Origin of the sequence: Algoriphagus alkaliphilus (assembly GCF_900103735.1) — a bacterium.
Lineage (GTDB): Bacteria > Bacteroidota > Bacteroidia > Cytophagales > Cyclobacteriaceae > Algoriphagus > Algoriphagus alkaliphilus.
This window is the reverse complement of sequence record NZ_FMXE01000012.1, coordinates 1-55,555: the sequence shown is the minus strand read 5'-3', so window position 1 is coordinate 55,555 and position 55,555 is coordinate 1. Positions and strand designations below refer to the sequence as shown.

61 protein-coding genes and 3 pseudogenes (1 of these 64 cut by a window edge) are annotated in these 55,555 nt (G+C 41.0%); 32 read left to right on the top strand and 32 right to left on the bottom strand.

What is annotated here, in order from left to right; all coding sequences use genetic code 11:
• Positions 1–53, bottom strand: partial view of a CvfB family protein gene (locus tag BLQ81_RS10045; protein WP_092729822.1) — the start only. The gene continues 781 nt to the left of window position 1, outside the view; the window shows 53 of its 834 coding nt (coding positions 1–53); it begins with the start codon at positions 51–53; its stop codon lies beyond the left edge, outside the window.
• Between the two features lie 295 nt (positions 54–348).
• Here BLQ81_RS10045 and BLQ81_RS10040 point away from each other — a divergent pair, with 295 nt between their 5' ends.
• Both BLQ81_RS10040 and BLQ81_RS10035 read left to right on the top strand, forming a co-directional pair.
• Positions 349–1,239, top strand: a complete 891-nt coding sequence (locus BLQ81_RS10040; RefSeq protein WP_092729821.1) for a 3-hydroxybutyryl-CoA dehydrogenase — start codon at positions 349–351, stop codon at positions 1,237–1,239.
• A gap of 18 nt (positions 1,240–1,257) precedes the next feature.
• Positions 1,258–1,875, top strand: coding sequence for a deoxynucleoside kinase (locus BLQ81_RS10035; protein WP_092729820.1), 618 nt, complete (start codon positions 1,258–1,260; stop codon positions 1,873–1,875).
• 105 nt (positions 1,876–1,980) lie between these two features.
• Here the strand turns inward: BLQ81_RS10035 and BLQ81_RS10030 are convergent, their stop codons facing one another.
• Genes BLQ81_RS10030 through BLQ81_RS22250 form a run of 3 tightly spaced genes read right to left on the bottom strand, consistent with a single transcriptional unit; the run spans position 1,981 to position 3,241 of the window.
• A complete protein-coding gene (locus BLQ81_RS10030) occupies positions 1,981–2,625 on the bottom strand; it encodes a DUF7255 family protein (RefSeq protein WP_092729819.1) in 645 nt (214 codons plus the stop codon).
• Positions 2,626–2,627: 2 nt separating this feature from the next.
• Positions 2,628–3,086 carry a DUF2452 domain-containing protein gene (locus tag BLQ81_RS10025; RefSeq protein ID WP_092729818.1) on the bottom strand — a complete coding sequence of 153 codons (459 nt, stop codon included), beginning with the start codon at positions 3,084–3,086 and terminating at the stop codon, positions 2,628–2,630.
• Complete coding sequence (locus BLQ81_RS22250; protein WP_175454208.1) at positions 3,083–3,241, bottom strand: hypothetical protein; 159 nt, start codon at positions 3,239–3,241, stop codon at positions 3,083–3,085. Before BLQ81_RS22250 ends, BLQ81_RS10025 begins: the two co-directional genes overlap by 4 nt.
• 167 nt (positions 3,242–3,408) lie before the next feature.
• Here BLQ81_RS22250 and BLQ81_RS10020 point away from each other — a divergent pair, with 167 nt between their 5' ends.
• Genes BLQ81_RS10020 through ggt form a run of 3 tightly spaced genes read left to right on the top strand, consistent with a single transcriptional unit; the run spans position 3,409 to position 7,840 of the window.
• Positions 3,409–3,744 (top strand): Hpt domain-containing protein, encoded by a 336-nt coding sequence (locus BLQ81_RS10020; protein ID WP_092729817.1) that lies wholly within the window; start codon positions 3,409–3,411, stop codon positions 3,742–3,744.
• Positions 3,745–3,770: 26 nt separating this feature from the next.
• A complete protein-coding gene (locus BLQ81_RS10015; RefSeq protein WP_092729816.1) occupies positions 3,771–6,143 on the top strand; it encodes a S9 family peptidase in 2,373 nt (790 codons plus the stop codon).
• Complete coding sequence (ggt, locus tag BLQ81_RS10010) at positions 6,140–7,840, top strand: gamma-glutamyltransferase (RefSeq protein ID WP_092729815.1); 1,701 nt, start codon at positions 6,140–6,142, stop codon at positions 7,838–7,840. Before BLQ81_RS10015 ends, ggt begins: the two co-directional genes overlap by 4 nt.
• Positions 7,841–7,951: 111 nt before the next feature.
• On the opposite strand, the gene BLQ81_RS10005 is transcribed toward ggt, so the two are convergent.
• The 3 genes and pseudogenes from BLQ81_RS10005 to BLQ81_RS23020 form a co-directional block, all read right to left on the bottom strand.
• Positions 7,952–8,671 carry a LytR/AlgR family response regulator transcription factor gene (locus BLQ81_RS10005; RefSeq protein WP_092729814.1) on the bottom strand — a complete coding sequence of 240 codons (720 nt, stop codon included), beginning with the start codon at positions 8,669–8,671 and terminating at the stop codon, positions 7,952–7,954.
• Between the two features lie 2 nt (positions 8,672–8,673).
• A complete protein-coding gene (locus tag BLQ81_RS10000) occupies positions 8,674–9,534 on the bottom strand; it encodes a sensor histidine kinase (RefSeq protein WP_175454207.1) in 861 nt (286 codons plus the stop codon).
• Positions 9,535–9,760: 226 nt separating this feature from the next.
• A pseudogene (locus BLQ81_RS23020) lies at positions 9,761–10,111 on the bottom strand (TraB/GumN family protein).
• Between the two features lie 193 nt (positions 10,112–10,304).
• Between BLQ81_RS23020 and BLQ81_RS09990 the strand changes: the two are divergent.
• On the top strand, positions 10,305–11,333 hold the full coding sequence (locus BLQ81_RS09990; RefSeq protein WP_092729811.1) for a sugar phosphate isomerase/epimerase family protein: 1,029 nt from the start codon (positions 10,305–10,307) through the stop codon (positions 11,331–11,333).
• A gap of 208 nt (positions 11,334–11,541) precedes the next feature.
• Here the strand turns inward: BLQ81_RS09990 and BLQ81_RS09985 are convergent, their stop codons facing one another.
• The 7 genes from BLQ81_RS09985 to BLQ81_RS21985 form a co-directional block, all read right to left on the bottom strand.
• Entirely contained in the window at positions 11,542–11,940 is a 399-nt protein-coding gene (locus BLQ81_RS09985; RefSeq protein ID WP_245693231.1) for a sulfite exporter TauE/SafE family protein, read from the bottom strand.
• Positions 11,940–12,074, bottom strand: a complete 135-nt coding sequence (locus BLQ81_RS22705) for a sulfite exporter TauE/SafE family protein (protein WP_245693230.1) — start codon at positions 12,072–12,074, stop codon at positions 11,940–11,942. Before BLQ81_RS22705 ends, BLQ81_RS09985 begins: the two co-directional genes overlap by 1 nt.
• 152 nt (positions 12,075–12,226) lie before the next feature.
• A complete protein-coding gene (locus BLQ81_RS09980; protein WP_092729810.1) occupies positions 12,227–12,721 on the bottom strand; it encodes a hypothetical protein in 495 nt (164 codons plus the stop codon).
• Between the two features lie 227 nt (positions 12,722–12,948).
• Positions 12,949–14,367: a sigma-54-dependent transcriptional regulator gene (locus BLQ81_RS09975; protein WP_092729809.1), complete on the bottom strand. Its 1,419-nt coding sequence runs from the start codon at positions 14,365–14,367 to the stop codon at positions 12,949–12,951.
• Positions 14,345–14,914 (bottom strand): response regulator, encoded by a 570-nt coding sequence (locus BLQ81_RS09970; RefSeq protein WP_092729808.1) that lies wholly within the window; start codon positions 14,912–14,914, stop codon positions 14,345–14,347. The genes BLQ81_RS09975 and BLQ81_RS09970 overlap by 23 nt, the downstream gene beginning before the upstream one ends.
• Before the next feature lie 74 nt (positions 14,915–14,988).
• Positions 14,989–15,165 carry a hypothetical protein gene (locus BLQ81_RS22245; RefSeq protein ID WP_175454206.1) on the bottom strand — a complete coding sequence of 59 codons (177 nt, stop codon included), beginning with the start codon at positions 15,163–15,165 and terminating at the stop codon, positions 14,989–14,991.
• Between the two features lie 44 nt (positions 15,166–15,209).
• Positions 15,210–15,362, bottom strand: coding sequence for a lmo0937 family membrane protein (locus BLQ81_RS21985; RefSeq protein ID WP_139183605.1), 153 nt, complete (start codon positions 15,360–15,362; stop codon positions 15,210–15,212).
• Between the two features lie 310 nt (positions 15,363–15,672).
• Here BLQ81_RS21985 and BLQ81_RS09960 point away from each other — a divergent pair, with 310 nt between their 5' ends.
• Positions 15,673–17,130, top strand: coding sequence for a hybrid sensor histidine kinase/response regulator (locus tag BLQ81_RS09960; RefSeq protein WP_092729806.1), 1,458 nt, complete (start codon positions 15,673–15,675; stop codon positions 17,128–17,130).
• Here the strand turns inward: BLQ81_RS09960 and BLQ81_RS09955 are convergent.
• Together BLQ81_RS09955 and BLQ81_RS09950 are read right to left on the bottom strand one after the other, a co-directional pair.
• Positions 17,125–18,279: a methionine aminotransferase gene (locus BLQ81_RS09955; RefSeq protein ID WP_092729894.1), complete on the bottom strand. Its 1,155-nt coding sequence runs from the start codon at positions 18,277–18,279 to the stop codon at positions 17,125–17,127. The two genes, BLQ81_RS09960 and BLQ81_RS09955, sit on opposite strands and share 6 nt — an antisense overlap.
• A gap of 119 nt (positions 18,280–18,398) precedes the next feature.
• Positions 18,399–18,641, bottom strand: coding sequence for a hypothetical protein (locus tag BLQ81_RS09950; protein WP_092729805.1), 243 nt, complete (start codon positions 18,639–18,641; stop codon positions 18,399–18,401).
• 731 nt (positions 18,642–19,372) lie between these two features.
• On the opposite strand from BLQ81_RS09950, the gene BLQ81_RS09940 reads away from it, so the two are divergent.
• The 5 genes from BLQ81_RS09940 to BLQ81_RS09920 all read left to right on the top strand — a co-directional run bounded on the left by BLQ81_RS09940 (position 19,373) and on the right by BLQ81_RS09920 (position 23,780).
• On the top strand, positions 19,373–19,666 hold the full coding sequence (locus tag BLQ81_RS09940; RefSeq protein ID WP_092729803.1) for a hypothetical protein: 294 nt from the start codon (positions 19,373–19,375) through the stop codon (positions 19,664–19,666).
• Positions 19,667–19,708: 42 nt separating this feature from the next.
• On the top strand, positions 19,709–20,431 hold the full coding sequence (locus tag BLQ81_RS09935; protein ID WP_092729802.1) for a LamB/YcsF family protein: 723 nt from the start codon (positions 19,709–19,711) through the stop codon (positions 20,429–20,431).
• Positions 20,422–21,117 (top strand): 5-oxoprolinase subunit PxpB, encoded by a 696-nt coding sequence (gene pxpB / locus BLQ81_RS09930; protein ID WP_092729801.1) that lies wholly within the window; start codon positions 20,422–20,424, stop codon positions 21,115–21,117. Before BLQ81_RS09935 ends, pxpB begins: the two co-directional genes overlap by 10 nt.
• A complete protein-coding gene (locus BLQ81_RS09925; RefSeq protein ID WP_092729800.1) occupies positions 21,114–22,004 on the top strand; it encodes a 5-oxoprolinase subunit C family protein in 891 nt (296 codons plus the stop codon). The genes pxpB and BLQ81_RS09925 overlap by 4 nt, the downstream gene beginning before the upstream one ends.
• A 264-nt stretch (positions 22,005–22,268) precedes the next feature.
• Positions 22,269–23,780: a DUF4301 family protein gene (locus BLQ81_RS09920; protein WP_092729799.1), complete on the top strand. Its 1,512-nt coding sequence runs from the start codon at positions 22,269–22,271 to the stop codon at positions 23,778–23,780.
• A gap of 113 nt (positions 23,781–23,893) precedes the next feature.
• On the opposite strand, the gene BLQ81_RS09915 is transcribed toward BLQ81_RS09920, so the two are convergent.
• From BLQ81_RS09915 to BLQ81_RS09900, 4 genes are all read right to left on the bottom strand, one after another.
• The gene (locus BLQ81_RS09915; protein WP_092729798.1) at positions 23,894–25,177 is read right to left on the bottom strand and encodes a NupC/NupG family nucleoside CNT transporter; all 1,284 of its coding nucleotides are present in this window, start codon (positions 25,175–25,177) and stop codon (positions 23,894–23,896) included.
• Positions 25,178–25,262: 85 nt separating this feature from the next.
• Positions 25,263–25,862 (bottom strand): bifunctional nuclease family protein, encoded by a 600-nt coding sequence (locus BLQ81_RS09910; RefSeq protein WP_092729797.1) that lies wholly within the window; start codon positions 25,860–25,862, stop codon positions 25,263–25,265.
• A gap of 5 nt (positions 25,863–25,867) precedes the next feature.
• Positions 25,868–26,836 (bottom strand): electron transfer flavoprotein subunit alpha/FixB family protein, encoded by a 969-nt coding sequence (locus BLQ81_RS09905; RefSeq protein ID WP_092729796.1) that lies wholly within the window; start codon positions 26,834–26,836, stop codon positions 25,868–25,870.
• Positions 26,837–26,871: 35 nt separating this feature from the next.
• Positions 26,872–27,609, bottom strand: a complete 738-nt coding sequence (locus tag BLQ81_RS09900) for an electron transfer flavoprotein subunit beta/FixA family protein (RefSeq protein WP_092729795.1) — start codon at positions 27,607–27,609, stop codon at positions 26,872–26,874.
• Between the two features lie 73 nt (positions 27,610–27,682).
• Here BLQ81_RS09900 and BLQ81_RS09895 point away from each other — a divergent pair, with 73 nt between their 5' ends.
• Together BLQ81_RS09895 and BLQ81_RS09890 are read left to right on the top strand one after the other, a co-directional pair.
• Positions 27,683–28,015, top strand: coding sequence for a tetratricopeptide repeat protein (locus BLQ81_RS09895; RefSeq protein WP_092729893.1), 333 nt, complete (start codon positions 27,683–27,685; stop codon positions 28,013–28,015).
• An 88-nt stretch (positions 28,016–28,103) separates the two neighbouring features.
• Positions 28,104–28,595 (top strand): hypothetical protein, encoded by a 492-nt coding sequence (locus BLQ81_RS09890; protein WP_092729794.1) that lies wholly within the window; start codon positions 28,104–28,106, stop codon positions 28,593–28,595.
• Here BLQ81_RS09890 and BLQ81_RS09885 read toward each other — a convergent pair.
• From BLQ81_RS09885 to BLQ81_RS09875, 3 genes are all read right to left on the bottom strand, one after another.
• On the bottom strand, positions 28,585–29,583 hold the full coding sequence (locus BLQ81_RS09885) for a zinc-binding dehydrogenase (protein WP_092729793.1): 999 nt from the start codon (positions 29,581–29,583) through the stop codon (positions 28,585–28,587). The genes BLQ81_RS09890 and BLQ81_RS09885 overlap by 11 nt on opposite strands.
• Before the next feature lie 147 nt (positions 29,584–29,730).
• On the bottom strand, positions 29,731–31,314 hold the full coding sequence (gene dnaB, locus BLQ81_RS09880) for a replicative DNA helicase (RefSeq protein ID WP_092729792.1): 1,584 nt from the start codon (positions 31,312–31,314) through the stop codon (positions 29,731–29,733).
• 90 nt (positions 31,315–31,404) lie between these two features.
• Positions 31,405–32,097: a lycopene cyclase domain-containing protein gene (locus BLQ81_RS09875; protein ID WP_092729791.1), complete on the bottom strand. Its 693-nt coding sequence runs from the start codon at positions 32,095–32,097 to the stop codon at positions 31,405–31,407.
• A gap of 136 nt (positions 32,098–32,233) precedes the next feature.
• On the opposite strand from BLQ81_RS09875, the gene BLQ81_RS09870 reads away from it, so the two are divergent.
• Complete coding sequence (locus tag BLQ81_RS09870) at positions 32,234–33,601, top strand: UDP-N-acetylmuramate--L-alanine ligase (protein ID WP_092729790.1); 1,368 nt, start codon at positions 32,234–32,236, stop codon at positions 33,599–33,601.
• Entirely contained in the window at positions 33,591–34,397 is an 807-nt protein-coding gene (locus tag BLQ81_RS09865) for a 3'-5' exonuclease (RefSeq protein ID WP_092729789.1), read from the top strand. The genes BLQ81_RS09870 and BLQ81_RS09865 overlap by 11 nt, the downstream gene beginning before the upstream one ends.
• Before the next feature lie 134 nt (positions 34,398–34,531).
• Here the strand turns inward: BLQ81_RS09865 and BLQ81_RS09860 are convergent, their stop codons facing one another.
• Positions 34,532–35,320, bottom strand: a complete 789-nt coding sequence (locus BLQ81_RS09860) for a M48 family metallopeptidase (protein ID WP_092729892.1) — start codon at positions 35,318–35,320, stop codon at positions 34,532–34,534.
• A gap of 93 nt (positions 35,321–35,413) precedes the next feature.
• Between BLQ81_RS09860 and BLQ81_RS09855 the strand changes: the two genes are divergently transcribed.
• Complete coding sequence (locus BLQ81_RS09855) at positions 35,414–35,920, top strand: DUF4442 domain-containing protein (RefSeq protein ID WP_092729788.1); 507 nt, start codon at positions 35,414–35,416, stop codon at positions 35,918–35,920.
• On the opposite strand, the gene BLQ81_RS09850 is transcribed toward BLQ81_RS09855, so the two are convergent.
• Positions 35,917–36,648, bottom strand: coding sequence for a peptidase associated/transthyretin-like domain-containing protein (locus tag BLQ81_RS09850; protein ID WP_092729787.1), 732 nt, complete (start codon positions 36,646–36,648; stop codon positions 35,917–35,919). The two genes, BLQ81_RS09855 and BLQ81_RS09850, sit on opposite strands and share 4 nt — an antisense overlap.
• A 167-nt stretch (positions 36,649–36,815) precedes the next feature.
• Between BLQ81_RS09850 and BLQ81_RS09845 the strand changes: the two genes are divergently transcribed.
• From BLQ81_RS09845 to BLQ81_RS09820, 5 genes are all read left to right on the top strand, one after another.
• Positions 36,816–37,643, top strand: coding sequence for a glutamate--tRNA ligase family protein (locus BLQ81_RS09845; protein WP_175454205.1), 828 nt, complete (start codon positions 36,816–36,818; stop codon positions 37,641–37,643).
• A 185-nt stretch (positions 37,644–37,828) separates the two neighbouring features.
• Positions 37,829–38,560, top strand: coding sequence for a DUF1538 domain-containing protein (locus tag BLQ81_RS09835; protein ID WP_092729784.1), 732 nt, complete (start codon positions 37,829–37,831; stop codon positions 38,558–38,560).
• Between the two features lie 93 nt (positions 38,561–38,653).
• Positions 38,654–39,439 carry a DUF1538 domain-containing protein gene (locus tag BLQ81_RS09830; protein ID WP_092729783.1) on the top strand — a complete coding sequence of 262 codons (786 nt, stop codon included), beginning with the start codon at positions 38,654–38,656 and terminating at the stop codon, positions 39,437–39,439.
• On the top strand, positions 39,436–39,780 hold the full coding sequence (locus BLQ81_RS09825; RefSeq protein ID WP_092729782.1) for a P-II family nitrogen regulator: 345 nt from the start codon (positions 39,436–39,438) through the stop codon (positions 39,778–39,780). The genes BLQ81_RS09830 and BLQ81_RS09825 overlap by 4 nt, the downstream gene beginning before the upstream one ends.
• An 11-nt stretch (positions 39,781–39,791) precedes the next feature.
• Positions 39,792–40,175, top strand: coding sequence for a CBS domain-containing protein (locus BLQ81_RS09820; protein WP_092729781.1), 384 nt, complete (start codon positions 39,792–39,794; stop codon positions 40,173–40,175).
• A gap of 87 nt (positions 40,176–40,262) precedes the next feature.
• Here the strand turns inward: BLQ81_RS09820 and BLQ81_RS09815 are convergent, their stop codons facing one another.
• From BLQ81_RS09815 to BLQ81_RS09800, 4 genes are all read right to left on the bottom strand, one after another.
• Positions 40,263–41,747 (bottom strand): S10 family peptidase, encoded by a 1,485-nt coding sequence (locus BLQ81_RS09815; RefSeq protein WP_092729891.1) that lies wholly within the window; start codon positions 41,745–41,747, stop codon positions 40,263–40,265.
• Between the two features lie 88 nt (positions 41,748–41,835).
• Positions 41,836–42,513, bottom strand: a complete 678-nt coding sequence (locus BLQ81_RS09810; protein WP_092729780.1) for a potassium channel family protein — start codon at positions 42,511–42,513, stop codon at positions 41,836–41,838.
• A gap of 21 nt (positions 42,514–42,534) precedes the next feature.
• Positions 42,535–43,329, bottom strand: coding sequence for a PhzF family phenazine biosynthesis protein (locus tag BLQ81_RS09805; protein ID WP_092729779.1), 795 nt, complete (start codon positions 43,327–43,329; stop codon positions 42,535–42,537).
• 3 nt (positions 43,330–43,332) lie between these two features.
• The gene (locus tag BLQ81_RS09800) at positions 43,333–43,848 is read right to left on the bottom strand and encodes a DinB family protein (RefSeq protein ID WP_175454204.1); all 516 of its coding nucleotides are present in this window, start codon (positions 43,846–43,848) and stop codon (positions 43,333–43,335) included.
• A 67-nt stretch (positions 43,849–43,915) separates the two neighbouring features.
• Here BLQ81_RS09800 and BLQ81_RS09795 point away from each other — a divergent pair, with 67 nt between their 5' ends.
• From BLQ81_RS09795 to BLQ81_RS09775, 3 genes are all read left to right on the top strand, one after another.
• A complete protein-coding gene (locus BLQ81_RS09795; protein ID WP_092729777.1) occupies positions 43,916–45,262 on the top strand; it encodes a M28 family metallopeptidase in 1,347 nt (448 codons plus the stop codon).
• Positions 45,263–45,361: 99 nt separating this feature from the next.
• Positions 45,362–45,904, top strand: coding sequence for a ferritin (locus BLQ81_RS09790; RefSeq protein ID WP_092729776.1), 543 nt, complete (start codon positions 45,362–45,364; stop codon positions 45,902–45,904).
• 843 nt (positions 45,905–46,747) lie between these two features.
• On the top strand, positions 46,748–47,176 hold the full coding sequence (locus BLQ81_RS09775) for a PH domain-containing protein (protein WP_092729890.1): 429 nt from the start codon (positions 46,748–46,750) through the stop codon (positions 47,174–47,176).
• Between the two features lie 99 nt (positions 47,177–47,275).
• On the opposite strand, the gene BLQ81_RS09770 is transcribed toward BLQ81_RS09775, so the two are convergent.
• Positions 47,276–47,719, bottom strand: coding sequence for a hypothetical protein (locus tag BLQ81_RS09770; RefSeq protein WP_092729773.1), 444 nt, complete (start codon positions 47,717–47,719; stop codon positions 47,276–47,278).
• A 195-nt stretch (positions 47,720–47,914) separates the two neighbouring features.
• On the opposite strand from BLQ81_RS09770, the gene rocF reads away from it, so the two are divergent.
• The 7 genes and pseudogenes from rocF (at position 47,915) to BLQ81_RS09735 (ending at position 54,175) form a co-directional block, all read left to right on the top strand.
• Positions 47,915–48,865, top strand: coding sequence for an arginase (rocF, locus tag BLQ81_RS09765; protein WP_092729772.1), 951 nt, complete (start codon positions 47,915–47,917; stop codon positions 48,863–48,865).
• A gap of 63 nt (positions 48,866–48,928) precedes the next feature.
• A pseudogene (locus tag BLQ81_RS09760) lies at positions 48,929–49,333 on the top strand (GxxExxY protein).
• 107 nt (positions 49,334–49,440) lie between these two features.
• On the top strand, positions 49,441–51,231 hold the full coding sequence (gene argS / locus BLQ81_RS09755) for an arginine--tRNA ligase (RefSeq protein ID WP_092729771.1): 1,791 nt from the start codon (positions 49,441–49,443) through the stop codon (positions 51,229–51,231).
• A 96-nt stretch (positions 51,232–51,327) separates the two neighbouring features.
• Positions 51,328–51,912: a glutathione peroxidase gene (locus BLQ81_RS09750; RefSeq protein WP_092729770.1), complete on the top strand. Its 585-nt coding sequence runs from the start codon at positions 51,328–51,330 to the stop codon at positions 51,910–51,912.
• A gap of 16 nt (positions 51,913–51,928) precedes the next feature.
• Positions 51,929–52,837 carry a 1,4-dihydroxy-2-naphthoate polyprenyltransferase gene (locus BLQ81_RS09745; RefSeq protein ID WP_092729769.1) on the top strand — a complete coding sequence of 303 codons (909 nt, stop codon included), beginning with the start codon at positions 51,929–51,931 and terminating at the stop codon, positions 52,835–52,837.
• Between the two features lie 75 nt (positions 52,838–52,912).
• A complete protein-coding gene (locus tag BLQ81_RS09740) occupies positions 52,913–53,767 on the top strand; it encodes a universal stress protein (protein ID WP_092729768.1) in 855 nt (284 codons plus the stop codon).
• 54 nt (positions 53,768–53,821) lie between these two features.
• On the top strand, positions 53,822–54,175 hold the full coding sequence (locus BLQ81_RS09735) for a translation initiation factor (RefSeq protein WP_092729767.1): 354 nt from the start codon (positions 53,822–53,824) through the stop codon (positions 54,173–54,175).
• Positions 54,176–54,318: 143 nt separating this feature from the next.
• Here the strand turns inward: BLQ81_RS09735 and BLQ81_RS09730 are convergent, their stop codons facing one another.
• On the bottom strand, positions 54,319–54,882 hold the full coding sequence (locus BLQ81_RS09730; RefSeq protein WP_092729766.1) for a DUF3109 family protein: 564 nt from the start codon (positions 54,880–54,882) through the stop codon (positions 54,319–54,321).
• 375 nt (positions 54,883–55,257) lie between these two features.
• Positions 55,258–55,555 (bottom strand): annotated as a pseudogene (locus BLQ81_RS09725) (IS4 family transposase); the annotation flags it as partial.

Here is a 55,555-nt window from a genome sequence, read left to right as displayed (position 1 = left end):
AAGTCTGTGAATCGATTTATTTTCAACTTGTTGATCAGACCAAGTTCCTTCATATTAGTATAATTGATTTTTTGAAGCTATACGCCCGATCACTATCGGGAGATCTGCAGGAATCTGAGCTAGTAGATATTCAATAGACTTTGTCAATGGTATCCTCCTCGATTTCATAGTTCAAAGGTAGCGATTAATACATTCGACGCGTTGCTTTTCTCTGACAAACAAAGTCGCAAAAGCACGGGTTTGAATTGGATATGGACCGGCTTAGACTTAGTTTTGAGGGCTGTAGAATAAGTCCTAAAGCCAAAATAAACCCAAATCATAACATTTAACACTTGTAATCAAAGTCTTATGAAATCAATCTCAGTCGTTGGTTCCGGCACCATGGGAAATGGAATCGCCCACATTTTTGCGCAGCATGGATATGAAGTTTCCCTTATCGATATCAAATCTGAATTTCTGGAAAAGGCCCTGACTACCATCTCTAAAAATATGGATCGTCAGGTAGCAAAAGGCGCGATTTCACAGGAGGAAAAAGACGCTTCCCTTTCTCGAATTTCAACTTTTACCAGTTTGGAGGATGGTGTAAAGCAGGCAGACTTGGTCGTGGAAGCGGCTACAGAAAACATGGCCCTCAAGCTGGACATTTTCCGTCAATTGGATCAATTTTCTCCTCCCAAAGCCATACTCGCATCCAATACTTCTTCCATTTCGATTACCAAAATCGCAGCAGTGACCAAACGTCCCACTCAGGTAATTGGAATGCACTTTATGAATCCAGTGCCGGTGATGAAGTTGGTGGAAGTGATCCGCGGGTACGCAACTTCCGATGTGGTAACCAAAACGGTGATGAATCTCTCCCGAAATCTTTCAAAAGATCCCGTAGAAGTCAAAGACTATCCGGGATTTGTAGCAAATCGGATTTTGATGCCTATGATCAATGAGGCCATTTACAGCCTTTTTGAGGGTGTGGCAGGAGTGGCAGAGATCGATACGGTCATGAAACTGGGAATGGCGCATCCGATGGGCCCGCTTCAGTTGGCTGATTTTATCGGATTGGATGTTTGCCTGTCAATTTTAAAAGTACTTCACGAAGGCTTCGGTAATCCAAAATATGCTCCATGTCCACTTTTGGTGAACATGGTTGAGGCAGGGTTCAAAGGTGTGAAAACGGGTGAAGGCTTCTATCAGTACTCTGTCGGAAGCAAGGAGTTGGTAGTAGCTCCCATATTTTTCAAATAATTAATTAAGCAGAAAGACATGCATTTAGCTGTATCAGGAAATATAGGAAGCGGTAAAACCACGCTCACAGAAAAACTCGCAAAGCACTACGGATGGAGGGCGGAATTTGAAGCAGTGGACCAGAATCCATACCTGCCGGATTTCTATGAAGACATGAAGCGCTGGGCTTTTCACTTGCAGGTTTATTTCCTCAATTCCCGTTATAACCAAATCCGAAAAATTCAGGAAAATTCTCAATCCACGATTCAGGATCGAACCATCTACGAGGATGCCTACATTTTTGCAGCAAACCTGTATAAAAGCAAGCTTTTAACTGAGCGGGATTACTGGAATTACAAGACCTTATTTGATTCCATGATCACACATGTCAAGGCTCCTGATCTGCTGATTTATTTGAAAGCAGATATTCCAAAGCTTGTTGGCCAGATCGAAAAGCGCGGCAGAAGCTATGAGACTGCAATGCGTATCGATTACCTGAAAAATCTAAATACACATTACGAAGACTGGATCGCCGGTTATAAAGAAGGAAAACTCCTGATCGTGGATGTGAATGATCTGGACTTTGTGGAGCGTCCGGAGGATTTTTCTTTTATCGTAGAAAAAATCGAACGGGAGATCTTTGGCCTATTTGCATGATCTTTCACGCTACCCCTTACAACTCATTTTTTACCACTCACAAAAATTTGACCTTTTGCCTCTCAAGTCTAGTTACAGGTGCCTTAATACTTGTTACTCCGCCTACTACCCTACTTTCCGCATCAGCCAATTACAAAGCATCTGCCGCTGTTCTTCCTTTGGGTTAATGAGTAATTGATCCAATCGCTTGAGTGAACCGCCCGTCATCAAAGTTTCATAAGGGGAAAGTCGAATCAACTTATACCCATGTAGCCGGATCTGTAAGTCATATTGGGCATCATTGTATGCTGTCAGTTTCCAACCTGTAGATCCGTTTCCACTGAAATCGCCTGACTCCGAAGCCTCACCAAATACATCTTTTGCCACAGGGGGGCCATTCCAAACTCGCTGCTGCAAACCAGCTTTTAGACATTCTTTTTCGAAAGTCCTGCAAAGTCTCCGATGTCCTTCCGCAAAAGGAAAGGTCCATTCCGAATACATCTCTGAGCGAAAAGTTCCAAGACGGTAGCGGTTGAAATGTAGCTCATCATCCCAAAGGATTAAGTATCTGCCAATTTTGAAATCAAATTTGAGTTTTTCCAGCAAGGGGAAACTCCCCGTGCCTCCCATTTCATTAAAAATTTCGTTTAGCCAGGCTTTAGCCTTTTGATCAAGGAATTTAGGGTTGGTTTCCAACTCAAATAGCCAATGGTAATCCGCACCAGCTTCCTTAAGAATTAGATCGAGCTGACGTGTCATTAGATGTTCCATCGTTAACTATTTTCTCTAAGAATATCCCAGGTATGATCCGCAAGAAGTTTGATCTCAGCTACAAACGCAGCCCAATCCTTTTTTCTTCCCCATTCCTCCGGCCCAATCATGCTCATAAAGTCAGAGCCATCCGCTTTCTGATATAAAAAATAGCGATGGTTGATCAGTGGTTCAAAGGCGATGGATGCCTGATAGATTCGCTCTGAAACTTCAATTCTTGATTGGATTTTCTTAGCTTGATCAGCCAATAGGCGCATCTGATCATAGATTTGAGCCATTTGCATATCAGTTTGACTATGCATGGCGGCTACAGCGCGACCGGTTATTTTCCCCTTGTCTTCAGGTTTGATTATAGCACTACCTGAGTGATGCGCATAAGGAAGAATTCCCGGCGTTTCGGTGATTTTCTCTTTCATGCGCTTTAAATCGAGCTTATCTACGTCTATTTTTTTTCCGGTCATTTTTTTTCGGTTTCTACCTCTGTCGAGATCCGTTCTTTCAGGTTGCCTTTAGAACCCGGAAAGGTGGTACGCTGTGAAATATCATAACCGATCCAGAGCATGATCAGCATGAAAATAACAAACAGGGCAAGGAAGATTTTTTTATTCTTACTCATGGATTTCTTTTACTCTATGGCGAAGACAAATTTAAGGGCTGAGTTGTTTACATCACTCAAAAATAAAACTCATAAAAAGGAAATGAGACTATTTAAAAAATGTTTTTAAATTATGGCTTGGATTCTTAAACGAATTTTTATTCGATCACATCCTTTTTCACCCGTATATGTATCAAATTATCAGTGAACAGTCAATTTACCAGTATTTTGGGGATGATGATCCGGATATGATCCGTCAAATGATCCAAATTATCATTGATACCAATATCAAAGATTTAAAGGAATTAGGCACGTTTTACCAGGAAGGTGACTTTGCTACTATAAAAAAACGATGCCATAAAGCTAAGCCAAGCATGAGTTATATCGGTGCGATTAAAACCAGAAAAACCCTTGAGGAAATCGAATCAAATCTGGAAAATTCGGCACCATTGAATGACACACTTCAGGAGCAGATCCAGCTCATCGAGACCGAATTGAATATATTCGTTTCGGCAATTAACTGAAAATTAAACCCCTATATAAACTTCCAATGCAGCGGAAACTACTTCTCCTGCCTGTTTTGCTTTTCCTATTCGCGAAAGCAACGGCCCAATCTCCCCTTTCAGTCGATTACATCATGCGCGATCCCAAATGGATGGGAACTTTCCCCTCCTCGCATTTTTGGAGTGAAGACGGAAACAAAGTATTTTTCAAATACAATAGTGAAAAAGATCCTGCTGATTCACTCTACAAGATTGACTTGAGTAAGGCCAATCAACTTTCTAAAGTGAAATGGACCGAAGAAAAAACCCTTACAAAACCTCAATCCGCCTTTAATGCTGATCAAAGTTTAAGAATCTATCGAAAAGGTAATTCAATCATACTTGAAGACCATAAAAAGAAAACTGAATCCCAATTAATTGAGTGGTTTGAACCGGTTTCCAACCTTGGATTTCTGGCAAATGAAAACAGAATTTCATTCAATGCAGGTGGAAATATTTACGTTTATGACCGTACTTCTAAAACAGTTTCCAAAGCCACATCTATTTCAAATGGTTCCAAATCCACGAACACCGGAAGTGCCTCAGAAAGTAAAGCCGGTTTTTTAGAAGCTGAAAATCTGAACCTTCTTGGCGTAGTAAGGGAACGAAAAGAAGCTCTGGCAAAATCACGTGCCTACCGGGAATCTATCCGTGAATCATCCAGCGAATATGTCTATTTCACGGAGGGAAAAAATCTCTCCAATCTTCAGCTATCACCGGACGAGAAATTTGCCACATTTTCCGTATTCACGCCTGCTTCCAATAAAAACACTGCAGTTCCGAATTATGTTGACGCTTCCGGTTTTACCGAGAATTTAAATTCCCGATCAAAAGTAGGTATCAGTCCATCCAAAGTTGATATCGGAATCTACGATCTTACGCGGGATACAGTCTATTTCGTGACAACCTCTAATCTGCCTGGAATAAAGGATTTACCCGACTATGTCACTGATTATCCTGAAAAAATCAGGGAAGAAAAGGAGCGCAGTGTTACACTTTCGGGCCCTGTTTTTTCTCCTGATGGAAAAAGGGCAATCATCCAAGTCCGAGCCTTCGACAACAAAGACCGATGGATTACCGAATTGAATCTGAAAACCGGAGAACTCAAGACCTTGGATCGTCAGCGTGATGAAGCTTGGATAGGGGGGCCTGGTATAGGTGGGGGTTTTGGAGGAGGAACTTTCGGTTGGTTCCCTGACAATCAGCACATTTACTTTCAATCCGAAGCTACCGGTTATTCGCATCTGTACTTGTTGAATGTGGCAAGTGGAGAGAAAAAAGCCCTAACATCCGGTTCATATGAAGTCTTTGACCCTTTTCTCTCGAAGGACAAGAAGTTTTGGTACATGACCACTTCAGAAGTGGATCCTGGAGAAAGACATTTTTATCGAATGCCGGTGATGGGTGGAAGTATGGAAAAGCTGACTTCTATGACCGGAAACAATGAAGTAGTACTTTCTCCGGATGAGAAAAAACTGGCCATTATCTATTCTTACAGCAATAAGCCAGCAGAACTTTATGTCCAGGAAAATAGGGTTGGTGCTAAACCACAGCAATTGACTTCAGGTCAAAGTCAAGAATTTAAGGCCTACAACTGGAGAGATCCGCAGCTGATTAGATTTGATGCTGCAGATGGAGCAAAAGTTCCGGCGAGGCTGTATCTCCCTGATCCTGCCAAGAAAAACGGAGCGGCAGTAATCTTTGTCCATGGTGCTGGATACCTTCAAAACGTCCACAAATGGTGGAGTACCTATTTCCGGGAGTATATGTTTCACAATCTCCTTACTGATTTAGGCTATACCGTTTTGGATATCGATTACCGTGCTTCTGCAGGATATGGGCGGGATTGGCGCACGGGAATCTACCGTCATATGGGTGGAAAAGACCTGTCCGATCAAGTGGATGGAGCCAAATTCCTGATGGCAAAACACGGTGTGGAATCTGGCAAAATAGGCATCTATGGGGGCAGTTACGGGGGATTCATCACCTTGATGGCCTTATTCAATCATGGGGAAATTTTCACTTCCGGGGCAGCACTCAGATCGGTAACCGATTGGGCACATTACAATCACGGCTACACAGCCAATATTCTCAATACTCCTGAAGAAGATCCGATTGCTTACCGTCGCTCCTCTCCTATTTACTTTGCAGAAGGCCTCCAAGGACATCTCTTGATCGCACATGGCATGGTTGATACCAATGTTCATTTTCAGGATGTGGTTCGGCTTTCGCAGCGTCTGATTGAACTGGGAAAAGACAATTGGGAAATGGCCCTTTATCCGGTCGAGGATCATGGATTTGTCGAGCCGAGTTCATGGGCGGATGAATACAAAAGGATTTTAAAATTATTCAACACCACTCTACTTGAAGAAAAACCATGATATCGAGGAATTCATTCTCAATTCTGCTGATTGCTGTATTGCTTATTTCCTGCGGAAAGGATCAGGAAGCCTCTGAGATCAAACGGGGATTAATAGCTGAAAAGGCAATGGTAGTCTCAGCACGGGAAGAAGCCTCTAAAATTGGAGCGGAAATCCTCAAAAAAGGCGGAAATGCCTTTGATGCCATGATGGCTACCGAGATGGCCCTAGCGGTCACTTTTCCTTTTGCAGGGAATCTCGGCGGTGGTGGATTTATGGTTTATCGGATGGCGGATGGTACAGTTGGATCGATTGATTATCGGGAAAAAGCGCCATTATTGGCCACCAAGGATATGTACCTGGACAAAAACGGGGAGTTCCTTTCCGACTTGAGCACCAAAGGTGCTTTAGCCTCGGGTGTTCCGGGAACAATTGCCGGGATCTATGAAGCGCAGGCAAAATTTGGAAAACTAAGCCCTGCAGAAATTCTTCAACCCGTGATCGATCTGGCGAAAAATGGATTTGTGGTCACACCGCGTCAGGCTGAAAGATTACAGCGTGCAAGAGTTCAGTTTGTGGAAATGAACGGCGCAGAGACTTTTTTCAATCGTGAAATTACTAGCGGCGATACACTTAAAATCCCTGTTTTGGCTGAGACATTGGAGCGAATCGCCAAAAACGGACGCGATGAATTCTACAAAGGGGAAACCGCAAAAATACTTTCAAAACATATTATAGCTAAAGGAGGAATAATTTCAGAAGAAGATTTAGCATCCTATGAAGCGAAATGGAGAGATCCTTTGGTTTTCCCATATCGCAACATTAAAGTCATTTCCATGGCACCTCCAAGCTCTGGTGGAATGACTTTGGCCCAGATTTTTAGAATGATCGAACCGTTTGATTTAAAAAACTTTGGTCACAATACCGCTGAGTATATCCAGGTATTGGTAGAAGCCGAACGAAGAGCCTATGCGGATCGGAATTTTTATTTGGGCGATCCGGACTTTGTAACTATACCTGTTGATCAATTGCTTGACAGCGACTATTTAAAGTCAAGAATGGAGTCATTCAGCATGGAAAAAGCCACCAAGTCAGCCGATATCGCAAGGGGAGAAATTGTATTTTCGGAAAGTATGGAAACGACGCATTACTCCATTGTGGATGCGGAAGGAAACGCTGTTTCAGTCACCACCACCCTCAATGGAGGCTACGGATCCAAGGTTTATATTGACGAATTGGGGTTTTTCATGAACAATGAAATGGATGATTTCAGTGCCAAACCCGGGACTCCGAACATGTTTGGACTGATCGGGGCCGAGGCAAACAGCATTGCTCCCGGAAAACGGATGTTGAGTTCCATGACACCTACTATCATTGAAAAAGACGGGAAGTTGTGGATGGTCGTCGGAACTCCCGGTGGATCGACCATTATCACTTCAGTGCTTCAGACAATACTCAACGTCTCCGAATTTGGAATGGGTATGCAGGAAGCTGTGGAAGCCCCTCGCTTTCATCATCAGTGGCTGCCGGATTTGGTGAGTTTCGAACCTAATTCCTTTAGCGCCGAATTGATCCAAATCCTAAAGGCAAAAGGCTACCAAATCAATGAAAACAACAGCCCAATCATTGGGAAAGTAGATGCAATTCTGGTCTTACCTGATGGCAAACTCGAAGGTGGCGCAGATCCGAGAGGTGATGATAAAGCGGTGGGGTTTTAGGGTTATTTGTAAGTGGTAAGAAGTGAGAAGTAGGTGGTCTTTGTTTTTTTTACTACTTACAACTAACCAGTCACTGATAACTAATAACCACTTACAAAATTTCACAAACCCCTACACCCCAGTAATCTCCCGAAACTTCGCACTTTGTCTTTGACTGAGGTCGATTTTATGACCTGATTTCATCACGATTAATAGCGTACTGTTGAAGTAGGGTTCGATCTGAATGATAAAGTCGAGATTGAACATAAATTGGCGATTAGCTCTGAAAAAGAGGTCCTCTGGTAGTTTTTGCTCCAAATAAGTCAGGGATTTATGAAGAAGTGGCTGTTGATTTTCATAGAAAACCCGAACATAATTACCCACACTTTCGAGCAGGTAAATCTTCGAAATCGGCACGAAATGGCACTTTTCACCGTCTTTGATGAAAATCTTCTTATCCGCACTGAGCCTTTCCTCTACCAGATTTTCCACAGCTTGGAATTTGCTGCCAAACCTTTGGATAGCTTCTGCCAGACGCTTCGGATTAAGCGGCTTTAAAAGGTAATCAAGGGCATTAACCTCAAAAGCTTTGATTGCATACTGATCGTAAGCTGTTACAAAAATTACCTCTTTGACTTCTTCCAAGCTTTGGAGAAACTCAAAACCGTCTTTGCCAGGCATATTGATATCCAGAAAAATAAGGTCCGGCTTGAGCGAATTACAATCCAAAATCGCCTGCTCCACCCGATCTGAAAATCCCACTATTTCAAGATCTTCATAAGGTAGAAGTAAGACTTTCAATTCCTCCAAGGCGAGCAACTCATCATCAACCAAATAGATACGTTTCTTCATTTTTAAAGAATAGGGTAAGTAATTCTAGCGACGACTTTAGAATCTGACAAGGCATCAAGGTAAAAAGTTGCCTTATCAGAAAATAGGTTTTGCAATCTCATTTGAAGGTTTTTCAGACCAATACCCAAATCAAATGTATCCTTCAATTGCCCCGAATTAATAATTTCAATGGTCATCGTATTTCCTCTTAGTTTGCTTTCGATCCAGATTCCACCTCCATCCGGGATTTGGGTGATGCCATGCTTGATTGCATTTTCGGCCAATGTCAACACCATTGCGGGAGGCACTTTGACATCCAGGGTTTCCTCCTGCAGGGAAATGTGTACATCCAATCGCCTTCCAAACCGGATCTGCTCAAGCTCCAGATATTTGACCACCTCATTGATTTCTTCATTGAGTGCAATCAGTGGGGCTTTTTCATAATTCAGCGTGAAGCGAAGAAGCTCTGAGAGCTTGATGATTGCATCGCGGGCTTTCTCCTGATCAATCAAAACCAAGGCTTTGATGCTGTTCAGTGCATTAAATAAGAAGTGTGGATTAAGTTGGTTTTTGAGCAATTCCAATTCAGCAGACTTGGCCACATTTTCCAAAAGGAGCTTTTGTTCTGTGATTTCCGAATTCTTTTTCAGAATGTGATAGAGGTAGTAAATAATAATCCAAACGATGACGTATCTACCCAGATTCATAATTTGTTCAAAGAACCCGATCCAGAATTCACTCTTCCTGATAGTGCCAAAATCCTCGACTAAGTGGGGCGAATAGAGTAAAACAACCATCACCAAAGTAATCATCATCACATCAAAAAACGCCCGAAACCAAATCCTTGATAAAGGCTTGTCAAATACCTCAAGCTTTATAAACATAGTCTTATAGAGGTGGGAAGCTAACAGACCTACAAAAGAATAAAGAAAAAACTGTTGGAAATATTCCCATCTGAATTCACCAATTATGAAAAAAGTATAATTGATAGTCTCTATGAAAATAATAGAGCTCCATCCTATGATTTGGAGCAGCCAGTAAATTTTTGATTTGAAAAGGGAATTGGGTTTATTCTTATTCATTTAAGTTTGGAGGTAAATTCCTGGCTAATTAATGGTTTGGTTCTACCGAATAACCTGCTTTACATAGTAGGGAAATCACATCATAATCTCCTCCCAAGTGGACTGCTCCCACAACCATGAAAATTGATTTGGCTTTCATAGCTTCTTCCATTTGAGGCCCTCAATTATTATTTCTTTCCTCAAGCAATATACTGCGATAGTCAGCCATCATACCGCTATTAGTCATCGCTTGGTCGAGTGCAAGGATGTCTTCAGCCAGATATGCTGATATCATGGTTTGAACCTCTTGTTGGGTTCCTTCCTCAGTAACCAATTTCACAAGTTCTTTCATTTGTAAGTCCCGAAGAATCTGATCAAAAATAGAAATGAAAAATCGCAGGGTTTCGCTCTTAATCCATCAATGCAGGAATTTATCGATAAATGAAGATGACTCCTATTCTAAAAATAATAACTAACGCTCAAACTGAATTTCTACCAAATAAACCTCAGTAAAACGACTTAAGTCAAAACAAAAAAGAATCCCGATTAAATGTCATACTTTGATCCTAGTCTCTATCAAACCCAATTAAACCATGAACAACAGAAGAAAATTCCTCCAAAAATCTGCCCTTGGAATCGCAGGACTCGCGATGGCCCCTTCTTGGCTACAAGGTGCTCCCTCAATTATAAAATCCTTCAACAAGCCGAATTCCCTCATAAACGGTGTGTCAATCGGATGCATCACCTATTCCTTCAGATCCATGCCGGATCAAAGTGCTGAAGCCACCTTAAAATATGTGGTAGACAGTGGTCTGAGTTCCATTGAACTCATGGGTGATCCAGCTGAGAGCTTTGCAGGAATGCCAGCTTCCCCAATGAACAGAGCGCGGATGTTCCAATTGGGTGGAAAGCAGCGACGCGGTGAAGCTTTGACTGCCGACGAAACCAAAGAATTGGCAGAAATGCAAGTCCAAGCTCAAGATTACAACAAAGTCGTAGCTGCATGGAGATCAAGTGTCGATATGAAGAAATTCGAGCAGGTTCGGAAAATGTACAAGGACGCAGGAGTCTCGATCTATGCTTTCAAGCCAAATGCCTTTGGACAAAATAATACGGATGCTGACATCGCTTACGGAATGAAAGCTGCCAAAGCTTTAGGAGCAACACATGTTACCCTGGAGCATCCGTCCGACGATGCACACACACTACGACTTGGAAAGCTCGGCGAATTACACAAAATGGGCGTGGGATATCATGGCCACGAGCAAGAGACTTTCACTTTTTGGGATACTGCGCTGACGCAAAGCAAAATGAACGGCTTGAACTTGGATGCAGGCCATTACATCGCGGCAGGCCACACAGATTTAATTCCCCTGATTGAAAAGCATCATGCCCGCATCTACAGCATGCACACCAAAGACCGTCAAACTCCTGCCAATGGAAAAGGAAACTTACCTTGGGGCACAGGCGATACACCTATTGGTGATCTGCTTAAATTGATGCAAAAAAACAAGTACAAATTCCCTGCAACTATCGAACTGGAATACCAAGTTCCGGAAGGATCAGATGCTGTAAAGGAAGTTCAGAAATGTGTGGAGTTTTGCCGAAAAGCCTTGGCCTAAAAGCCAAGAATACGCAAAAAGCAAGTTCCTCGGAAAGTCTGTTGGGAGTTGATCGCAACAGACTTTTTTGAATTAGTGATTATCCGGATACTTTTCACCTGCTTGAATATCGATTTCCAGTCGGTTCACTTTAGGAGGAATAGGATAATTAGTTGCTCTGGCTTTAACTTAAAGAATTTTAAATACTTAGCAATCATCAAAGCGCAAGTCAGAATGTCCTGATACTTAATAGAATAATCAAAATCCCCACTGCAATCATCAGATATTTAGGTTTGATCAATTTACAAATATAGGCAGCAAATGGTGCAGCGATAATTCCTCCTAATATCAAGGCCAAAACCGGAGCAAGACTTAATTCTTTGACAAAAAACAAAAACGTAGAGGCACTTGCCAGAGACACAGAGAACTCAACGAAATTGCCCGTTCCGATGGCATAGGGGGCGATTTTCCCATTACTGAGTAAAGTATTGTTGACAATTAGTCCCCACCCGCCGCCGATAGCATCAGCAAAACCTCCTCCTGTTGCTAAGACCGGAAGACTTCTGCTTTCCCTGTTGAATTTTGGGGCGTGCTTATTTCTGACTTTTCGCAAGATCACGATACCCATTACGAAAAGGTAAACAACAATGATTGCTTCTCTAAATCTCCGTCAACATTGGATAATAAAAAGGCTCCAATAACAGATCCGATCACTCCGGGAATCAAAAGCCTTTTGGCTAATTTCCAGTCTACATTTCCCATTTTGACAATAGGTTTGAATTCCAAAATTAAAAACAAAAAGTTATTACCCTGCCATTTTGGTAGGGTATGTAGGTATTGTTTGAGAAATGGCTTCAATACGACAAAAAAAAACTGTGGAATTTCCACAGTTCTTTAACTTTATCACCCTTTCATTAATATTTTGAATACATATAAAAGATCCATTTGCTTCTTTCCATTTCTTTGGCGAAGCCACTTAACATCGATTCAATCATAAAATTCTCTTCTCTAAAAGCCTCCAATGCAGCTTTACGACTTGATTGAATCAAATTTCCTAAACCAGCTACTACATTGGAGATTCTTTCAGCATCAGTACTTACCATTACATTACCTTTTTCGGGTGTAAATTCAAATGGGTTGTTCAGGGACCTATAAGGTATTTTATTCAAATCATTAAAGTGAATTTCCAGCTCTTCCACAATGGAATTGACCTGAAACCGAAGTTCAGACAGTCTTTTTAAAAAATCAAAGTAATCAGGACCCTGGTAAATGGAGTAAAACTGTGATACCTCTTTTTGGAAATTTTTAAAATCAATAAGCAAAACCGAAAAAGTAGGCGAATCTAGCCGTTCCCTGTTTTTTTCAGAAGCAGGAATCAGTTCTAAACTAAGTTTTGTACTATTATTCATATCAAACAAAATTAGATTATATAAAACTTTTCAAATCCCGTGCCTATGAAATGAGAGCAGCCAAAGGTTGGCAGGTCATAAAAAAAAGGCGATTAAACACCCTTTAAGAGTCTTTTTTGAATTTAAAATTCAGAAGACAGTCCGTTAAAGTATAATTCAATTCTAGAAATTTGGGGAAAAATCGCCCAATTGGAGTAAGTTCCTTCTAAAATCCAAGTCTGAAAAAATCATAAATCATATTGCTTCATTTTGTTGAAAAGGGTTTTTCGATCTATACCTAAGCGCTGTGCAGCTTTGGTTCGATTGTACTTAACTTCTTCCAGCACTTTCCGCAAGATGGCTGCTTCCGCTCCAGCAGCTGCATTTTTTAGACTGGAATACGAATCATTTCTAACTGTTTCCAACTGAGGATCATCTTCGTCCAACTCTTTAAAATTGAATTTTCTGAAATAAACAACCTCCGGCGGCAATCCGGAAAGACTAATAGTTCTGCCATTTGACAATAAGATTGCCCTTCGGATTACATTTCTCATTTCTCTGAGATTTCCGGGCCAGTCATAATTCAAAAATACATCTAATACATCCGGGTCAAAACCCACCAAATCTTTATTTAATTCCTCATTGGCTAATTCCAGGAAGTGCTTGGAAAAAGCAGCAATATCATCTTTCCGTTCCCTCAAAGGAGGAACAGTAATACTGAATTCATTGAATCGGAAAAATAAGTCTTCCCGGAATTTACCTTCCTGAACTGATTTGCGGAGGTCTTCATTAGATGCAACCAAAATTCTAACATCGATTGACCTGTCTTTACTCGCTCCAATTCTTCTGAGTTTTCTTTCCTGCACCAGTCTAAGCAACCCCACTTGAATTTCGTAAGACAAATTTGAAATTTCATCCAAAAATATCGTGCCGCCATCTGCCAGTTCGAATTGACCCGCTTTGTCCGAATGTGCGCCGGTAAAAGCTCCTTTTTCATGTCCCCAAAGCTCACTGCCAGCAAGTTCTTTGGTTAAAGCACCACAATCGATCGCAATAAAAGGTTTCCCGGCCCGGGAACTTTGTTCATGGATGATTTTCGCAATATTTTCCTTTCCGGCACCACTCTCTCCATAAATCACCACACTTAGATTGGTCGGAGCGACTAGTTGAACTTCCTTATATAGCTTTCGAGATTCTTTGCCTATTCCGCGTAGGTAGTTGTCCTTTGGCAGATTAGTAGAGGAATTCGAGGAATTACCCATATCATTCGGTCTCAAAAAATTGACAGAATAAGAATGGCTTTCCTTTTTAGCCAACATGCATCGGTCAATAAGCAATAAAATTTCATCCGGGATTAGAGGCTTGGTAATGTAATCAAAGGCTCCATTTTTAATTACTTCTACAGCAATCTTGACATCTGCATAGCCGGTAATGATCACCACCTGTGTATTTGGGGATACTTCCTTAACTTTCTGCAATATCTCTCTGCCGTCCATTTCACGGAGTTTGAAATCACAAAAGATCAGATCATACTTCATCTTTTTGATGTAATCCAAACCTGTCTTCCCTGATATGGTAGTCTGAACATTATGTCCTTTTTTGGTTAGAAAACGGTCCAAAAGCTGGCATATATCCAGATTATCATCAATTACTAATATGTGGGCCATTATCTTTTTTGGGTATGATTAAAGGGTTAAATCGAGATTCTAAGACTTGATTAAGTCTTGAAAGACTAAATGGCTTACTCAAGAAATCAATTGCAAAAGAATCAAAGGCATCTTTTTGCTCTTCCATATGATCAAATGCACTCATCATTATCACTTTGCACCCCTCCTTGTAGGGTTTCAACCTCCGTAATTCGTCGAGTCCATTGCCATCTGGAAGGTTTATATCCAAGAAAATAAGATCTGGAATTACTTTTTCCAATACTCTTTTTTCTTCCTCAATTGAACCTGCCAAATGAACAATGTATCCCTTCTTTCCCAAATATCGAAAAAACAAATTTCTAATCTCTTTCTCATCGTCAACAACTAAGATAACATGCTTTTTCATATTTGTTATTTCTAGATGTGTTGAAAAAAAATCAACGCACTCTAATGATGAATATGCGTCCATATTGACAACATACATTTTACGAAAAAGCTGTAACCTGAGATTACACCTTTTTAAAATCCCCAAACCACTTACTTTATTGACAATCAAATAATCAAACATTATTCATCCTAAAAAACCGCTACAGGGATAGAAATTATCTGCAGATTAAGAGTTTAAAATTTGCAAAAAATAAACTAAGAATTCTCTATATCGTTCATGATCGCTTCTTTGGTATTGCCTTTGAAAGACTCAGTATTATCCCAAAAGTAAATTTCGCGGGTTTTAGAAGATTGTTTGGATCTTCCTGAAAGTTTAAGGATAACTTCCAAAATCGATCCTGTTTCCATTTTGCGATTTCCTTTGATTTTCATGAACGATTTATTCCAATATTTATCTTTATGAACAAATGTCAAATTTAAAAGGATCGTCCACCTATCACCTTGAATAAGGTTGCAATGATTGCAATGACCAAGAGAACATGGATGATGCCAGTAGCACTGTAAGCGAATACTCCAATAAGCCATCCTATAACTAAGATTACGGCAATGATGTACAGTAAATTGTTCATTTTAATTTTAAGTTTGGTTGAAAGTATATTTAAATCAAATATCCCAATCCCTGTGCCTAAAAAATAAAATGATTGTAATCTGCCAAAAGCCAATAAAACAAACGTTTACACTTTTATTATTTATCTATTATCTAATAATACTGAAAAAAAAGAGTAGAATAATGCCCGATATGGGGAAATTGCATTTACCGATTTATCATGCGATCTTTCTGCTCGAGTGTATTTTTTCGGTTGAACTTTAAAAGTTTTAAAGAACACAAACTATTAATCTCAATTACACACCCTACAAATAATTTCGATTCCAAAAACAATGGTAGAAAAAGAAGTCATTCGGATATTATATGTGGACGATGATAAGGAAGAACAAAAGCTGGTTTCGACCATATTAAAGACTGCCAAAAAGAATAAATATGTCCTAGAATCGGCACAGTCTATCGATGATGCCCTGGTCAAGATTAAAGATTCCTACACTGTGTTTTTGGTAGGATATAATCCAGGCAAGGACGATCAGCTTAAACTGATCAAAGAAATAAAGGCATTACGAAAGCATGCTCCTCTGATAATGCTTTCAGGATTGGATTCTGAAACCATCGACAGTGAAGTGCTCAACCTCGGGGTTGCGGATTATTTGGTTCGGGGAAAATATGATGCGAACACCTTCGAAAGAAGAATACAGTTTGCTATTCGTGACTCAAAACTATTTGAGTCTTTGGAGCAAACGAGCAAAAAGTTTAGATCTATTTTTGAAATGGCGGCTGATCCTTTTATCCTAATTGACGGGAAAAGTAAAATCCTCGAAGCAAACCCCATGTTCGTTAATAAATTTGGCATAAATCCACATGATAGAGACGATGTAAAAGAATGTTTTTTCAGCGATTTGATTTTTGAGGACAGTGCTAAGCAAAAACTCCTCAAAAACCTGGAAAAAAAGACAGAATCCTTTGAAATAGAAACGGTTATCATGACAGATGATAACACTGTTATAAACACGATAATAAGTATAGCCAAACAGGACGATAATCAATTTCAGGTTTTGATCAAAGACCTAAGCGCGATCAAAACTCAAGCAGAAGAAGAACTTAATCTTAAAAAATTCTCCTCAACGGGCCGGATTGCCCGTCTTTTAGCTCATGAAGTCAAAAACCCGCTAACCACCATAGTCCTTTCTGCTGACCAACTTCAATTGGAACTTTCCAAAGAAACATTGGCTGAAAGTGGTGATCTGATCGAGGTTATCCGGAGAAATTGTGATCGAATCAATCACTTGGTTTCCCAACTCTTGGACAGTACCCGTTTTTCAGAATTAAATATTCAAAATCATTCAGTTGAAGACCTCTTGGATGAAGCTTTGGATCAAGTCAACCGGATTGAATTGAAAGGAATTAAAGTCATCAAACAATACAAGGATGAAGACTGTCTCCTACCCCTTGACGCTGAGAAAATAAAAATTGCTTTTAGTAATATTTTAGTAAACGCAATTGAATCTATGGAGGATAAAAATGGGAGACTTACCATTAAGACTATTCTAAGAGGCCATCAATGTCAGGTGGAAATAATGGACAATGGTGCTGGAATTGCCCAAGAAAACCTGGAGCGGATTTTTGAGCCTTTTTTCACGGATAAAATCGGGGGATCCGGATTGGGACTCACCAATACACAAAATATTATTTTCAGTCATGGGGGTACCATTCGGGTGAAATCAGAGGTTGGAAAAGGAACTTGTTTCGTGATCAGGCTAAATCTCTCAGAAGACGCTCCAATTTCATAAAATGCTGCGAAGGTTTTGTAACCTTTCTATGCCCTTGGACAAGTCCTCATTTGTTTTTGCAAAGCAAAATCGAATGATCTTATCATCTTTTTTATTGGCATAAAAAACCGACACGGGAATACAGGCCACTTTGAGTTTTCTTGTCATTTTTTCCGCCAGTTCTCTGTCAGAAATTTCGGAGAGGTGACCATAAGATACAAGCTGAAAAAAACTTCCATGGCTCGGAATCACTTCAAATAAAGTTTCTTTTAGCCCCTTTGCAAAAAAATCCCGTTTTCCTTGATAAAAACTGGGAATAGACAAGTAGCGATCTGGCACTTCAAGGTATTCAGCAAAAGCATATTGAATCGGTGTCACTGTACTAAAAGTGACATATTGATGGATTTTCCGGAACTCCTCAGTAAGAGCAGGCGGTGCTATACAATAACCGATTTTCCAGCCGGTGACGTGAAAAGTCTTCCCAAATGAGCCACATACAAATGTTTTTTCTTTAAGCTCCGGATGTGCTCCCAAAGAAAAGTGCCGCTTTTCGTCAAAAGTAATATGCTCATATACCTCATCACTTACCACATAAATTTCACGATCCCGAATCAAATTTGCCAAGGCATTCAGATCATTTTCAGCCCAAACAAACCCGCTCGGATTATGAGGTGAATTAACTAAAATTGCCCTTGTTTTAGAAGAAATAGCAATTTCCACCTGCTCCCAATCCACAGAGAAATCAGTGGAATTTAAAGGGACATAAACTGGAATTCCTCCATTGAGAAGAATTGCAGGTTCGTAGCTGTCGTAGGCGGGTTCGAGAATGATCACTTCATCTCCTACTCTGACGATAGCAGAGACCGCCGAAAAAATAGCCTCTGTCGCCCCTGAAACAATAGTAACTTCACGATCCGGATCAGGAAAATAACCTTGGGTCAGTTGCGTTTTTTCGGAGAGTATTTTCCGCATACTTGGAATTCCAGCCATTGGAGCATATTGATTGAATCCTTCCCGTGTATATTTCCCGACCAAATCCAATAAAACCGGATCAGCACCAAATCCCGGAAAACCCTGAGAAAGGTTGATTGCTCCTTCTTCTGATGCCATTTGAGACATCACCGTAAAAATTGTAGTACCGATATGAGGAAGCTTGGAGCGAAGTGACATGGCCAAATTATTCTTATAAGAATCAGACTGACAAGAAAACAATTTTTTGGGATTTGCCACAAAAGAAAAAAGCTGCAGATTTCTCCACAGCTTTTTGGCTTAAATGCTTCAGTTTAAAATTAATTAAACTCCGCAGTAGACTTGTCCAATACTTTTTTGCCTTTTTCCAGGCCATCAATACCAGCTTCTTTTAATTTTTTGCCAATTTGTTCACTTGCTTTCTGCAAATCGCCCAATAGCTTCACAATTTTATCTTTTTGTGGGCCTAATTTTTCTCTGTTTTGGTAGAGGTAGTATCCTGCGACAACTCCAGAAACTAAACCTGCTATCCATAGAGACATTGAAACATTTGATTTTTTCATCGTAGTGGTATTTTGTGGTTAAATAATTTATTTGAGATCTGATAGAAAATAAATTTAAAGTCCTGCTTCATTACGTGAAAAGACCCTAAGCTTAATTTATTACTCTCATTGAGTTCACGGATCCAAATGTTTTAGGTTTTATTTTTCTCGAAAATTTCTAGATAAAAACGATTAAACTTTTTTTCCAATTACTTTATCCATGACTCAAGTTCAAAGCTCATGCCTGTAAAGCACAAAACCGGAAAAAATGCTCTTTAAGGGGTCTCTTGGCCGTTTCTATTCAATTTTGGACTATTGAAAAATTAGCATTCGTTGAAACATGTTGCTACTTTACCCCAAAGTGGGTAGATTATAACAATGAAGCCAAATACCCAGGAAATGGTTGATGTAAATTTCCAAAAAGCACCTTTTCTTCTCAAAATTATATTAACTGATTGATATTTAATTGACTATGGAGTTCATTGGTAAAATGGGTAAATTCGATTTTAATCATTGGCATTTTCACATTCCTGTTCCAATTGGAATTGCCGATCAAATGATGGACGTCAGCCATAGAAAACTATGTACACCAAAAAGGACTTATTCCTACCAATTGACAAATTGGTTTTTTGAATTGACGAATAGCCAAAATGAGTTAAATTCGATGTTTTACTAATACAGCTTGCAAATAATTGGAGGCAATAAGTAACATGCAGCTTCAAGCTGCGTCCTTATATTAAATCAGTTAAAACATGAAAAATCTGTCCTCCATTCTACTACTAGTCATTCTCTTTTCAATTTCATTTTCTTGCAAATTGGAAGGTAATGAAGACCCACTTGATGTATATCGAGAGATTGCATATAATGCCTTGCCCTCGGATGTCAAAGCTACCGTGATTGGGGATTGGAAAGATGCAGAGGTATCAGCTTGGGTCGATGGCTACTATTTGATTATTTTTCAAACTAATGACTCGGCACTAGGGCCGGTCAAAGTTGTGGTAGATCCCCAGCGAGGAACTTGGGTTGAAATTCTCCCAAGGCCATAAATCCAAAAATAAAAGTCAAACGCTTTCACCTTTTCCGGACTCATGCCCCAACCCTATTACACCATCAACTGTGACCTTGGAGAGGGAATACCAAACGAAGCCGCAATTATTCCGCTGATCGATCTGGCAAGTATTGCTTGTGGAGGACATTTCGGAAATCGTGAATCGATCAGAGCAACATTGAAATTGGTGAAGAAATTTGAAAAAAAAGCAGGTGCTCATCCCTCCTACCCAGATCAAGAAAACTTTGGCAGAAAGTCAATGTCAATTTATCCTGACGAACTCATCAAAAGTATTCGAAATCAGATTACATTATTCCTAGAGATTGCCAAGGAAGAAAATATTGAGCTCGATCATATCAAATTTCACGGAGCTTTATATAATGATGCCGCTCAAAATGAGGCCTTGGCGGAGGTTTTGATTAATTTTTTAATTCAGGAATTTCCAAAAACACCCCTTTTTGTTCCTCGATATTCAGAAATCGAAAAGATGGCCATAAAAAAAAACTTACCTATCAAAAGAGAAATATTCGGAGATAGAGCTTATCAGGATAATTTCAAACTGGTCAATCGCTCACTGAATAATTCCCTTCTGACTCAGCAGAATCAGGTGTTTCAACACCTAATCTCCTTTTTCACGGATTCAAAAATCCGGACTTATACCGGTAAATTACTTCCTGTTCAAGCCGACACCATCTGCTTTCACGGAGATAATCCGGGAATTATGGAGTTTTTACCTTTTATCCGCGAACAATTTTGGAATTAAACGCTCATTATATTGTCATCAGTCCTACGGCAGGAGAGCTAAAATGGGATGCAAAACCGGATGATTTCCTGCTTTCCAAGCAATTGGGATGGATGGAGTTCTTGGAAAAAGAATTGAAGGAGCATGTATTGGAGGCTCGACAGGGATTTACGGCAGTCAGTATTATTTGGAGAACCCCCGAGGCTCAATCAACTTTTCAGAAGCAGTTTCAAAAATTCAAAATCAAACCCAAAACCCTTTCGTCTCAAATTTGGGAAATTCCGGTTTGTTATGGATTAGATTATGGACCGGATCTTGGATCCTTGGCGGTATCGCATCGAATCAGAGTAAATCAACTCATTGAACTCCATTCTTCTACCGTTTACAGGCTACACTTTTTTGGATTTTTACCGGGATTTCCATACTTGAACGGACTACCAGAACAACTTCATACACCTCGAAAATCTGTTCCGGACCGATCAGTTGAACCTGGTTCTGTGGCTATCGGCGGAAGGCAAACCGGGATTTATCCGCAGGCAAGTCCCGGGGGATGGCACATCATCGGACAAACACCGGTTGAATTATTTGATGTCAAAAAGAGTCCTCCAGTATGGGCATCTCCGGGAGATCAATTAAAATTTGAACCCATCGATTCAGGCCAAATGGAAAAAATGCTGGCCTCACCTCCATACCCAAGAAAAAGATGAGCAAAGAAATGGCTATAGCAACAGTCTTGAAGACAGGTCCGGGTTCATCTATCCAAGATTTGGGACGCAGAGGTCAGGCAAATTTAGGTATCCCGCTATCCGGTGCCATGGATATGAAGTCATTTGCCTGGATTAATCATATTCTTCAAAATGAAGTGAATGACGCTGCTCTTGAAGTTTCTCAGCCAGGTTTTCAAATTCAATTTGATTCTCCAACCTACATAGCTATCGCAGGAGCAGAAGCAATTGTCAGACTGAATGATCAACTAATTGAAAAATCAAATCTGATAGCGATACAATCCAAGGATCTACTGGAAATTGGGGCTTTTCTGAGCGGCTCCATAGTTTATATTGGAATTAAATACGGATTCAAAACGCCAAAAATCCTGGGTTCGAGGAGCCAATACAAGGGATTGACGGAAGATTCTATTTTACATAAAGGAACCAAAATCCAATATTTTATGGATTCTGAAGCTTCTCCAGTCTTCAATGCCAAGGCCAAATGGTCCACTGAATGGTACAGGGAAGAAGAAATATTAGCCTATCCAGGCCCTGATTTCCACCTGCTCAAAGAAAACCTCCGGGAAAAACTCATAGGCCAAACCTTTCGTATTTCTCAACAATCTAACCGGATGGGGGCGCAGCTTTTGGAACTTTTGGAGAATGATCTCCCCGAACTCCCTACTAATCCAGTATTCCCGGGAACAGTTCAGCTCACTTCGGGAGGAAAATTAATAATCCTTCTGAAAGATGCACAAGTCACTGGAGGCTATCCGCGTATTCTTCAATTGGATGTGGAAAGTCAATGGAAATTGGCTCAGAAAAAACCTGGAAGTAAAGTTAGGTTTAAACTTTTTCAGCCTCGTATTTCAACTATTTCAAGATAAAATTCACACCTAATTGAGAGTTCAGTATTTCTGATGGTTTTAGGGGTTTCCATTTAGAAAGGGATTCCATTTGAAAATTAAAAGGAAATCCATCATATAAATCTGATCATCATCCTTCCCAATACCCAGCCCCCTAATTTATTTCCCTCTTTAGAATTTGAATAGAGTTTCTATTAAGTTTTACAAAAAAAACTGCAAGTCGAATTTGAGCTAAGCCCAGAAGCCTGTTATCTTACATTTGCAACTTTTATAACCCATAAAACCATGAATACAGGCCTCAAAGATAAAGTGCTGGCACAGGGCATGAATCCTGATATTGTCGTCCAACAAATTGAAAATTTCAAAAACGGATTTCCATTTTTGAAAATAACTGCACCAGCCACCCCGGTAGATGGCATCAAAGTCCTTTCCGAATCGGAATTGGATCATTTCAGCCAAACCTACCCTGAAAAAGCTTCAAAAATTGATGTGGTGAAATTTGTACCGGCATCGGGTGCGGCGTCCAGAATGTTTAAGGATTTGTTCTCATTTCTTGAAAGTGATGGAGACCTTTCCAAAAGCAGTTTTGTCCAAAAATTCATTTCAAATCTTTCCAAATTTGCTTTTTTTACAGATTTGGATGATTCCTTAAAGTCAAAAGGAAACAGTATTCAATCTTGCCTCGATGCCAAAGATTATAAAAGCATCGTCAACGAGTTACTTTCTGATGAAGGCCTGGGTTACGGTAATCTACCAAAAGGACTATTGCGATTTCATGCGTATCCTTCAGAAAACAGAACTCCTGCACAGGAGCATTTAGTAGAAGGTTTACAGTACGGAATTGGGAAAGGCAACACAGTCAAAATTCATTTTACAGTTTCACCTGAGCATGAGGAGAAATTTAAAGCCGAAATCAGCAAGGTACTTCCCGGATTAAAGGCCTCCAGCGGTGTGGAGTTTGAAGTCACCTATTCTCAGCAAAAGAAGTCCACTGATACAATTGCTGTGACGATGGAAAATGAACCATTCGAGGAAGAAGACGGAAGTTTACTATTCCGGCCTGCCGGTCACGGGGCTTTGTTGGAAAATCTAAATGACATCAATGCCGATCTGATTTTCATCAAAAACATCGACAATGTGGTTCCTGACCGATTGAAAGAGCCTACCAAAACCTACAAAATGGCGATAGCAGGTATACTTTTGGAAGTGCAGGAAAAAGTCTTTGAAGCATTAAGGGGACTGGATTTGGCTATTGATCATGAAAGTGTAGGCTTTGCTGCCCAAGTGTACAATGCGGGATTGGGAGGTAAAATTCCTGCTCCAATCTCCTCCGGATCATTAGAAGAAGTTGCTGGCTTTTTGAAAGGAAAACTTAACCGTCCGATTCGGGTATGCGGAATGGTGAAAAACACAGGAGAACCCGGAGGTGGTCCGTTTTGGATAGAGGAAGAGGATGGCTCACTATCACTTCAAATCCTTGAAACAGCTCAAATTGACTTAAATGACCCTAATTCAAAAAAACATTTTAGCACTTCGACTCATTTCAATCCTGTTGATTTGGTATGCGGAACCAAAGATTACAAAGGTCATTCATTCGATCTTTTGAAATTCAGAGACATGCAGACGGGCTTTATCACAGAAAAATCGAAAAGCGGTCGAGATCTTAAAGCACTGGAACTTCCGGGACTTTGGAATGGGGCGATGGCGGGCTGGAATACCCTTTTTGTTGAGGTTCCATTGATCACTTTCAATCCTGTAAAGACCGTAAATGACCTGCTGCGGGACGAGCACCAATAGTAAACTATGGAAGCTAACACCAAGTTTTAGGGTTAAAACCCTCACAATAGTCCACAAAACATACAAGCCCGATTTTGATGAAAATCGGGCTTGTTTGATTTTTGTTTAGGCCTTTAAAATAGCATTCCTGCAATGGTTGCAGTCATTAGGCAGGCCAAGGATGCCGCCGCCAAAGACTTAAATCCTAAGCGACTTAGGTTGCCCTGCTGATTTGGTGCAATAATGGAGATTCCACCCAATTGGATTGCAATCGAGCTAAAATTTGAAAAACCACAAAGTGCATATGTTGCGATCACCACAGACTTGGTGCTTAAGGTTCCGGCTTCTTTCATATCTGCCAAACTCAAGTAGGCAACAAATTCGTTGATCACGGTTTTCTGACCCAAAAGACTGCCAACCTGCAAGGTATCCACCCAATCTACGCCAATTACCCAAGCGAAAATCCGGAACATCTGACCAAAGATATATTCGAGCGAAAACCCCTTGAATTGCCCATTCGTGGAGTTTTCTACAAATGAATTTAATCCGGTGTACTCACCAATCAGTCCACTAAGACCAAAATTGACAGCCGCAATCACAGCAATGAATGCAAGTAGCATCCCTCCTACATTTAGAGCTAGTTTCAAGCCTTCAGCAGCGCCGATAGACATTGCATCAATCAAATTGACTCCCATTGCTTCTTCGTTCACTTCAAGCTTATCCTGTTTGATTTCTTTTTCAGTTTCAGGAATAAAAATCTTTGATAATACAATCGCAGCAGGCGCATTCATAATACTTGCTCCGAGCAGGTATGCTGCGAATTTACTTTGCTCCTCCAGACTTTCTCCTCCAAGAAAAGCCACATATCCAGCCAAGACACCCCCAGCTATGGTTGCCATTCCTCCAGTCATGAGACACATCAATTCCGACTTGCTCATAGTTGGAATGAATGGCCTCACTAAAAGTGGGGCCTCTGTTTGTCCGAGAAATATATTGCCGGCAGCTGAAAGCGATTCGGGACCAGATAGCCTCATGGTTCGGGCCATGACCCATGCAATACCGAAAACAATTTTTTGCAATATTCCAAGGTAGTACAATCCTGAAGAAACCGTGGAAAAGAATATGATCGTAGGAAGAACCTTAAAGGCAAAGATGAAACCAAAGCTATCCCCTGCCAGATCTCCAAAGATAAAACTTGCCCCAGCTCCGCTGAAACTGAGAAATTTAACAAATCCCTGAGAGAGCAATTCAAAGCCAGCACGGACTATTTCAACTTTGGTGATTAGAAATCCAAATACCAGTTGAAGCGTAATTCCAATCAGAACCAGTCTCCAGTCGATTCTTTTTCTGTTAGATGAAAAAATATAGGCTACCACTACGATAACAAATAAACCAAGGGCTCCTCTCAAATAGTCCATGAATTCCAATTAAATTAACGAAAGGATAAAAATAGACCAAACCAGTACAAGAAAAAAGCCCGAAGAAGTCCGGGCTTTAAATGAATTAGTTTCTCTTATTAATTTCGTCTCGAATCCTGGCAGCCCGTTCATAATCTTCATTATTGATGGCCTTCTCGAGCAGTTGATTTAACTTGTCCAAGCTGAAATCCTTTAAAGACCCTTCTTTTTTTACAGCAACCTTTTGAGGTTCAGATTTCATTTCTTTTTTACTTTCCTCATTTTTGTCCTCTTCGGTAAATTCAATAGCCGCCTCAGCCATGACTTTTTCCGAACAGAAAATTCTTGCAGAGAACCTCACTGCAATTGCAATGGCATCAGAAGGACGACTGTCTATTTCAACCTGAGTGGAATCACTGTTACAATTAATTTTGGCATAGAAGACTCCCTCTTTCATATCCGATATGACAATTTTGTCAATTTTGAATTTGAAACTTTCAGCAAAAGATCTGAAGAGATCATGCGTCATGGGTCGATTTGGAATAATTTTTTCTATCTCAATAGCTATAGCTTGAGCTTCAAACATTCCAATGACTATTGGCAATCTTCTACTCCCTTCCACTTCACCCATAACCAAGGTAAACGACCCTGATTGGGAGTGATTGGAAGAAAGTCCCAAAATCTCAAGTTCTACCAGTTTTTCCACAAAAATTAAAGTTCAGCTTTAAGTGCCTCAGTTAGTTTAGGTATCACCTCAAAAGCATCTCCCACAATCCCATAATCAGCAGCTTTGAAAAATGGCGCCTCTGGGTCTTTGTTGATCACCACTATGCATTTTGAGGAATTAACCCCTGCAAGATGTTGAATCGCTCCTGAAATTCCTACTGCAACATACAAAGTAGGTGCAACTTTTACCCCTGTTTGACCTACGTGCTCATGGTGCGGTCTCCATCCAATATCTGACACAGGCTTAGAACATCCGGTCGCAGCGCCTAGCGTCTTGGCCAAATCTTCAATCATTCCCCAGTTTTCCGGACCTTTCAATCCACGACCGCCAGACACCACAATATCTGCTTCTGGAAGTAAAATTTCTCCGGTAGCTCTTTCTGTAGTGATGATTTTCGAAGCAAAATCTGAATCTGAAAGGTTGACCGACAGCTTTTCAACGGTGGCATCCCCTCCATCTGTTTTCAAATCCACCGCATTTTTCTTTACTGCGAGGATTTTGTTATCGGTAGTGATTGTGGTCTCTGCAAAAGCTTTACCGGTATAAATGCTCCTTTTGACAACATAACCATTGGATGTATTTGGAAGCTCCACAACATTGGATACTAAACCTGCATTCAGTTTAATCGCCAGCCTTGCAGCTACCGCATCACCCAGGGAGGATTTGGCCAAAACCAAAGTCTTGGTACCAATGGCAGTAAATGCTTGAGCTACTGCCGATGCGTGAGCCTGAATTACTCCATCAGTCAGTCTGGAATCATCGGCGTGCAACACTTTGGCCGCACCTGCCTTACCAACAGAAGCCAACTCAGCCGAATCCACAGTACCCAATGCTACTGCGATCACATCGCCTTCACCTGTCTGGGCTGTTAATTTATTTGCAAATGAAACTGCTTCCAGACTGGTTTTTTTGACCTTTCCCTCTGCGTGTTCGATATATACTAAAATTGACATAATTTCTTGAAATAATGGGAGTTACCAAATTTTGATTAAAGTACTTTCGCTTCGTTTTTTAACAATTTTACCAGCTCGGCCACATTGTCTTTGTCGATTAGCTTTACAGAACCTTTGGCCGGTGGAAGTTGATAGCTACTTGCCGCTGCTTGTGTTTCGTCCGTTACAGGTTCCACCACTTTCAGAGGTTTGGTCCGTGCTGACATGATTCCGCGCATATTTGGAATTTTCCACTCTGCAATCGGCTCCTGACATCCTGCAATCAGGGGCAGTTTAGCTTCCAGCATTTCCTTACCGCCTTCGATTTCACGGGCCATTTTCACAGTTGTACCTTCAACTTCCAGCTTCATCACCGGTGAAAAAGAAGGCATTCCCAGCAATTCACCGACCATACCATGGACCATTCCACCATTGAAGTCAATGGACTCGCGACCCATCAAAATCAGATCATAACCGCCTTCTTTGGCATAATGAGCGATTTGTTTGGCAACAAAAAAGGAATCTTTGGGAAATGAATTGACCCGAATGGCGTCATCGGCTCCTATTGCAAGCGACTTTCTTAAGGTAGGTTCGGTCTCCACTTCTCCGACATTGATTGCAGTCAAGGTGCCTCCAGTCTGATCTCTAAGCTCCACAGCTCTTGCTAAAGCATAATCATCGTATGGTCCGATTATGAATTGAACTCCAGCAGTGTCAAATTTGGTATTGTTGGCAGTAAACTGAATCTTGGAAGTCGTATCCGGTACGTGTGTGATACAAACAAGAATCTTCATTGGTTTAGAGTTAGGTTATATTAAATTTATTTTGCGTGAAAATAACAGGCTAGGCTTAATAAAAAAACTATTCATGAGCAATTCGGAAAGGCTTCGGCTATTAAAAGAGTATATTAAAGAAGAACCTCAAAACCCTTTCAATTTTTATGCTTTGGCATTGGAAATCAGGGATATTGACATCCCGGAAGCAGGCAGATTATTTGATTTATTATTACTTAACCACTCAGACTACCTGCCTGTTTATTTCCCTTCGGCTCATTTCTTTTTTGAGCTAGGTCAAATCGAAAAGGCAAAGAATATTTTCGAACAGGGAATTAACTTGGCTAAAATTCAAAAAGCCGATAAAACCCTGAAAGAACTCCAAAATGCCTATCAAAATTTTCTTTTTGAAACTGATTTGGATTAGCATGTTTTTTAAAAAAAAATCTACTTCCAAATGAAAATCATTTTGTTAATTTTAAAAGCGAGCGATAGCAATTAAATCTCGTCTACCTATGATCACCCAGAAAGAAATGCTGAATCATTTTTTGCCCCTGATGGAAAGTCAAGGGAAACGTTTCAAGAAGAAAAGCTTGATCCGAGCAAAAAAAGCTGAACCCGGTATGGTTGTAGTGACCCGAACCAGTGATGGGATTGAAACCAGAAATACAGCCGAAAAAGGAGATTGGTTGGTGGAAAATCAGACCTCAGCCAAAGAAAGCTACCTGATCAAAGCCGACACGTTTGAAAAGAAATATACGATGATGGATTCGCTCGGGAATGGATGGGGCTGCTATCGTCCTAAAGGTGAAATCTATGCCATGAAAGTTTGCACAGAAGACCTTAATGAGTTTAGCACGGAAGGGTTGATGGAATTCCAAGCTCCATGGAAGGAATCCATTGTAGTAAAGCCTGGAGATTACCTCGTTATTTCATTGGAAAAGAGTGAGATTTATCGGGTTGCAAAGAAAGAATTTCTTGAAACTTATGAAGAAATCAAGGAGTGAGAACAATTTTTCCCAATTGATCCCCTGCCTTCATTCGGTCAAAAGCCAATGTGGCCTCGGCAAAAGTAAAAACGCGATCAACAACTGGACGGATTTGCTTTTCATGGACCAATGCAAGCATTTCCAGAAAATCCTGGTCGGATCCCAAAGTGGAGCCCATGATTTTTAACTGATTCCAAAATACTTTACGTGCCTCAATTTTTCCGGGATTGCCCATTGTTGCTCCATAAATGACAATTTTTCCTCCCGGTTTACACACGGAAATAAGCTGATTTAGCGAATCACCTGCTGCTCCGTCAATAATTACATCAAAGCCTCCTGTCTCTTCAAGTGCTTTTCCTGTCCAGTTTGAATCAAGATAATTATATACAAAATCAGCCCCGTCAATTTTGGCTCGTTCTATTTTATAAGTTTTACTGCTACTCACAGAAAGTTTTGCTCCTTTGGCTTTGGCAAATTGGGCTGCAAATTGCGCAACTCCTCCCCCAATTCCTGTAACTAGAACCTGATCACCTTTTTGAATTCCCCCCTGGTAAACTAAAGCCCGGTATGCTGTCACACCAGCCAATGGCAAGGCTGCCGCTTCGGCCCAATTGAGATGCTCAGGTTTTTCATGTAATCTATCGACTGGAACAACCAAAAATTCGGCGAGGGTTCCATGGCTTGGCATCCCCAGAATTGAGAATTCCTTAGATTGAGCTCGTTGATTTGAGCCCCAATTCATTGCGGGATTGATGATGACATCTTTCCCTACCCAAGATTTATCTTTTTCATCCCCAACTTTTTCTACCACTCCTGCACCATCCGAGCCAAGGATTATTCCGTCTTTTAAATTTGGGTATAGGCCCTGACGACACCACTCGTCCCGATGGTTTAGCGCAGCTGTTTTGATTCGAACCAACACCTCACCGGCTTTAGGTTGAGGATCAGCCACTGAAGTCAATTCAATTTTTGAATCATGCTGGAGATTGAGTACAATTCCTCTCATTTGTTAATTTTATGATTTTCAATTGATTATTAAGCTTTTCTAAAACTTTCCAACAGACAATCCGGAATTTGCGCGATTGCTAATTATCCCGTCTCGTGTCGCTATCGACGGACTTTCGAGCTATGGTAGGCTTGATTTTATAACAGGTTAAAAAGTTACAGGACCATTGTCATTTTTAAAAATATCATCCAGATTCTCCTCATTTGCCCGGCTTTGGAGCTTGATCGTACCCCCGGTGTCAAATGAGGCAGCACCTGATGCACCCGAAGTGAAGTGGGTGTAGGATACTTCCTGAGCTTGGTTGGGAGCATACCCCACTCCGGAATCCAAATCCATGAATTTGGTATATTTTCCTATGAAACGAAGTTTGACATTATCCAAAGAACCGTTACGATGCTTGGCGATGATTACTTCACCCACACCTGCAGTGGAGTTATTGTCCTCATCTTGGGTAATGCCATAGTATTCCGGTCGATAGAGGAACATCACCATATCAGCATCTTGCTCAATCGCTCCTGATTCTCGAAGATCGGAAAGCTGCGGTCTTTTGTCACCTCCTCGGGTTTCTACCGCTCTGGAAAGCTGAGAAAGCGCAATGACCGGAATAGCGAGTTCCTTCGCGATTTTCTTAAGTGCTCTGGAAATACTGGCAATCTCCTGTTCTCTGTTTCCACCTTGCCCCCCGTTTTTGGAATCACCGGACATCAGCTGCAGGTAATCGACTACTACCATTTGGATATCATGCTGGGCTTTGAGTTTTCGGCATTTTGCGCGCAATTCCAAGATTGAAAGTGCGGGAGTATCGTCTACAAAAAGCGGTGCCTTTGATAGTTTGGCTGTTTTATGGACTAACTGAGCCCATTCGTGGTCTGCCAGAGAGCCCTTTTTAATTTTCTCAGAATCCAATTCGGCCTCGGAAGAAATCAAACGATTAACTAACTGAACCGAGGACATTTCAAGAGAGAAGATCGCCACGGGACGATTGTGATCCACGGCTGCATTTCTCAAAACCGATAGTACAAAAGCAGTCTTACCCATCGCAGGTCTTGCGGCGATGATCACCAAATCGGATTTTTGCCAACCTGATGTAACTCTGTCCAATGCAGTAAATCCTGAAGGAACTCCGGTAAGTCCATCTTTTTGGTTTTTTCGGGCTTCCAATTCAATAATGGCCTCGCGCATGATCGACCGCATGTCAGAATAATTTTTCCGGATATTCTTTTCTGAAATCTCAAAAAGGGACTGCTCCATTTTATCCAAAAGCTCAAAAACATCTGTGGTATCCTCAAAGGCTTCCTTTTGTATTTCTCCTGAAATTTTAATCAGTTCCCGTTTGATGGATTGCTCGGTGATGATTCGAGCATGATATTCAATATTGGCAGCAGAAGCCACCTTGGAAGTGAGTTCGGTGACGTAAAATGCGCCACCTGCGATTTCCAATGCACCGTTTTTTCGAAGCTGCGAAGTCACCGTCAACAAATCGATGGGCTGACTTTCTGTAAAGAGATCCAAAATCGCCTGGAAGATGACTTTGTGCGAGTCTTTATAGAAGCTTTCTACCTTCAAAATATCGATTACATTGGTCAGGGCATCCTTTTCGAGCATCAATGCACCAAGCACAGCCTCTTCTAATTCTACTGCCTGAGGGGGAACTTTGCCCAAAAAGTTGGTTGGATTATCGTAAGATGGCTTTTTTCGGGTGATTCTTGGTTGGTTGGTATTATCGGTCATATAACAAATGTATCGGCTAGAAGGCAGTAGTTTTGAACAAGTTTTCCAAAACTTATCAACATCCTCAAATTAGCAAAAATCAAGCCCTGATCAGGAAGTTTCTTTATAATATACCCCATTTCGAAATCCTCTAAACATAGAGCAGAGGACAGCCCAGCTAAAGTGCCAAAGAATTTCCGAAACAGGAATTCCCAGAATTTTTGAGCCAAGAATTGGCTCTTCCAACATCCCATAGGTATCCCAAAAATGAGGAAAAAGAAGCTGAAAATTAATAAAATAGATAAATAGGGTAATCGCCAAAGTAGCAACTCCCGAAACCAAAGAAAGGCAAATTAAATCGGGCCTTTGGCTCCAGATATAGACCGATAAAGCCATAAAAGTCAAAAAAGTAACATATCCTGAATGAATGTTTAAAATAAGACTGAATAGAGACAGACTTGCGCAGCCTATCAACCAAAGGAAAAAAAAGTCCCTATTCCTGGCTGGGGTTTGTCGATCATAATCAATCTCAAGTTTGGTAAAGGAAGAATGGATATACCCACCTACACCAAACAACGCAAATCCAATGATGAAATCTTCTATTCCGATTATCCCAATTCCAAAGAGCGTAGGAGGCTTCCAATAGTCATGAAAATACCAAATCTCTGCTATCATTCCCATGATACCTCCCACTATCCCCACTTTGATCATTCCGCCCTTCCAGGGGTTTTTGACGAAAATCACCAGCCAAGCCACTATATACGATAGTGAGAGCGTCAAATACGCAAATTTGTCATCAAGCATTAAAATAGTTATCAACTCTCGAAAATAGCTAAAACATTTCCTGACAAAAAATCTCTAAAATGAAAAAAGAATACACCCTCGGTACCCACATTTTATTTTTAAGTTTGAATATAAAATTAGACCTTATTTTTACCTTATGAACAAGTACCACTTCATCGCCATTGGTGGAGCCGTGATGCACAATCTAGCACTTGCCTTACTGCGAAAAGGATATCAGGTTTCCGGTTCTGATGATGAAATCTACGAACCCTCACGAACCCGTCTGGAAAATGCCAAAATTTTACCACCTGAATATGGCTGGTTTCCGGAAAAAATCACAGCTGACCTGGATGGAATCATTCTCGGGATGCATGCACGGATCGATAATCCCGAACTGATCAGAGCACAGGAATTGGGCGTTCCGGTTTTCTCTTTTCCTGAGTTTATCTATAACCAAAGCCAAACAAAAAAGCGGGCCGTCATTGCGGGTTCACATGGGAAAACTTCCATCACCTCCATGATACTTCATGTGCTTCAAGACCAAAAAATGGACTTCGATTACCTCGTGGGTGCTCAGATCGAAGGATTTGATTTGATGGTGAGACTATCAGATGCCCCGGTGATAGTCATTGAAGGAGATGAATACCTCACTTCCCCGATTGACCGAACGCCAAAGTTTTTTCATTATAAGCATGACATTGCTTTAGTGAGTGGTATTGCCTGGGATCATTTCAATGTATTCCCTGACTTTGAGGTTTACAAAGATCAATTCTCTAAACTGATGGACTTAACCACCCAATCGGGAGAGTTGATCTATTGCGAAGTAGATCAACTGGTAAAAGAAGCAGCAGAAAAATCATCGACCCCGGGTCAAAAAACTCCTTACAATGCCCATCCTGCAGTAATCAGGGATGGAAAAACTTTTTTAAAAACCGGTTCGGGCTTATTGGAAATCGGAATTTTTGGAGATCACAATCTTCAGAATCTTCAAGGTGCGTTGGAAATATGTCGAGCCTTGGGTGTTTCAAATGAGCAGTTTTACGCTTCCATTCCCAGTTTCAAAGGGGCAGCAAAACGTCAGGAGATCCTTGCATCAGGTAAATCAGGAATCCTATTCCGGGATTTTGCCCATGCTCCATCCAAACTCAAAGCTACTGTCAATGCAGTGAAAAATCAGTTTCCTGATCGGAAATTGATCTCAGTTCAAGAACTCCACACTTATTCTTCATTAAATAAGGATTTTCTCCCCAACTATGCCCACTCCATGGAGGAGACAGATGTTGCAGTGATCTATCTAAATCCACACGCAGTTGCCCTAAAAAAGCTGGACTTGATGGATGAGGAAACCTTGCGAGAAGGATTTAAACGACCGGATTTGATGCTTTTTACCGAAAGTCAGGCATTAAAAGCCTACCTTTTGGCACAAAATTATTCCAATACTAACCTGCTTTTGATGAGTTCGGGCAATTATGACAACCTCGATCTCGAACCCTTAAAAGCCAAATTCAATTCAAATGAAGCTTAACCTTAGAAATTCAATCGCATTTTTTGATCTTGAGGCCACAGGCACTAATGTGGGTACAGACCGGATTGTAGAAATATCCATCGTAAAACTCCACCCTGATCAAGGACGAGAAATCTATACCAAACGGGTAAATCCCGGAATTCCGATTCCTCTGGAGGCTTCGTTGATCCATGGGATCTATGATAAAGACATAAAAGACGAGCCTACCTTCAGGGACATCGCAAAGGAAATCCAAGCCTTCATCGGTAAGTCAGATTTGGGAGGATTTAATGTTTTGAAATATGATATTCCACTTTTGGTGGAGGAATTTTTAAGGTCAGGGATCGATTTTGATCTGGAAAATCGAAACCTGCTTGATGCGCAAAAGATCTTTTTCATGATGGAAAAGCGAAACCTGACTGCAGCATACAAGTTTTACTGTGGAAGAAATCTGGAAAATGCACACAGTGCAGAAGCGGACACTTTAGCTACACTAGACGTTTTTCAGGCACAGGTGGAGCGCTACCAAGGAGAAGAAATGGAAGATCTTCAAGGTAATAAGGTTGGAATTTTTCAGAATGACATGAAAAAAATCCACGAAATGGTCAATGAAAAAATGGTGGATTTGGCCGGACGGTTTGTGTTCAACTCACAGGGACAGGAGATTTTCAATTTCGGTAAGCACAAAGGAAAAACAATCGATCAGGCATTGAAAGAAGAGCCGGGATACTATGATTGGATGATGAAAGGCGATTTCCCATTGGACACCAAGCGAAAGCTCACTCAGGTGAAGCTGAGGGGATTTGGATCGAAGTAAATAAGTCGCAGTGGCAAGTAAATTTGGTAAAAAGTAAGTGGTAAGTAGTAAGTTGTTTTATCAAACTAACTATTCACTTCTTACCACTCACAAATTACTGAAGACTGAGACTGATCACTGTGACTAAAAACTGCTTACTGCTTATAATATTTCATCGCCTTAGGTATATTGGCATTAAGGCGCTCGATTCTTCGGTCCGGGCCCGGGTGAGTTGATAGAAATTCAGGCGGTGCTCCACCTCCCGCTGCTGCCATTCTTTGCCAAAACGCTGGGGCTTGACGTGGATCATATCCCGCCATTGCCATGAAGATCAATCCCATCTCATCTGCTTCGAGTTCATGTTTTCTCGAGAAACTTAACATTCCCAGCTGTGAACCTGCACCCACTCCCTGAAGCAATATTTGTTGCATCATCGTAGGATTTTGACCCATTGCCGCAGAAAATCCTCCCAAGAGACCATTTAACAGCATCCCGTTTGACATACGTTCTCCGGCATGAGATGCCACAGCATGGGCAATTTCATGCCCCATAACTACTGCAATGCCAGCCTCATCTTTAGTGACCGGTAAAATTCCAGTGTAAAACGCAACCTTACCACCCGGCATACACCAAGCATTGATTTGATCGCTTTCCAGGAGATTAAACTCCCATGACATGTCATTTGCCAAGCTTTGAAAACCTTCTGCTACCAAGTAAGCTTCCACTGCTTTTGCCATCTTTTGACCTACTCGCACCACTCGTTGTCCGTCTGCCGTATTGGTCACATTTTTATTTGCAGTGATCGCTTTTTTGTATTCTTCGTTCACCAGCGGTTGAATCTCCTCGTTGGAAACCATGGAAAGTGACTTTCTACCTGTCAGCGGAACAGTGGTGCAGGAATAAAGCAAAAGTCCGGCGGTAAAAATTAAAACTATCTTTTTCATAAATTTTTTCATTTCTTACCGATTGAAATTCAAAAACAATACCAAGGTCTTTCACTTCGACTAATTTTAGTATTTTGGAACAAAATCTCAAAAATGGAAAACCAACTTACCGCCAGAAAACTTTCATCTGCAGCGCTGGATTATCAGCGAAAGATGACTAATCCTATAATATATTGGTTTGCCATGCTTGTCAAATTGCCTTCGGCTGTGTTTTGGCGATTGCGGATTAAAGATCTGACTACAGAAAAATGTGAAGTTACGATTCCCTTTTTTTGGAGATCGCAAAACCCCTTCAAATCCATCTATTTTGCGGCATTAGCCGGAGCAGCGGAACTCAGCACCGGTGCCCTTTGTCAGTTGGCCCTGGCAGGCAAGGGTCAATTCAGCATGCTGGTGGTGGATTTCAGAGCAGAATTTTCTAAAAAAGCCAATTCAAAAATCACTTTCTCATGTACTCAGGGTGAGGAATTATTTGAATTGATTGAACATTTGGAGGTCGGAGAATCTGCTCAACTGACCATGATTTCAACAGGGCAAAATCAAGGAGATGAAACTGTCGCCAGGTTTTTTGTTACATGGTCCTTTAAGCGGAAAAGTTAATCCCGAAGCATGGCTTCGATGCGGATAAATTCTTTCAAACTGGCATAAACACGCTCTTTGGGCCAATCCATAAATTCATGTTGAAGATGGAATTCATTGAACCGGATAATCATTTCATCCCATTCCTCTCGAGTGATAAAATAGGCAGTCATGAGTTCGGTCCGGATCGAATCTGAGTCAATTACTTCCAAATATCCTTGTCGCCGCTTGATCCAATCTAAGCGCTCCGCGTATCTCCTGAGTTGTGTATTTCTTTTGGAAAAGTAGCTTATTGGGCCATAGATCACTATTCCGCCACTGCCATCAGAAGTTCCTGTTCCAAGACTCACTTGCTGTGAAAGACTTTTTTCAGACTCAGTTTCATTCTCGGCAAAGTATAGTTTGCCGTCTTTAAACCTAAACCTGTAGGGTTCTGCATTCACCTGAAAGGTCGGCAGTAGTCGGGCTCTGTCCTGAAGCTGGACTAACAAAAAGCGTTCGGCCGTCAACACGATATGTTGCTCATAAAACCCCGGAAAACTGAGTTGAAGGGTATCTCCCAAATTCCCCTGAATTGAAAAATAACCCCGGGAATTGGTCAATACTGACGCTTTATCTTTAATCGAGACCGTGACTCCTTCCAGATACTTTTTGTCAAAAGAATCGAGGACGTTTCCGGAATAGCCAGTTTGAGCATTCGCGGAAATGGTGAAAAGGAATAATCCAGACAGAAAAACAAAGGATTTCATAATTCCCGAAAGGTAAGACTTCCAAGCCAAGTGTTCTAAAAAGGGCCGTTAAAGTAGGCTAATGCACAAAATTGAAATTTTAGTAAGGAGCATTATCACGGAAGATGGGTTTTAGCTGGACTCAACAAATACTGCCTTTTTTAGCTCAATCTCCTTATTTTCGCCAGATGAATTTCAACCTGACCCGTATCGCCCCTACTCCCAGCGGATTTTTGCATTTAGGCAATGCCTATTCCTTTTTGAAAACCAAAGCTTTGGCAGAAAAGCATGGTACAAAAATTTTGCTTCGTGTAGATGACTTAGATCGGGAAAGGTACCGACAGGAATACGTACAGGATATATTTGACACCTTGGATTTTTTAGAAATCAAAATTGACCAAGGGCCAAAAAACCTGAAAGAATTTGAAACCGAATGGTCACAAGTGCATCGCATGGAAAAATACAAGGAGGCGCTTACGCAATTGGAATCCAATAAAAAGGTATTTGCCTGTGATTGTTCCCGTAAAAAAATCCAGCAGCTTGACCCCTCAGGCTATTATTTGGGCCAGTGTCTTGAACGGAGACTCCTCTTGGACAAACCTGAGGTGGCTTGGAGAATAGATACTTCGGAAGCCGACTTCATTCCCTACACTGAATTCCCTGATCAGCAGAAATCCGCTCTGATTCCTCAGGATACAGCATTTTACACTGTACGGAAAAAAGACGGTTTACCCGCTTATCACCTTACTTCATTGGTAGATGATCTGCAGTTTGGGGTGGATTTGATTGTGAGGGGGAATGATTTGCATGCCTCGACACTAGCACAGTTGGATCTGGCTAGAATCCTGGGGGTGTCTCAATTTGAGAAAATCACCTTTCATCATCATGCTATTATCAGAGGCCCCAAGCAGGAAAAACTCTCCAAGTCTGATGGTTCGACTTCGATTCAATATTTGAGAAAGCAGGGGAAAAAGTTGGAGGATATACTTTATTTATTTGGCCCATTTGGAGATTAAGAGCGATGTAGTCCAGCATCCTTTTTTGTTAAAAATGATTATTGTCATTTTTGACTTAATGCGACTAGACTTTTTATCAATTCTAAAATTAAATGAAATAGATTTACCTGTAAGACAATCTGATGCACCGGAATTAAATCCATTTTTCTCCCGAATACTGCTAAAATCCCAAGAAACTGAGCTTCATGATTAAAACAACCTTCAAAATCTATCGCAAATTCCAAAGCGCTTTATTGGACTTATTACCGATCGTTGTGGTTGTGGTTTTTTTTCAGACCGTGGTACTAAAACAGGCATTCCCAAATGTCCTTGACATCGTGTTGGGATTGATACTGGTTATTATAGGTTTGGTTTTCTTCATTCAGGGACTGGAAATGGGACTTTTCCCTATCGGAGAGAATTTATCTTTTGCATTAACCAAAAAAGGGAGTGCATTTTGGCTCTTTTCATTTTCATTTCTAATGGGCTTTTCCACCACTATCGCAGAGCCTGCATTGATCGCAGTGGCCAAAGAGGCAGCTAGAGTCGCAGTTGAAGGAAAATTAATTCCACCAAGCGAAGAATTCAGTTATGCCATTGGGTTAAGAATTGCCGTCGCAATCTCGGTAGGTTTGGCGATTTTACTGGGAGTGATTCGAATTATAAAAGGATGGCCAATTTATTACCTGATTATTGGTGGCTACTTATTGGTCATGCTTATGACCCTTTTCGCACCCAAAGAAATAATCGGAATTGCCTATGATGCCGGCGGAGTAACTACTTCTACCATTACTGTTCCTTTGGTCACTGCGCTGGGAGTAGGATTGGCTACAGTGATTAAAGGAAGGAATCCGCTTTCTGACGGTTTTGGATTAATCGCTTTGGCCTCTCTTTTCCCTATGATTTTCGTAATGTTATATGGGATGATCGTATTTTAATTCACAATGAATAAAAATTTCTAACTGTTGATTATCATACTATTATAAAGGAAATAATTCAGGATTTTATCCTCTGCCCAAACTAGAATTTTAATGAAAAGCATTAACCTCGTAATTGAATTTGGTTCCATTTTACTCGATACCATTCGGGATGTGGCACCTATTCTTATGCTGATTGCTTTCTATCAAATCCTCGTAATCAAAAAACCAATCCCTAACCTTAGAAATGTCTTTTTGGGATTTGTTTTTGTTATTCTTGGGTTGGCCTTCTTTCTGATGGGTTTGGAAAAGGCTCTTTTTCCCATCGGAAAAATCATGGCTTTTCAGCTTTCTTCGCCAGAATTTGTTAAGCCAGATTTGGATGGAAAAATATTTTGGGGATCCTATTATTGGATCTACATATTCTCAGCATTAGTTGGTTTTTCTACCACCTTAGCCGAACCTGCCCTCAAAGCTGTAGCCATAAAAGCTAATACAATCTCAGGCGGAAGTCTAAATGAATGGACACTGAGACTTACAGTTGCTTTCGGTGCCGGTACTGCACTTGCGCTTGGAACTTTTAGAATCGTTACCGGGACACCACTGTATTATTATTTGATAGTGAGTTATTTAATTGTCATCGTACAGACCATATTTGCTCCGAAAAGTATGGTAGCGCTAGCTTATGATTCTGGGGGTGTGACCACCTCGACAGTTACAGTCCCGATAGTAGCGGCATTAGGTATCGGGCTCTCCTCCTCAGTGGAAGGAAGTAACCCGGCCCTTGATGGATTTGGCTTGATTGCTTTAGTCTGCATGTTTCCTATTATAACAGTCCTTGGATATTTACAACTTATCGAATTGATCAAAAAAAGATTCAAAAAACATCCCACACCATGAGATTCAAAATCGTAATGACCTTTGTTAATCCGGAGATTACTGAAAAAGTAATCAATACGGCTAAAAAAGCTGGTGCCACCGGAGACGTAGTAATTCCTGCAAGAGGTTCCGGATCTTCACAAGCCACGTTTTTGGGGGTTTCTATAGTAGACAAAACCGACATATTGTTGTTTGTAGTGGAAGAGCATATCGTTAATAATTTACTAGATGCGATCTCTTCAGAATGCAAATTAAGAGAACCTGGAAACGGAATTGCAGTCGTGTTGAATGTGGAACGAGTAGCAGGATTGGAAAAGCAGATTGAAAATATCAAAGGAAAATTAAGAGATGAAAACCTTTAAATGACATTAATATGAGTTCTTCAAAGTCCGCAAAAGACATCGCCTCACTTTCACTTTACTACATCGATGGATTAGCTTCCGTCAGAGAGGCCATAAACTTGATGAAGGAAAATCAGGTGGATTATCTTTTTATTAAAAAAAGAAACGAACAGGACGCAAATGGAATCATCGTAATCTCTGACATCATCAGGGGAGTGATAGCCAAAGATCTAAAACCTGAGGAGGTCAGTGTATATGAAATAATGACTAAGCCCGCTTTGTCTATCTCCTCAAATCTTAACAGTAAATACGTTTCCCGCCTGCTGCTCAATTCTAAGATCAATGTCGCTCCTGTAGAAGAAAACGGCAACTATATCGGCGTGATCCATCTACGTGACATTGTGTATTCGTATTGATTACACCTTGCCTATTAAAAAGTAAAAGCCCGAAAAGATCACACTTCCGGGCTTTTCCCTACCTATAGTATTATTGGTCTTTTGGGTTTATTTATACATTGCCGGTTGACCGGGCTTAACCAGAGATTTCTGGATAAACTGGCGAATGTCCTCATTGGAGGTCGCCAGATCTTCGGCTCTCAGATACATCATGTGGCCGGATCGATAGCCTTTAAAATCAATTCGATCTTTCATTTTACCATTTGGATCGATATGCCATGTGCTGTACTTGGCATTGAAATAATCCGTGCCTCCATCAAAATAGCCCGACTGAACCATCAGGTGTAAATAAGGGTTTTGACGCATGGCAGTTCCCAAATCGTATCCTGTGGTCTCATTACTTCTGTCCCAAGGATGTACCGGGCCGAAAAGATTGTAAGTCAGGTCGGTGTTGAATTTAAGGACGTTTTTCGCATAGATGTTAAATGCCGGAGCAAACGCATGATTCCAGCTCGTCAATGCAGGATCAAAGTCATAGGTCACCCCGCCTTCCATGCGGTCAAATCCTTTGTATCGGCTGTCCAATCGACCGATGGTCATGCCGTCTCGCTCGCGAAGCAATTCCTTCCAAAAAAAACTTGTTGGAATCATCAAATTCTGCTGAAGAATTGACGTTTTACTCAATCCCGAATAATAGGCCATTTTGGTTGCTATGGCATCTCGCTCTGAATCGGAAAGCATTCCGCCTTTTGACATGGCCGGGAGGACTTCATTCACTGCGAATGGCTCGACGATGGCCAACAACTCATCCAAATCTTTGCTTTGTAGCTCAGCCGGTAATGCCTTGTGATACCAAGCTGTAGCGGCATAATAAGGCCAGTAGTTAGCCATTTTTATAGGCCCGCCACGCTCAATCCCCATATCGGTAGGAGATACCAGGATCACGCCGTTAAAATACATCCAATGTGAATTCTGTAGTTGGGCGACTAATCCCGCAACTCGGGTCGTCCCATAACTTTCTCCAATCAAGTACTTGGGGGAAGCCCAGCGATTGACACGAGTGACAAAAGTATTGACCCAATCCGCAAGGTACTTGATGTCTGAATTGATCCCGAAAAAGGTACCTCGGGGGGTATCTTCTTTAATAATTCTGGAATAACCGGTGTTGACCGGATCGATGTAGACGATATCTGCCACATCAAGAATAGAATGTGGATTTGCCTTTGTGCCATAAGGCTGCACCGGGTATCCTTCTGAATCAATATTCAGTATCACAGGACCGGTATAGGCCAAATGCATCCAAATCGATGCTGAGCCCGGACCTCCGTTGAAGCTAATCACAAGAGGCCTTGAGGCCTTATCAGATATATCAGTCCGCTCATAGTAGGTGTAAAAAAGTGAGGCAATCGGCTCTCCTTTTTCATCCCATACGGGCTGGGTCCCCGCTGTAGCCCTGTAGGGTACACGCTTGCCTTTGATTGTGACCTCGTTGGTAGTTTCCACTTTGGATTCGACAGGAATTTTTCGGACTTCCTGAGCCTGGGTCATGCCGCTCAGGATGATGCACAGAAAGATCAGGCAGAATTTTTTCATATTTTTTTGAAATTGGGAAAGGAATAAATCAATGGAAATTAAAGAGGTATCTTCTAATTGTCTATCCCAAATTACAGGAATGGAAATTCTATTTTTTTTCATTGATTTCGGGGTTGATAAGTCTGGCGATAACTATAGCCGGATATAAAATTCCGCTCATTGACAAAAAAACCGAAAGCATTTTTGAAAAAATATTGACAGGGAAATAATCACCAAAGCCCACAGTAGTCAATGAAACCATGGAAAAGTAGATATAGGAAGCAAAATCTGAATCAAGTCCTGATAATTCATGTGCTCCAGAGATGGAATCACCGATTATTAACTGAATCACCTCGAAGCCAAATGCGCCATAGATAGCCACCAATAAATAAACATTAATTGCTCCGATAATGCGATACAAATGATTCTCATGTTTTTTAAATAAAAGATTGATATTCAAAAATATGAATGCGATCATATTGATCAATCCTACTATTCGCTCCGCAAGATAAAAATCCACAGGCAATTCGCTGAAGCGGAGAATCCGTAAAGACAGTTGGGTGAAAAACAATAAGCTTGTCAAAATCACCATAAGTTTTGTATCCGAAGACCAAATTCCTATGAAGAAAATAAATATGAAAACCGTGTTGACAAAAATGAAACTTACAAATCCGGTTTCAATCAATATGGGAAGGAAAAAAACCGTGAAAAGTAATGCAACCAAGAGTGCTTTGATGCTTAATTCTGTCAGCCAATTTTGCGTGATTTTTTTAATTATGGGCCACATTATTTTTTCAGGTATGGAAGATTAAACATTGATCAAACCCTCCAAAACCGCAACAGCCTGACCTTTGATCAGTACTCTGTCATCATGTTTTTCAAGAAATAATTCTCCTCCTCTTTTACTGGCCTGATAAGCTTTGATTTGGGTATATCCCGATTTTTGATTCCAGTAATCCATTAAGGCACAATGAGCAAAACCGGTAACAGGATCCTCAGGAACTCCAACATTCGGCCCGAAAAATCTGCTGACGATATCATATTCTCCCTCCCCTTTTGCTGTGATAATAAATCCTTCTTCACTGTTCTCGGCGATAGCAACAAAGTCAGGGATTAATTGGGTCACTGCTTTTTCATCTTCCAGTTCGAAAATCCAGTTTTTGTTGAGCTGCGCTGCCTGAACAATAGCATATCCAAACAAGGATGATTTAAATTTAGGATGAGTATCGGTAAATGTCGGAATCAAAGGAAAGTCCATAATGAGCCATTCTCCTTCACTTTTAACCCGAAGCTCCCCGCTCAAGGTCGCAAAATGAATCATTTCACCCTCAACTGCCCACCCGGATCGAAGCATCCAAAAAGAAGCTGCTAATGTTGCGTGACCGCAAAGGTCTATTTCCAAGGTTGGAGTAAACCATCTTAAAGAATAGTATCCTCGTTTTTGAGTTTTTTGAACAAAAGCCGTTTCGCTCAAATTCATTTCCATGGCGATAGATTGCATTTGGTCTGAGGTGAGCTCCTGATCTAAAAGGCAGACACCTGCCGGATTTCCTGCGAAAGCCCGGATTGTAAACGCATCAATTACTGCAATAGGAATTTTCATGGCTTAATATCGCTCCTTCAGAATGTTGAAGTGATGGGTAAAATGCCCGGAAATTATCCAAAAAAGGGCTCTGGGAGTTATTGGCTTTCCGTTGGCATTGCCCACAATGTCCAAAATACTTTCGTCCAAAGTATGGATGAAAGTTAATAACGAGTTTCGCTGAGCTTCAAAATCTTTAAAAAGCAGATCAATTGATACTCCATTGAATTTGCCATTTTGAACATATTGATCCTGATCAAATCCGGGAAGTGCTTGCTGCTCACCTCTGACGAAACACAGAGCCCTAAACATCATAATCCGTTCGGTATCGAGCAAGTGACCCAAGATTTCCTTTGGAGTCCATTTCCCCTCGCCATAAGCTTTCGAGTCCCAGCCTGTACCTTTTGATTGAAAAAATTCCCGAAGTTCATTTACCTGACGGAGAATTTGTCCTGAAAAATTTTCATCGGAGATCTTCGAAAGATAGGTTTTATAATAAGTGGGGAAATCACCTTTTTTAGGCAATGAGAATGTGTTCATGTAATTTTTGCTTGGGATAAATTCTACTGGGATAAATTTAGGGCTAAGCTTATAACCAAACACAAACATGCGTAAAATATTATTGTCGCTATTCTTCGGGCTTTTGGCTTGGGGTGTACAAGCTCAGACAGTCGTGATCAGAAATCCCAAAATTGAAAAGCTCGTTTTTGAGGTTTCATCTGATTCCCTAAGAAAGTATACCTACGATCTTGCTAATTTTCACACGCGACACACCCTTAGTCGAGACGAAAAAAACGGTATGCCTGCAGCACAGCGCTATGTCCTGTCCAAGTTCAACACATTTGCAAAATCCTCAAATGGCCGAATGAGTGCTGAGATTGAGAATTTCACTATTCCTTCCGATGGACGCAGGATCACACAGGACTCTCCCGTGGCAAATGTGATCGCAAAATTGAAAGGCACGAATCCGGCGGATGATCGGATTTTCATCGTTTCAGGACATCTTGACTCAAGAAACAAAGATGTCATGGATGCTATCGGCGGAGCTCCCGGCGCCAATGACGATGGAAGTGGTGTGGCTGTGGTCATAGAATTGGCCAGAGTGATGGCCAAAATGGAATTTTCAGCAACCATCCTCTTTGTTGCATTTACCGGCGAAGAGCAGGGCTTAAAAGGTGCTACTTATCTGGCCGATAAGGCAAAAAAAGAAGGCTGGAATATTGCAGGAATCTTAAACAACGATATCGTGGGTAACAGCAAATCCTCGGATACCAATATTAGCGATAACACCAAAGTTCGTGTTTTCTCAGAGACAATTCCTTTGACTGAAGATGAGCAACAAGCCGCTAGCCGTCGCTATACCAATTCAGACAATGACAGCAAATCACGACAGCTTGCCCGATATATCAAGGAGGTCGGAGAGCGTTATGTTGATCAATTGGAAGTGAAGTTGATTTATAGAAGTGACCGATTCCTTAGAGGTGGGGATCAAACTCCATTTTTGAGAAATGGATTCACTGCTATCAGAATGTCCGAAATGAACGAAAATTTCTACCAACAGCATGAGAATGTGCGTGTGGAAAATGGCATTCAGTACGGAGATTTACCTGAGTTTATGGATTTTGAATACCTGAGAAAAGTTTCAGCTGTTAATCTGGCAGCATCGGCCTCGCTTGCCAATTCCGCTGGGATGCCTGAGGAAGTAAGAATTGATGTACGAGGATTAAGCAACAATTCGATTTTGCTCTGGAAAACTCCAACAATAGGAAAAGTTAAAGGGTACTATGTTTTGATGCGTGAGACTTCCTCGCCGGTGTGGGAGAAGAAGTTCTTTACTACAGAAACAAGCCTAACTATCCCCTATTCCAAAGACAATTATTTCTTTGCTGTCCAGTCGGTTACCGAAAGCGGTGAAGAAAGTCTTGCCGTATTTCCTTCTCCACTTACCCGCTGATTGTTTAATTAAAACAATTCTAAATTCCTTTTCCAAACTATGGTTTTTGAACGAATGAACCCTGTATTTGTTAACTTACAATACTTAATAATCACAGTTATGAAACAGAAAGAAATTGTAACGCTTCAGCGTTCTCTACTCCCCGATACAGAAGCTTTGCTCAACAAACAGGTTGAAATGGAAGGTAAGTCTTCAGCTTATTATCTCTCTATGGCTTCTTGGTGCCACATGATGGGCTATGCCAACGCTGCAAAATATCTTTATACTCACGCAGATGAGGAAAGAATGCACATGATGAAGATCTTTCAATACATCAATGAAGCTGGCGGGCACGCCATACAGCCGGAAATCACAGGTGTTCGTCACAATTTTAATTCTTTGAGAGAGGTTTTTGAACTGATTCTTGAACATGAAATCAAGGTAACAAAGTCGATTAACAGTATTGTTGATCATGCTTTTACTGCAAAAGATTTTGCGACATTCAGTTTTATGCAATGGTATGTGACCGAACAGCGGGAAGAAGAAACCATGTCCAGAAGGGCGCTTGAACTGTTCGAAATTATCGGTGAAGAAGGTATTGGACTTTGGACTATCGATCAGGAATTGGGTAAGCTCCACGCAGCTGCTGAAACAGGAGCTTAAAAACTATCTTTTTATGGAGTGGAAGCGGTTTTGAAATCCAGAGCCGCTTCTTTTTTTTAATGGCTAATTTGATTTTCGGAAAAAATCAAAATTCGCGCGCTTCATTTTTCTGGATTTGGGAAAATTACCTAATCAAAATTACTGAAAAGCGTAAAATTATCGATTTAAGACAAATCAGGCTCCAAGCCTTATTGACATGGGATTTAAGATGTGGTGGTATGGAGATAACTTTCCTTCACAAAACACCCAGCACGATGAAACGATCTGCATCCTCTCCTAAAAGCAATCTCTTCCTATGTTTGCATACTTTTTTTAGAAATTTGTCTTCTGATTATAAGTAGTGCACTTGAAAATCGAGTTTTGGTATTTATAGTTCTCTTGGCGTCAGGACAAAATCCGTCAAAGCAGTACAACAATTGTTCTGATCTCTAAAGGTATGAAAAAAGCGGGTAAGCCCGAATATGAACAGTGGATTCCGTGGGAGATTTCTTATTCACAAAGAACTACAACAATTCAAGAGCGAAAAAGTCATAGGAACGCTGTTTTAGGGATTGTACTTCCTGATGAAAACAATTCATATTCATGTGTTTATAATTTGTTTTTTAGCTGTCACATGGAATGCCCTTTATAATCATTCCACTGTGTGATCCCGTACCTACGGGATCATGGGCATTTCATCTGTTTATATTTTGTTTTTTAATGGTCAGATGGAATGCCCTGGATAATCATTCCCCAGTGTGAGAAGCCTTTCTCATGGGCATTTCATGGTATTTTGGATATAACCCTGAAAGCGATTCAATCACGCATTTAATAACCCAGTTCTTTGGAATTTTGAAGGAGAACATGTTTAATATTTTAAGACCAAATACCAGAGAATGTAGTGGGACAAATATCTACAAAGGTGAACACTCTTACATTAAAACGGTAAAATGGGTGGAATTTTGCGCTAACACAGAAAAGTATATTGAAAAGGCTTTAGAAATTCAAGAAACCGACATGGGGTTTCAGCTCTTTCGCGATACCTTCATATTCACCAATAAACGATTGATCTTGATCGATGTTCAAGGCGTAACTGGCAGCAAAGTGGAATACAAGTCTATGCCTTACAAAAGTATCACGCGGTTTTCGTTGGAGACTGCCGGCACTTTTGAACTGGATGCAGCACTCAAAATCTGGTTCTCCAGTGAGGCTACACCCTCTGTCAACAAGAAATTCAACAAAAGCATCGATATCTATGAAGTACAACGATACCTTGCAGGCAGGGCGATATGATTGGCTTTAATTAAAAATCCAACACACCCAAAAAATCACCCTCCGGAAGTTCATGAAAGGTGATTTTTGATTTAAAGGATGACTTGACTACTTGAAAACTTAATCCCAAGCGACACCATGTAAAGCTGATTGCAATAAAGACTGTTCGGCTTGAAAGCGTCTGTTGTTTTCGATGACTTTTGAAAGAATCTCCTTGAACTTCACTTCTCTTTTTAACAATTCGATGATTTGGTTGAAGAAATAAACCACTGCTTTTTCCTCGGTCTTAGAGAAAGTAAAGAATACCTGCGCATGGTCAAAATCATAGATCAGGCTGAGCGAATTTGGTTTCCCCAATAGAATCAGGCCGCGGAACAAAGGTAAAAGTTGCTCAAACCCATTTTCAAAGCGACACATCCCTTGCATGTGATTAGCCACAGGTTGAGAAAAAATCTTAAGAATTTCCTGATTGCTTACTTTAAACTTCGCTAACTCAGGAGAATTACTTACTGTCCAAGGATTTGGTTTCAATTCCGAATCGACAAATTGGGCAACTGCGCTCATGTAAAAGGGATTTTGTGATAATGATGGTTCAAATATAGAAGTTGAATTCCTATATTCCTATATACCCTATAATTTTTATAGACTATAATTATTTTCCTGAGGCAAAACCAAATCTGCCAAAAATTGAATTTTGAGGCCTTTTGACTAGTTTTGGCCTTATATCACCACCTTGAATGAACCCAAGTAAACCTCAAAATGAGAAAAATAAAACTCGTAGAAGTACGGTCTGAAATTGCCGCAGGAACACGCGGTGCCAGTATGGGGATCGATGCTTTGAAAATTGCAAGTCTGGACAAAAAGTCAAACTTTTTTACCCAATTCGACCCAATCAATGTCCCTGACGCTAACAATTTTCTTTGGAAAGGAAATAAACATCCGCATGGTAAATACATCGATGGAGTGTATCAGGTTCTGAAAAACGTCTATTCTACCATTGAATCGCTTCGTCTCGAAAAGAAATTTCCCATCGTGCTGGCCGGTGATCACAGCACTGCAGCAGGAACCATCATGGGCATCAAAGCTGCCCATCCCGATAAACGCCTGGGGGTAATTTGGATTGATGCGCATGCCGATCTGCATACCCCTTTTACCACTCCTTCCGGCAATATGCACGGGATGCCACTCGCTATGGTCAGTCAGTTGGATAATCTGGATTGCAAGGTCAATGAGGTCAGTCCGGAGACCATTAGTTATTGGGAAAAAATCAAAAAGATAGGCGGAGATTTTCCTAAAATTGAACCTGGTGACATCGTATTCATTTCAGTTCGAGATACCGAGGCTCCGGAAAATCATTTGATCAAAAAATATGAGATAAAAAATTTCAGCACACAGGAAGTACGGGAAAAAGGAATTGAAAAAATTGCTTCTGAGGCTTTGGAAAAGCTTAAAGATTGCGAGCAAATCTACATTTCCTTCGATGTAGACAGCCTAGACAGCTCCATTTCTGTCGGTACGGGAACACCTGTTCCCAATGGGCTGACGGTTGAAGAAGCCATTCAACTCAATGCCGAACTGATCAAAGACAAACGTGTCTGCTGCTGGGAAATCGTGGAAGTAAATCCTACGCTCGACACGGAAAATACCATGGCCGAAGCGGCCTTCGAAGTCCTCGAAATCACGACCAAGTCACTGGTGGATAATTACTGACGGAGTTTTTATACCACAAAGGAGGCCGCAAAGGTTAAATTAGAGTTCACAAAGTTTATTATTATGAGCTATTCGAATTTATCAGAAGATGAACTCGCATCAAAAGTAATTGGGCATGCCATCCAAGTACATTCCGCTTTGGGACCAGGACTTCTTGAAAATGCCTACAAACAGGTCTTAGCAAGGAAATTACTTAAAGAAGGATTTCAAATTGAAGTGGAAAAACTTCTTCCGCTAGAAATGGAAGACATAAGAATCTAGGTAGCCTATAAAATTGACATCTTGGTTGAAAGGAAGCTTGTCTTAGAACTTAAGTCAGTAGAATTATTGTCAGACCTACACATGGCCCAAACTATAAATTATCTGAAACTTGGAAATTATAAACTTGGACTTCTAATGAATTTCAATGTAACCCGTCTTAAATTCGGGCTCCAAAGAGTAATAAATGACAAAACAAGAATTCAATAAGTATTCCATTCAACCAAGAATTAGAAGACACTCGCAGAGTCGGATATCCCCACAAACCTCTCCGCGTCCTCTTATTTACTCTCTGTGAACTTTGTGGTTAAAAAAAGATGAACATTCAATCAACTATCATTCAAGGCATTCAGCTGGCGTTTCAGGACATTTACAAGCATGATTTGCCTTTGGATCAAATCGCTCTCGCCCCTACCCGAAAGGAATTTCAGGGTACCTACACTTTCGTGGTATTCCCTTTTTTGAAGATTTCTCAGGCCAATCCAGAAGCCACAGCCAATCAAATCGGAGATTATCTCAAAGGAAATGTCCCGATGGTTACCGGCTTCAATGTCGTCAAGGGTTTTCTTAATCTGGAACTGAACGAACTGGTATGGGTGGATCTTTTCCAGCAAATCTACACCAACCCAAATTTTGGGCAGCTTACGGCAAATGGCAAAAAAGTCATGGTGGAGTACTCCTCCCCCAACACCAACAAACCGCTTCACTTAGGACATTTACGGAATAATTTCCTGGGTTTTTCAGTCGCTGAGATCCTCAAAGCCAATGGTTACGAGGTCATCAAATCCAACCTCGTCAATGACCGTGGCATCCACATCTGCAAATCCATGGTGGCCTATCAGCACTTTGGTAACGGGGAAACACCTGAATCAACCGGACTCAAAGGCGACCATTTGGCGGGAAAGTATTATGTGATTTTTGATCAGGAATACAAAAAGCAAATCAAAGATCTGGTGAGCAAAGGTCAATCGGAAGACGAGGCCAAGAAAAACGCTCCCCTCATGCTTGAGGCACAGGATATGCTTCGCAAATGGGAATCCAATGACGAAGCGGTAGTATCGCTTTGGAGACAGATGAATGATTGGGTTTACGCGGGATTTGATGCCACCTACAAAAAGATGGGAGTCACCTTTGATAAGTTTTACTACGAGTCAGACACCTACCTTCTGGGAAAAGATATTGTGGAAGAAGGCTTGGAAAAAGGGATCTTTTTCAAGAAAGAAAACGGATCGGTTTGGGTGGATCTGACGGAAGAAGGACTGGATGAAAAACTGGTCAGACGTGCAGACGGCACCTCGGTCTATATCACGCAGGACTTGGGTACTGCCGACTTGAAATACAAAGATTTCAAGATTGACAAATCTGTTTATGTAGTTGGAAATGAGCAGGATTACCACTTCGAAGTCTTGTTTAAGATCATGCGAAAACTTGGAAGATCTTATGGTGACGGTTTGTATCATTTGTCTTATGGTATGGTGGACTTGCCTACCGGCAAAATGAAATCTCGGGAAGGAACAGTGGTCGATGCGGATGATTTGATGCAGGAAATGATCGAAACGGCCGAGCATCACACCAAAGAGTTGGGCAAGATTGAGGGCTTCAGCGATGAGCAGGCTGGAGAACTGTATGAGATCCTTGGACTTGGTGCATTGAAGTTCTTTTTACTGAAAGTTGATCCGAAAAAACGAATGTTGTTCAACCCACAGGAATCCATTGAATTTCAAGGGTACACCGGTCCATTCATTCAGTATTCGCATGCGCGGATAGCGGCCATTTTGAGAAAAGCAGACCAAATCGGGGTTAGTTATTCCGCTCCTGATTTTACAGGAATCAGCGAACTGACCGAATCGGAAGCTGCTTTGATTCTCCTTTTGAATGACTATGAAAAGAAAATAAAACTGGCTGCTGAGGAGCTTTCTCCTTCGGTAATTGCGCAATACCTGTTTGATTTAGCTAAGGAATACAACCGATTCTATGCGGATGTTCCGATCTTTCACGAAAAGGATCTCGGAATTCAAACCTTCCGCGTTGCACTTTCTTCCATGACCGCCAAAACAATCAAAAAGGGAATGAGTTTGCTCGGTATAGCTGTCCCTGAACGAATGTAACTATATGGTGTAAGTCGGAGCACCTGACCAACGAGAATTGGGAAGTACGAGAACCCTTCAACTCCGTTCGGACTGATACTTAATTATTAAAAAAAAATGAAAACACTACTACTTATCATCAGCATCATTCTATTCGCCTGTGGCAAAACCTTGGAAAGACCCACAAATCAAGCAGAATTAAACCCCTCATTTGACCAATCTATGGAAAGTTCCTTTTACGATTTTAAGTTAACAGACCTCAACGGTAAAGAAGTTGATTTTTCAGAATTCAAAGGCAAAAAACTGTTGCTGGTAAATGTCGCTTCCAAGTGTGGCTACACCAAACAATACGCACAATTGCAGGAATTATACGCCGCGCACGGAGATAAAATCATGATTTTGGGTTTCCCCGCCAATAATTTTGGAGGGCAAGAGCCCGGATCCAATGAGGAGATCAAAGCCTTCTGCGATGCGGAATTTGGGGTAACTTTTCCAATGTTTGAAAAGATCTCTGTAAAGGGATTTGACAAGCACCCGCTGTACCGTTGGCTTTCAGATGCTACTCAGAATGGGTGGAATAATGAGGAACCAAGTTGGAATTTCTGTAAATATTTCGTCAACGAACAAGGTGAATTGGTGAAATTTTTCCCTTCCTCTGTAGCGCCTCTTGATGAAGAAATTTTAAAATTAATCGGAGCTTAATTCAAGGATTTACACTTTGAAAAAAGAAATAAAAACTAAAAAAGAAGCCTGGCTGCACGCAGTCAGGCTTCGTACTTTGCCCCTTGCCCTGGCTAGTATTTTTGCGGGTTCATTTTTAGCGGCATGGCAGGAAAGCTTTCGTTGGGAGATTCTGGTGTTGGCCTCACTGACTACCATTTTTCTCCAAATCCTATCCAATCTTTCCAATGACTACGGCGACACTGTTCACGGCGCCGATTCTGCCGAAAGGCAAGGTCCCGTGAGAGCGGTTCAATCAGGCTTGATATCGCTGCCTGAGATGAAGCGCGCCATGTATTTGTTTGGAGTATTGTCTTTGTTTTCAGGATTGCTGCTGCTTTTTGTCGCAGTGCAGGATTGGAAACTATTTGCACTTTTTCTGGGCTTGGGTTTGGCTGCAATATGGGCAGCGATCACTTACACTTCGGGAAGCAATCCTTATGGATATGCCGGATTGGGCGATATATCGGTTTTTGTGTTTTTCGGTTTATTGGGTGTATTAGGAACATTTTTCCTTCATACGCTGAGTTTTGAGCCAATGACTGTAATCATCGCTATCTCATTGGGATGCTTCAGTACCGCAGTGCTCAACATTAATAATATCCGAGACATTGAATCGGATGAGAAAGCAGGCAAGCGCTCCATCCCTGTTCGAATAGGAAGACAGAAAGCCATTCAATACAATTGGGTGCTTATCATGTCCGGAAATTTTTGGCTAATCGCTTTCACCACCACCACCAGAGAATGGTACACCTTACTGGCATTTCTGGCATATTTTCTCATGCTCAAAGTAGGTGTTGGAGTTCAGAAGGCAAAAAATTCCGCAGAAACCGATCCTTGTTTGAAAAAAATGGCGATGAGTACCCTACTATGGGTAATCCTTTTTGGAATAGGACTTTTAGTCTAATCAAATCCAGATAAAAATTGGTTTTTCATGGTCTATTTTGGCTAATTTGGTGAAAACTTAAAGCCCAAAGCAATTATGATAAAAGTCCTGGTTCCTTTTGATTTTTCCCAAACAGCAAATTACGCACTGAATTTTGCAACTGGGTTATCCTCAAATTACCCCAATATTGAGGTGACTGTACTTCATGTAATCGAAACCCCCGTTGCTACAGGTATGGGAACAATGGGTGGCGGTTTGGAATCAATTCCTGAATTCGAAAATCAGATTTTCTTTATGGAGTTGGTCGAGGCGCGTAAAAAGCAGCTTAAAAAGATTGAAGAGGGTTACAATGAGGAAGCTTATAAAGTAAAGACGAAAATGATTCTGGGATCCGTATTTAAGGGGATTTCCGAGTACATTAATGATCAGGACCCGGATTTGATAGTAATGGGTTCAAAAGGTGCCTCTGGATTGGAAGAAATCATTGTTGGAAGCAATACCGAAAAAGTGGTCAGGAATGCTAAATGTCCCGTGATCACCATTAAAGCTGAAACCGAAGTTTCAAAGATGAAAAAAGTAGTCTTTGCCTCCGATTTTAGAGATTCAAGTGATGAAATAGCAAATCGGATCAAGCGAATCCAATCCGTATTTGATGCACAATTTTACTTTGTGGTGGTAAATACTCCGGGTAACTTTGAAACGACTCGAGAGTCTATGAATCGCATTCGTGCATTTGCTCAAAAGCATCATTTCGAAAATATCAAAGCTGAGGTGTACAACTCACTTTCCGAAGAATCAGGAATCATCGAGTTTGCTGACGATGTTGACGCGGATCTGATTGCCATGACAACCCATGGACGCACAGGACTTCTGCACTTAATCACAGGGAGCATTGCAGAAGATGTAGTCAACCATTCAAAAAGACCTGTTTGGACTTATAAGACAAAGTAATTGCAGTTTTAATTTAAAGCCTGCACGGTGTGTGCAGGCTTTTTTAGTTGGATCATGAGCAAGAAAGGTAACGATTGGAAAAAACGTGATGGAGTAGTCTACTCTACGAGTGAAAATTTTGAATTTAATTTTTGGGGTCAAGATTCTGCCGAGACCCTTCCAGCATCTCAGCAGAAACTCAAAATCCTATTGGATAAAAAATCCAGGGCCGGAAAGCAAGTAACCCTGATCGAAGGATTTGTAGGCTCCGAAGAGGACCTAAAGGAATTGGGGAAGCTTCTTAAAAACAAATGTGGTGTGGGTGGTTCTGCCAAAGACGGGGAAATCCTTATACAGGGAGATCACCGGGATAAAATTTTACAGCTATTGGTTCAGGCAGGTTATGGTGCAAAAAAATCAGGAGGTTGATGATCTCCGATTACAATTGATATCGAATCAGATTTCTTTTCCTAAGATAAAATCCATCCCTCAGACCAAGGCTACCAAAAAATCGCTGAATTTGCAGTCGAAGGTTTAGTGAAAAATGGTTTTTTGAATTTGGATTAAGTCAATTAGCCCTCGATTTCTTCCAGCAATTCCTGATACCAGGCTTCCCCATACTTGCGCACCAATGCATCTTTCAAAAAACGATAGAGTGGTACTTTCAGACTTTGGCCCAATTGACACGCCGGATCACACAGATGCCAGCGATCGTAATTTAAGGCATCAAATTGTTCGTATTTCGTGACTCGAATCGGGTATAAGTGACAGGAAATCGGCTTTTTCCAAGAGATCTTCCCATCTAAATAGGCTTGCTCAATTCCACATTTTAAAATACCTCGCTGATCATAAAGTGCGTAAGCACATTCTCGGTTATCTCCGATCGTAGGCGTTCCCTTGTCGCCATCTTTATCGATTACCCATACTCCTTGATTTGCTATGGCTTGTCTCCCCTCCTCAGTAATGTAGTCTTTGACTATCGGATAGATTTCCTCCAGAATTCTGGTTTCATCGTCCTCCAGTGGCGCTCCCGCATCACCTTCTACACAGCAGGCACCCTTGCAAGCTTCAAGATCACAAACAAAAAAAATTTCCTTGATATCATCGGACAACACCGCATTTCCCACCAAAATCATAGCTCAGTATTTTTCCCAAAAGTAAGTCTTTCTGTGGAAAGGTTTATTTTGACTTAACCTCATTCTTCTTCTTTTTCACGTAGGCTCCCTTTATCAGACTTGCAATCAGCTTTCCTTCCGAATTAATCTTTTGAATTTCTTTTGGGTCGATTTTTCCATGGAAAAAGATAGGCCAAATGAGGCAAAAAAAGAACCGCTCCTTTCGGAGCGGCTCAACCCAGCACTATGAAGAAAAGCTATTGAAGCCTTTAATGATAGTATAACAGATGAGGTCAACCTTTGTTTTAACTTTTTTAAAAAGTTTTTAAAAATTTACAATGCTGTCCTAAACAATCTTAGGGATTGTTGAAGTTATGGGTTTTTCTTTTGTTGAGACTATTTTTTGTAGAAATCTGGAAACAGAACCCCCTGTAGGCTTTTTGCAGGTGGTTTTTCATGGTTTTCAAAGGGTTTGTCGAGCCATTTTTGGAGTTCAATTTTGACAAAGATATTCAGTCGGATAAATGCGACCAGATTGGACAGGTGCCACCCAAATTTAGCCGTAGCTTTCATGACCTTGAGCAGTAAGATGGTGATCAAAGCGGTCCAGATTTGGTTCATGACTGCGTTTTTGGAAGTTCCGATGAAGGTTTTGATATGGAGTAATTGTTTGATATCCCGGAAGAAAATCTCA

Coding starts and splice junctions, on each gene's coding strand:
- BLQ81_RS10040 (WP_092729821.1), top strand. CDS start 349: ATGAAATCAATCTCAGTCGTTGGTTCCGGCACCATGGGAAATGGAATC.
- BLQ81_RS10035 (WP_092729820.1), top strand. CDS start 1,258: ATGCATTTAGCTGTATCAGGAAATATAGGAAGCGGTAAAACCACGCTC.
- BLQ81_RS10030 (WP_092729819.1), bottom strand. CDS start 2,625: ATGGAACATCTAATGACACGTCAGCTCGATCTAATTCTTAAGGAAGCT.
- BLQ81_RS10025 (WP_092729818.1), bottom strand. CDS start 3,086: ATGACCGGAAAAAAAATAGACGTAGATAAGCTCGATTTAAAGCGCATG.
- BLQ81_RS22250 (WP_175454208.1), bottom strand. CDS start 3,241: ATGAGTAAGAATAAAAAAATCTTCCTTGCCCTGTTTGTTATTTTCATG.
- BLQ81_RS10020 (WP_092729817.1), top strand. CDS start 3,409: ATGTATCAAATTATCAGTGAACAGTCAATTTACCAGTATTTTGGGGAT.
- BLQ81_RS10015 (WP_092729816.1), top strand. CDS start 3,771: ATGCAGCGGAAACTACTTCTCCTGCCTGTTTTGCTTTTCCTATTCGCG.
- ggt (WP_092729815.1), top strand. CDS start 6,140: ATGATATCGAGGAATTCATTCTCAATTCTGCTGATTGCTGTATTGCTT.
- BLQ81_RS10005 (WP_092729814.1), bottom strand. CDS start 8,671: ATGAAGAAACGTATCTATTTGGTTGATGATGAGTTGCTCGCCTTGGAG.
- BLQ81_RS10000 (WP_175454207.1), bottom strand. CDS start 9,534: ATGTTTATAAAGCTTGAGGTATTTGACAAGCCTTTATCAAGGATTTGG.
- BLQ81_RS09990 (WP_092729811.1), top strand. CDS start 10,305: ATGAACAACAGAAGAAAATTCCTCCAAAAATCTGCCCTTGGAATCGCA.
- BLQ81_RS09985 (WP_245693231.1), bottom strand. CDS start 11,940: ATGGGTATCGTGATCTTGCGAAAAGTCAGAAATAAGCACGCCCCAAAA.
- BLQ81_RS22705 (WP_245693230.1), bottom strand. CDS start 12,074: ATGGGAAATGTAGACTGGAAATTAGCCAAAAGGCTTTTGATTCCCGGA.
- BLQ81_RS09980 (WP_092729810.1), bottom strand. CDS start 12,721: ATGAATAATAGTACAAAACTTAGTTTAGAACTGATTCCTGCTTCTGAA.
- BLQ81_RS09975 (WP_092729809.1), bottom strand. CDS start 14,367: ATGGCCCACATATTAGTAATTGATGATAATCTGGATATATGCCAGCTT.
- BLQ81_RS09970 (WP_092729808.1), bottom strand. CDS start 14,914: ATGTTTGATTATTTGATTGTCAATAAAGTAAGTGGTTTGGGGATTTTA.
- BLQ81_RS22245 (WP_175454206.1), bottom strand. CDS start 15,165: ATGAAAATCAAAGGAAATCGCAAAATGGAAACAGGATCGATTTTGGAA.
- BLQ81_RS21985 (WP_139183605.1), bottom strand. CDS start 15,362: ATGAACAATTTACTGTACATCATTGCCGTAATCTTAGTTATAGGATGG.
- BLQ81_RS09960 (WP_092729806.1), top strand. CDS start 15,673: ATGGTAGAAAAAGAAGTCATTCGGATATTATATGTGGACGATGATAAG.
- BLQ81_RS09955 (WP_092729894.1), bottom strand. CDS start 18,279: ATGTCACTTCGCTCCAAGCTTCCTCATATCGGTACTACAATTTTTACG.
- BLQ81_RS09950 (WP_092729805.1), bottom strand. CDS start 18,641: ATGAAAAAATCAAATGTTTCAATGTCTCTATGGATAGCAGGTTTAGTT.
- BLQ81_RS09940 (WP_092729803.1), top strand. CDS start 19,373: ATGAAAAATCTGTCCTCCATTCTACTACTAGTCATTCTCTTTTCAATT.
- BLQ81_RS09935 (WP_092729802.1), top strand. CDS start 19,709: ATGCCCCAACCCTATTACACCATCAACTGTGACCTTGGAGAGGGAATA.
- BLQ81_RS09925 (WP_092729800.1), top strand. CDS start 21,114: ATGAGCAAAGAAATGGCTATAGCAACAGTCTTGAAGACAGGTCCGGGT.
- BLQ81_RS09920 (WP_092729799.1), top strand. CDS start 22,269: ATGAATACAGGCCTCAAAGATAAAGTGCTGGCACAGGGCATGAATCCT.
- BLQ81_RS09915 (WP_092729798.1), bottom strand. CDS start 25,177: ATGGACTATTTGAGAGGAGCCCTTGGTTTATTTGTTATCGTAGTGGTA.
- BLQ81_RS09905 (WP_092729796.1), bottom strand. CDS start 26,836: ATGTCAATTTTAGTATATATCGAACACGCAGAGGGAAAGGTCAAAAAA.
- BLQ81_RS09900 (WP_092729795.1), bottom strand. CDS start 27,609: ATGAAGATTCTTGTTTGTATCACACACGTACCGGATACGACTTCCAAG.
- BLQ81_RS09895 (WP_092729893.1), top strand. CDS start 27,683: ATGAGCAATTCGGAAAGGCTTCGGCTATTAAAAGAGTATATTAAAGAA.
- BLQ81_RS09890 (WP_092729794.1), top strand. CDS start 28,104: ATGATCACCCAGAAAGAAATGCTGAATCATTTTTTGCCCCTGATGGAA.
- BLQ81_RS09885 (WP_092729793.1), bottom strand. CDS start 29,583: ATGAGAGGAATTGTACTCAATCTCCAGCATGATTCAAAAATTGAATTG.
- dnaB (WP_092729792.1), bottom strand. CDS start 31,314: ATGACCGATAATACCAACCAACCAAGAATCACCCGAAAAAAGCCATCT.
- BLQ81_RS09875 (WP_092729791.1), bottom strand. CDS start 32,097: ATGCTTGATGACAAATTTGCGTATTTGACGCTCTCACTATCGTATATA.
- BLQ81_RS09870 (WP_092729790.1), top strand. CDS start 32,234: ATGAACAAGTACCACTTCATCGCCATTGGTGGAGCCGTGATGCACAAT.
- BLQ81_RS09865 (WP_092729789.1), top strand. CDS start 33,591: ATGAAGCTTAACCTTAGAAATTCAATCGCATTTTTTGATCTTGAGGCC.
- BLQ81_RS09860 (WP_092729892.1), bottom strand. CDS start 35,320: ATGAAAAAGATAGTTTTAATTTTTACCGCCGGACTTTTGCTTTATTCC.
- BLQ81_RS09855 (WP_092729788.1), top strand. CDS start 35,414: ATGGAAAACCAACTTACCGCCAGAAAACTTTCATCTGCAGCGCTGGAT.
- BLQ81_RS09850 (WP_092729787.1), bottom strand. CDS start 36,648: ATGAAATCCTTTGTTTTTCTGTCTGGATTATTCCTTTTCACCATTTCC.
- BLQ81_RS09845 (WP_175454205.1), top strand. CDS start 36,816: ATGAATTTCAACCTGACCCGTATCGCCCCTACTCCCAGCGGATTTTTG.
- BLQ81_RS09835 (WP_092729784.1), top strand. CDS start 37,829: ATGATTAAAACAACCTTCAAAATCTATCGCAAATTCCAAAGCGCTTTA.
- BLQ81_RS09830 (WP_092729783.1), top strand. CDS start 38,654: ATGAAAAGCATTAACCTCGTAATTGAATTTGGTTCCATTTTACTCGAT.
- BLQ81_RS09825 (WP_092729782.1), top strand. CDS start 39,436: ATGAGATTCAAAATCGTAATGACCTTTGTTAATCCGGAGATTACTGAA.
- BLQ81_RS09820 (WP_092729781.1), top strand. CDS start 39,792: ATGAGTTCTTCAAAGTCCGCAAAAGACATCGCCTCACTTTCACTTTAC.
- BLQ81_RS09815 (WP_092729891.1), bottom strand. CDS start 41,747: ATGAAAAAATTCTGCCTGATCTTTCTGTGCATCATCCTGAGCGGCATG.
- BLQ81_RS09810 (WP_092729780.1), bottom strand. CDS start 42,513: ATGTGGCCCATAATTAAAAAAATCACGCAAAATTGGCTGACAGAATTA.
- BLQ81_RS09805 (WP_092729779.1), bottom strand. CDS start 43,329: ATGAAAATTCCTATTGCAGTAATTGATGCGTTTACAATCCGGGCTTTC.
- BLQ81_RS09800 (WP_175454204.1), bottom strand. CDS start 43,848: ATGAACACATTCTCATTGCCTAAAAAAGGTGATTTCCCCACTTATTAT.
- BLQ81_RS09795 (WP_092729777.1), top strand. CDS start 43,916: ATGCGTAAAATATTATTGTCGCTATTCTTCGGGCTTTTGGCTTGGGGT.
- BLQ81_RS09790 (WP_092729776.1), top strand. CDS start 45,362: ATGAAACAGAAAGAAATTGTAACGCTTCAGCGTTCTCTACTCCCCGAT.
- BLQ81_RS09775 (WP_092729890.1), top strand. CDS start 46,748: ATGTTTAATATTTTAAGACCAAATACCAGAGAATGTAGTGGGACAAAT.
- BLQ81_RS09770 (WP_092729773.1), bottom strand. CDS start 47,719: ATGAGCGCAGTTGCCCAATTTGTCGATTCGGAATTGAAACCAAATCCT.
- rocF (WP_092729772.1), top strand. CDS start 47,915: ATGAGAAAAATAAAACTCGTAGAAGTACGGTCTGAAATTGCCGCAGGA.
- argS (WP_092729771.1), top strand. CDS start 49,441: ATGAACATTCAATCAACTATCATTCAAGGCATTCAGCTGGCGTTTCAG.
- BLQ81_RS09750 (WP_092729770.1), top strand. CDS start 51,328: ATGAAAACACTACTACTTATCATCAGCATCATTCTATTCGCCTGTGGC.
- BLQ81_RS09740 (WP_092729768.1), top strand. CDS start 52,913: ATGATAAAAGTCCTGGTTCCTTTTGATTTTTCCCAAACAGCAAATTAC.
- BLQ81_RS09735 (WP_092729767.1), top strand. CDS start 53,822: ATGAGCAAGAAAGGTAACGATTGGAAAAAACGTGATGGAGTAGTCTAC.
- BLQ81_RS09730 (WP_092729766.1), bottom strand. CDS start 54,882: ATGATTTTGGTGGGAAATGCGGTGTTGTCCGATGATATCAAGGAAATT.